General features: G+C 70.9%; 85 protein-coding genes (1 of these 85 only partly in view). 74 read left to right on the forward strand and 11 right to left on the reverse strand.

Annotated elements, in window-relative coordinates; translation table 11 throughout:
- Positions 1-165 precede the first annotated feature (165 nt).
- Positions 166-1,428 carry a hypothetical protein gene (locus ACZ6NC_RS37840; RefSeq protein WP_465738428.1) on the reverse strand — a complete coding sequence of 421 codons (1,263 nt, stop codon included), beginning with the start codon at positions 1,426-1,428 and terminating at the stop codon, positions 166-168.
- A 313-nt stretch (positions 1,429-1,741) separates the two neighbouring features.
- A complete protein-coding gene (locus ACZ6NC_RS37845) occupies positions 1,742-2,164 on the reverse strand; it encodes a hypothetical protein (protein ID WP_465738429.1) in 423 nt (140 codons plus the stop codon).
- A gap of 164 nt (positions 2,165-2,328) precedes the next feature.
- Between ACZ6NC_RS37845 and ACZ6NC_RS37850 the strand changes: the two genes are divergently transcribed.
- From ACZ6NC_RS37850 to ACZ6NC_RS38005, 32 genes are all read left to right on the forward strand, one after another.
- A complete protein-coding gene (locus ACZ6NC_RS37850) occupies positions 2,329-2,571 on the forward strand; it encodes a helix-turn-helix domain-containing protein (protein ID WP_465738430.1) in 243 nt (80 codons plus the stop codon).
- Position 2,572: 1 nt separating this feature from the next.
- Complete coding sequence (locus tag ACZ6NC_RS37855; protein ID WP_465738431.1) at positions 2,573-2,812, forward strand: helix-turn-helix domain-containing protein; 240 nt, start codon at positions 2,573-2,575, stop codon at positions 2,810-2,812.
- Positions 2,813-2,913: 101 nt separating this feature from the next.
- Positions 2,914-3,762, forward strand: a complete 849-nt coding sequence (locus tag ACZ6NC_RS37860) for a phage antirepressor N-terminal domain-containing protein (protein ID WP_465738432.1) — start codon at positions 2,914-2,916, stop codon at positions 3,760-3,762.
- Entirely contained in the window at positions 3,759-4,133 is a 375-nt protein-coding gene (locus ACZ6NC_RS37865) for a hypothetical protein (RefSeq protein WP_465738433.1), read from the forward strand. Before ACZ6NC_RS37860 ends, ACZ6NC_RS37865 begins: the two co-directional genes overlap by 4 nt.
- Positions 4,134-4,147: 14 nt before the next feature.
- Complete coding sequence (locus tag ACZ6NC_RS37870; RefSeq protein ID WP_465738434.1) at positions 4,148-4,348, forward strand: hypothetical protein; 201 nt, start codon at positions 4,148-4,150, stop codon at positions 4,346-4,348.
- Positions 4,348-4,671, forward strand: coding sequence for a hypothetical protein (locus ACZ6NC_RS37875; RefSeq protein ID WP_465738435.1), 324 nt, complete (start codon positions 4,348-4,350; stop codon positions 4,669-4,671). The genes ACZ6NC_RS37870 and ACZ6NC_RS37875 overlap by 1 nt, the downstream gene beginning before the upstream one ends.
- On the forward strand, positions 4,671-5,114 hold the full coding sequence (locus ACZ6NC_RS37880; RefSeq protein WP_465738436.1) for a hypothetical protein: 444 nt from the start codon (positions 4,671-4,673) through the stop codon (positions 5,112-5,114). Before ACZ6NC_RS37875 ends, ACZ6NC_RS37880 begins: the two co-directional genes overlap by 1 nt.
- Entirely contained in the window at positions 5,114-5,269 is a 156-nt protein-coding gene (locus ACZ6NC_RS37885; RefSeq protein WP_465738437.1) for a hypothetical protein, read from the forward strand. Before ACZ6NC_RS37880 ends, ACZ6NC_RS37885 begins: the two co-directional genes overlap by 1 nt.
- Entirely contained in the window at positions 5,266-5,406 is a 141-nt protein-coding gene (locus ACZ6NC_RS37890; RefSeq protein ID WP_465738438.1) for a hypothetical protein, read from the forward strand. The genes ACZ6NC_RS37885 and ACZ6NC_RS37890 overlap by 4 nt, the downstream gene beginning before the upstream one ends.
- The gene (locus ACZ6NC_RS37895; protein WP_465738439.1) at positions 5,406-6,293 is read left to right on the forward strand and encodes a PD-(D/E)XK nuclease-like domain-containing protein; all 888 of its coding nucleotides are present in this window, start codon (positions 5,406-5,408) and stop codon (positions 6,291-6,293) included. The genes ACZ6NC_RS37890 and ACZ6NC_RS37895 overlap by 1 nt, the downstream gene beginning before the upstream one ends.
- Positions 6,290-7,174, forward strand: a complete 885-nt coding sequence (locus ACZ6NC_RS37900; protein WP_465738440.1) for a hypothetical protein — start codon at positions 6,290-6,292, stop codon at positions 7,172-7,174. The genes ACZ6NC_RS37895 and ACZ6NC_RS37900 overlap by 4 nt, the downstream gene beginning before the upstream one ends.
- Positions 7,171-7,416, forward strand: a complete 246-nt coding sequence (locus ACZ6NC_RS37905) for a hypothetical protein (RefSeq protein WP_465738441.1) — start codon at positions 7,171-7,173, stop codon at positions 7,414-7,416. The genes ACZ6NC_RS37900 and ACZ6NC_RS37905 overlap by 4 nt, the downstream gene beginning before the upstream one ends.
- A complete protein-coding gene (locus ACZ6NC_RS37910) occupies positions 7,413-8,162 on the forward strand; it encodes an exonuclease domain-containing protein (protein ID WP_465738442.1) in 750 nt (249 codons plus the stop codon). Before ACZ6NC_RS37905 ends, ACZ6NC_RS37910 begins: the two co-directional genes overlap by 4 nt.
- A complete protein-coding gene (locus ACZ6NC_RS37915; RefSeq protein WP_465738443.1) occupies positions 8,159-8,992 on the forward strand; it encodes a hypothetical protein in 834 nt (277 codons plus the stop codon). The genes ACZ6NC_RS37910 and ACZ6NC_RS37915 overlap by 4 nt, the downstream gene beginning before the upstream one ends.
- Positions 8,989-9,138: a hypothetical protein gene (locus tag ACZ6NC_RS37920; protein WP_465738444.1), complete on the forward strand. Its 150-nt coding sequence runs from the start codon at positions 8,989-8,991 to the stop codon at positions 9,136-9,138. The genes ACZ6NC_RS37915 and ACZ6NC_RS37920 overlap by 4 nt, the downstream gene beginning before the upstream one ends.
- The gene (locus ACZ6NC_RS37925; protein ID WP_465738445.1) at positions 9,135-9,392 is read left to right on the forward strand and encodes a hypothetical protein; all 258 of its coding nucleotides are present in this window, start codon (positions 9,135-9,137) and stop codon (positions 9,390-9,392) included. Before ACZ6NC_RS37920 ends, ACZ6NC_RS37925 begins: the two co-directional genes overlap by 4 nt.
- Positions 9,392-9,664 carry a hypothetical protein gene (locus ACZ6NC_RS37930; RefSeq protein ID WP_465738446.1) on the forward strand — a complete coding sequence of 91 codons (273 nt, stop codon included), beginning with the start codon at positions 9,392-9,394 and terminating at the stop codon, positions 9,662-9,664. The genes ACZ6NC_RS37925 and ACZ6NC_RS37930 overlap by 1 nt, the downstream gene beginning before the upstream one ends.
- Before the next feature lie 646 nt (positions 9,665-10,310).
- The gene (locus ACZ6NC_RS37935; protein ID WP_465738447.1) at positions 10,311-10,595 is read left to right on the forward strand and encodes a hypothetical protein; all 285 of its coding nucleotides are present in this window, start codon (positions 10,311-10,313) and stop codon (positions 10,593-10,595) included.
- A gap of 3 nt (positions 10,596-10,598) precedes the next feature.
- Positions 10,599-11,342, forward strand: a complete 744-nt coding sequence (locus tag ACZ6NC_RS37940; RefSeq protein WP_465738448.1) for an ATP-binding protein — start codon at positions 10,599-10,601, stop codon at positions 11,340-11,342.
- A gap of 11 nt (positions 11,343-11,353) precedes the next feature.
- Positions 11,354-11,539: a zinc finger domain-containing protein gene (locus ACZ6NC_RS37945; protein ID WP_465738449.1), complete on the forward strand. Its 186-nt coding sequence runs from the start codon at positions 11,354-11,356 to the stop codon at positions 11,537-11,539.
- A 16-nt stretch (positions 11,540-11,555) separates the two neighbouring features.
- A complete protein-coding gene (locus tag ACZ6NC_RS37950; RefSeq protein ID WP_465738450.1) occupies positions 11,556-11,846 on the forward strand; it encodes a hypothetical protein in 291 nt (96 codons plus the stop codon).
- A 52-nt stretch (positions 11,847-11,898) separates the two neighbouring features.
- Positions 11,899-12,297, forward strand: coding sequence for a hypothetical protein (locus ACZ6NC_RS37955; RefSeq protein ID WP_465738451.1), 399 nt, complete (start codon positions 11,899-11,901; stop codon positions 12,295-12,297).
- A 9-nt stretch (positions 12,298-12,306) separates the two neighbouring features.
- Positions 12,307-12,561, forward strand: a complete 255-nt coding sequence (locus ACZ6NC_RS37960; RefSeq protein ID WP_465738452.1) for a hypothetical protein — start codon at positions 12,307-12,309, stop codon at positions 12,559-12,561.
- Positions 12,558-13,103, forward strand: a complete 546-nt coding sequence (locus tag ACZ6NC_RS37965; protein ID WP_465738453.1) for a hypothetical protein — start codon at positions 12,558-12,560, stop codon at positions 13,101-13,103. Before ACZ6NC_RS37960 ends, ACZ6NC_RS37965 begins: the two co-directional genes overlap by 4 nt.
- Positions 13,104-13,236: 133 nt before the next feature.
- Positions 13,237-13,668 carry a hypothetical protein gene (locus tag ACZ6NC_RS37970; RefSeq protein WP_465738454.1) on the forward strand — a complete coding sequence of 144 codons (432 nt, stop codon included), beginning with the start codon at positions 13,237-13,239 and terminating at the stop codon, positions 13,666-13,668.
- A complete protein-coding gene (locus ACZ6NC_RS37975) occupies positions 13,665-14,303 on the forward strand; it encodes a hypothetical protein (protein WP_465738455.1) in 639 nt (212 codons plus the stop codon). Before ACZ6NC_RS37970 ends, ACZ6NC_RS37975 begins: the two co-directional genes overlap by 4 nt.
- 55 nt (positions 14,304-14,358) lie before the next feature.
- A complete protein-coding gene (locus ACZ6NC_RS37980; protein WP_465738456.1) occupies positions 14,359-14,664 on the forward strand; it encodes a hypothetical protein in 306 nt (101 codons plus the stop codon).
- Positions 14,661-14,843: a hypothetical protein gene (locus ACZ6NC_RS37985; RefSeq protein ID WP_465738457.1), complete on the forward strand. Its 183-nt coding sequence runs from the start codon at positions 14,661-14,663 to the stop codon at positions 14,841-14,843. The genes ACZ6NC_RS37980 and ACZ6NC_RS37985 overlap by 4 nt, the downstream gene beginning before the upstream one ends.
- Positions 14,840-15,046, forward strand: a complete 207-nt coding sequence (locus ACZ6NC_RS37990) for a hypothetical protein (protein WP_465738458.1) — start codon at positions 14,840-14,842, stop codon at positions 15,044-15,046. The genes ACZ6NC_RS37985 and ACZ6NC_RS37990 overlap by 4 nt, the downstream gene beginning before the upstream one ends.
- Positions 15,043-15,348: a response regulator transcription factor gene (locus ACZ6NC_RS37995; RefSeq protein WP_465738459.1), complete on the forward strand. Its 306-nt coding sequence runs from the start codon at positions 15,043-15,045 to the stop codon at positions 15,346-15,348. Before ACZ6NC_RS37990 ends, ACZ6NC_RS37995 begins: the two co-directional genes overlap by 4 nt.
- The gene (locus ACZ6NC_RS38000) at positions 15,345-15,992 is read left to right on the forward strand and encodes a hypothetical protein (RefSeq protein ID WP_465738460.1); all 648 of its coding nucleotides are present in this window, start codon (positions 15,345-15,347) and stop codon (positions 15,990-15,992) included. Before ACZ6NC_RS37995 ends, ACZ6NC_RS38000 begins: the two co-directional genes overlap by 4 nt.
- 53 nt (positions 15,993-16,045) lie before the next feature.
- Entirely contained in the window at positions 16,046-16,678 is a 633-nt protein-coding gene (locus tag ACZ6NC_RS38005; protein ID WP_465738461.1) for a hypothetical protein, read from the forward strand.
- Positions 16,679-16,681: 3 nt separating this feature from the next.
- On the opposite strand, the gene ACZ6NC_RS38010 is transcribed toward ACZ6NC_RS38005, so the two are convergent.
- Positions 16,682-16,882, reverse strand: a complete 201-nt coding sequence (locus ACZ6NC_RS38010) for a hypothetical protein (protein ID WP_465738462.1) — start codon at positions 16,880-16,882, stop codon at positions 16,682-16,684.
- A gap of 115 nt (positions 16,883-16,997) precedes the next feature.
- Here ACZ6NC_RS38010 and ACZ6NC_RS38015 point away from each other — a divergent pair, with 115 nt between their 5' ends.
- The 10 genes from ACZ6NC_RS38015 to ACZ6NC_RS38060 all read left to right on the forward strand — a co-directional run bounded on the left by ACZ6NC_RS38015 (position 16,998) and on the right by ACZ6NC_RS38060 (position 21,288).
- The gene (locus tag ACZ6NC_RS38015; RefSeq protein ID WP_465738463.1) at positions 16,998-17,174 is read left to right on the forward strand and encodes a hypothetical protein; all 177 of its coding nucleotides are present in this window, start codon (positions 16,998-17,000) and stop codon (positions 17,172-17,174) included.
- 76 nt (positions 17,175-17,250) lie between these two features.
- Positions 17,251-18,336 (forward strand): hypothetical protein, encoded by a 1,086-nt coding sequence (locus ACZ6NC_RS38020; protein ID WP_465738464.1) that lies wholly within the window; start codon positions 17,251-17,253, stop codon positions 18,334-18,336.
- A gap of 3 nt (positions 18,337-18,339) precedes the next feature.
- Positions 18,340-18,495 (forward strand): hypothetical protein, encoded by a 156-nt coding sequence (locus ACZ6NC_RS38025; protein WP_465738465.1) that lies wholly within the window; start codon positions 18,340-18,342, stop codon positions 18,493-18,495.
- A gap of 2 nt (positions 18,496-18,497) precedes the next feature.
- Positions 18,498-18,662, forward strand: coding sequence for a hypothetical protein (locus ACZ6NC_RS38030; RefSeq protein ID WP_465738466.1), 165 nt, complete (start codon positions 18,498-18,500; stop codon positions 18,660-18,662).
- On the forward strand, positions 18,659-19,351 hold the full coding sequence (locus ACZ6NC_RS38035; protein WP_465738467.1) for a hypothetical protein: 693 nt from the start codon (positions 18,659-18,661) through the stop codon (positions 19,349-19,351). The genes ACZ6NC_RS38030 and ACZ6NC_RS38035 overlap by 4 nt, the downstream gene beginning before the upstream one ends.
- Before the next feature lie 20 nt (positions 19,352-19,371).
- Complete coding sequence (locus tag ACZ6NC_RS38040) at positions 19,372-19,779, forward strand: hypothetical protein (RefSeq protein ID WP_465738468.1); 408 nt, start codon at positions 19,372-19,374, stop codon at positions 19,777-19,779.
- Positions 19,779-20,519 carry a hypothetical protein gene (locus ACZ6NC_RS38045; RefSeq protein WP_465738469.1) on the forward strand — a complete coding sequence of 247 codons (741 nt, stop codon included), beginning with the start codon at positions 19,779-19,781 and terminating at the stop codon, positions 20,517-20,519. Before ACZ6NC_RS38040 ends, ACZ6NC_RS38045 begins: the two co-directional genes overlap by 1 nt.
- Before the next feature lie 145 nt (positions 20,520-20,664).
- Entirely contained in the window at positions 20,665-20,841 is a 177-nt protein-coding gene (locus ACZ6NC_RS38050) for a hypothetical protein (protein WP_465738470.1), read from the forward strand.
- Positions 20,842-20,887: 46 nt separating this feature from the next.
- The gene (locus ACZ6NC_RS38055) at positions 20,888-21,052 is read left to right on the forward strand and encodes a hypothetical protein (RefSeq protein ID WP_465738471.1); all 165 of its coding nucleotides are present in this window, start codon (positions 20,888-20,890) and stop codon (positions 21,050-21,052) included.
- An 89-nt stretch (positions 21,053-21,141) separates the two neighbouring features.
- Positions 21,142-21,288, forward strand: coding sequence for a hypothetical protein (locus ACZ6NC_RS38060; RefSeq protein ID WP_465738472.1), 147 nt, complete (start codon positions 21,142-21,144; stop codon positions 21,286-21,288).
- Between the two features lie 344 nt (positions 21,289-21,632).
- Here the strand turns inward: ACZ6NC_RS38060 and ACZ6NC_RS38065 are convergent, their stop codons facing one another.
- Complete coding sequence (locus ACZ6NC_RS38065; RefSeq protein WP_465738473.1) at positions 21,633-22,166, reverse strand: hypothetical protein; 534 nt, start codon at positions 22,164-22,166, stop codon at positions 21,633-21,635.
- A 204-nt stretch (positions 22,167-22,370) separates the two neighbouring features.
- On the opposite strand from ACZ6NC_RS38065, the gene ACZ6NC_RS38070 reads away from it, so the two are divergent.
- The 5 genes from ACZ6NC_RS38070 (at position 22,371) to ACZ6NC_RS38090 (ending at position 27,208) form a co-directional block, all read left to right on the forward strand.
- Positions 22,371-22,649, forward strand: coding sequence for a hypothetical protein (locus ACZ6NC_RS38070; protein WP_465738474.1), 279 nt, complete (start codon positions 22,371-22,373; stop codon positions 22,647-22,649).
- A gap of 69 nt (positions 22,650-22,718) precedes the next feature.
- Complete coding sequence (locus ACZ6NC_RS38075; protein WP_465738475.1) at positions 22,719-23,273, forward strand: helix-turn-helix domain-containing protein; 555 nt, start codon at positions 22,719-22,721, stop codon at positions 23,271-23,273.
- A complete protein-coding gene (locus ACZ6NC_RS38080; RefSeq protein ID WP_465738476.1) occupies positions 23,263-24,507 on the forward strand; it encodes a PBSX family phage terminase large subunit in 1,245 nt (414 codons plus the stop codon). Before ACZ6NC_RS38075 ends, ACZ6NC_RS38080 begins: the two co-directional genes overlap by 11 nt.
- A 27-nt stretch (positions 24,508-24,534) precedes the next feature.
- Positions 24,535-26,070: a phage portal protein gene (locus ACZ6NC_RS38085; RefSeq protein ID WP_465738477.1), complete on the forward strand. Its 1,536-nt coding sequence runs from the start codon at positions 24,535-24,537 to the stop codon at positions 26,068-26,070.
- A 16-nt stretch (positions 26,071-26,086) separates the two neighbouring features.
- A complete protein-coding gene (locus tag ACZ6NC_RS38090) occupies positions 26,087-27,208 on the forward strand; it encodes a phage minor capsid protein (protein ID WP_465738478.1) in 1,122 nt (373 codons plus the stop codon).
- On the opposite strand, the gene ACZ6NC_RS38095 is transcribed toward ACZ6NC_RS38090, so the two are convergent.
- On the reverse strand, positions 27,205-27,399 hold the full coding sequence (locus ACZ6NC_RS38095) for a hypothetical protein (protein ID WP_465738479.1): 195 nt from the start codon (positions 27,397-27,399) through the stop codon (positions 27,205-27,207). The two genes, ACZ6NC_RS38090 and ACZ6NC_RS38095, sit on opposite strands and share 4 nt — an antisense overlap.
- A 58-nt stretch (positions 27,400-27,457) precedes the next feature.
- On the opposite strand from ACZ6NC_RS38095, the gene ACZ6NC_RS38100 reads away from it, so the two are divergent.
- From ACZ6NC_RS38100 to ACZ6NC_RS38200, 21 genes are all read left to right on the forward strand, one after another.
- Positions 27,458-28,243, forward strand: coding sequence for a hypothetical protein (locus tag ACZ6NC_RS38100; RefSeq protein WP_465738480.1), 786 nt, complete (start codon positions 27,458-27,460; stop codon positions 28,241-28,243).
- Between the two features lie 13 nt (positions 28,244-28,256).
- Positions 28,257-29,327 carry a major capsid protein gene (locus ACZ6NC_RS38105; protein ID WP_465738481.1) on the forward strand — a complete coding sequence of 357 codons (1,071 nt, stop codon included), beginning with the start codon at positions 28,257-28,259 and terminating at the stop codon, positions 29,325-29,327.
- On the forward strand, positions 29,327-29,560 hold the full coding sequence (locus ACZ6NC_RS38110) for a hypothetical protein (protein WP_465738482.1): 234 nt from the start codon (positions 29,327-29,329) through the stop codon (positions 29,558-29,560). Before ACZ6NC_RS38105 ends, ACZ6NC_RS38110 begins: the two co-directional genes overlap by 1 nt.
- The gene (locus tag ACZ6NC_RS38115; protein ID WP_465738483.1) at positions 29,557-30,153 is read left to right on the forward strand and encodes a hypothetical protein; all 597 of its coding nucleotides are present in this window, start codon (positions 29,557-29,559) and stop codon (positions 30,151-30,153) included. The genes ACZ6NC_RS38110 and ACZ6NC_RS38115 overlap by 4 nt, the downstream gene beginning before the upstream one ends.
- Positions 30,154-30,166: 13 nt before the next feature.
- Positions 30,167-30,523: a hypothetical protein gene (locus tag ACZ6NC_RS38120; RefSeq protein ID WP_465738484.1), complete on the forward strand. Its 357-nt coding sequence runs from the start codon at positions 30,167-30,169 to the stop codon at positions 30,521-30,523.
- The gene (locus ACZ6NC_RS38125; protein ID WP_465738485.1) at positions 30,520-30,939 is read left to right on the forward strand and encodes a hypothetical protein; all 420 of its coding nucleotides are present in this window, start codon (positions 30,520-30,522) and stop codon (positions 30,937-30,939) included. Before ACZ6NC_RS38120 ends, ACZ6NC_RS38125 begins: the two co-directional genes overlap by 4 nt.
- Positions 30,936-31,253: a hypothetical protein gene (locus tag ACZ6NC_RS38130; protein WP_465738486.1), complete on the forward strand. Its 318-nt coding sequence runs from the start codon at positions 30,936-30,938 to the stop codon at positions 31,251-31,253. Before ACZ6NC_RS38125 ends, ACZ6NC_RS38130 begins: the two co-directional genes overlap by 4 nt.
- Before the next feature lie 9 nt (positions 31,254-31,262).
- Positions 31,263-31,619, forward strand: coding sequence for a hypothetical protein (locus tag ACZ6NC_RS38135; RefSeq protein WP_465738487.1), 357 nt, complete (start codon positions 31,263-31,265; stop codon positions 31,617-31,619).
- Entirely contained in the window at positions 31,612-32,031 is a 420-nt protein-coding gene (locus ACZ6NC_RS38140) for a minor capsid protein (RefSeq protein ID WP_465738488.1), read from the forward strand. The genes ACZ6NC_RS38135 and ACZ6NC_RS38140 overlap by 8 nt, the downstream gene beginning before the upstream one ends.
- A 13-nt stretch (positions 32,032-32,044) precedes the next feature.
- Positions 32,045-32,497, forward strand: a complete 453-nt coding sequence (locus tag ACZ6NC_RS38145; RefSeq protein WP_465738489.1) for a phage tail tube protein — start codon at positions 32,045-32,047, stop codon at positions 32,495-32,497.
- Positions 32,497-33,087, forward strand: coding sequence for a hypothetical protein (locus ACZ6NC_RS38150; protein WP_465738490.1), 591 nt, complete (start codon positions 32,497-32,499; stop codon positions 33,085-33,087). Before ACZ6NC_RS38145 ends, ACZ6NC_RS38150 begins: the two co-directional genes overlap by 1 nt.
- Positions 33,088-33,283: 196 nt before the next feature.
- Entirely contained in the window at positions 33,284-36,736 is a 3,453-nt protein-coding gene (locus ACZ6NC_RS38155) for a phage tail protein (RefSeq protein ID WP_465738491.1), read from the forward strand.
- Positions 36,737-36,742: 6 nt separating this feature from the next.
- Positions 36,743-37,672, forward strand: a complete 930-nt coding sequence (locus ACZ6NC_RS38160) for a phage distal tail protein (protein ID WP_465738492.1) — start codon at positions 36,743-36,745, stop codon at positions 37,670-37,672.
- A 21-nt stretch (positions 37,673-37,693) separates the two neighbouring features.
- On the forward strand, positions 37,694-38,734 hold the full coding sequence (locus ACZ6NC_RS38165; protein WP_465738493.1) for a hypothetical protein: 1,041 nt from the start codon (positions 37,694-37,696) through the stop codon (positions 38,732-38,734).
- An 8-nt stretch (positions 38,735-38,742) separates the two neighbouring features.
- The gene (locus ACZ6NC_RS38170) at positions 38,743-39,840 is read left to right on the forward strand and encodes a hypothetical protein (protein ID WP_465738494.1); all 1,098 of its coding nucleotides are present in this window, start codon (positions 38,743-38,745) and stop codon (positions 39,838-39,840) included.
- A gap of 1 nt (position 39,841) precedes the next feature.
- Complete coding sequence (locus ACZ6NC_RS38175) at positions 39,842-40,567, forward strand: hypothetical protein (RefSeq protein ID WP_465738495.1); 726 nt, start codon at positions 39,842-39,844, stop codon at positions 40,565-40,567.
- Between the two features lie 20 nt (positions 40,568-40,587).
- Positions 40,588-40,935: a hypothetical protein gene (locus ACZ6NC_RS38180; RefSeq protein ID WP_465738496.1), complete on the forward strand. Its 348-nt coding sequence runs from the start codon at positions 40,588-40,590 to the stop codon at positions 40,933-40,935.
- A 61-nt stretch (positions 40,936-40,996) separates the two neighbouring features.
- Entirely contained in the window at positions 40,997-41,638 is a 642-nt protein-coding gene (locus ACZ6NC_RS38185) for an N-acetylmuramoyl-L-alanine amidase (RefSeq protein ID WP_465738497.1), read from the forward strand.
- Between the two features lie 2 nt (positions 41,639-41,640).
- A complete protein-coding gene (locus ACZ6NC_RS38190) occupies positions 41,641-41,865 on the forward strand; it encodes a hypothetical protein (RefSeq protein WP_465738498.1) in 225 nt (74 codons plus the stop codon).
- Positions 41,866-41,877: 12 nt separating this feature from the next.
- On the forward strand, positions 41,878-42,102 hold the full coding sequence (locus ACZ6NC_RS38195) for a holin (RefSeq protein ID WP_465738499.1): 225 nt from the start codon (positions 41,878-41,880) through the stop codon (positions 42,100-42,102).
- A gap of 26 nt (positions 42,103-42,128) precedes the next feature.
- Positions 42,129-42,365: a hypothetical protein gene (locus ACZ6NC_RS38200; protein ID WP_465738500.1), complete on the forward strand. Its 237-nt coding sequence runs from the start codon at positions 42,129-42,131 to the stop codon at positions 42,363-42,365.
- Between the two features lie 57 nt (positions 42,366-42,422).
- Here ACZ6NC_RS38200 and ACZ6NC_RS38205 read toward each other — a convergent pair whose 3' ends face one another.
- The gene (locus tag ACZ6NC_RS38205; protein WP_465738501.1) at positions 42,423-42,992 is read right to left on the reverse strand and encodes an HNH endonuclease family protein; all 570 of its coding nucleotides are present in this window, start codon (positions 42,990-42,992) and stop codon (positions 42,423-42,425) included.
- 560 nt (positions 42,993-43,552) lie between these two features.
- On the opposite strand from ACZ6NC_RS38205, the gene ACZ6NC_RS38210 reads away from it, so the two are divergent.
- Positions 43,553-44,158, forward strand: a complete 606-nt coding sequence (locus tag ACZ6NC_RS38210) for a hypothetical protein (RefSeq protein WP_465738502.1) — start codon at positions 43,553-43,555, stop codon at positions 44,156-44,158.
- Positions 44,159-44,351: 193 nt separating this feature from the next.
- Here ACZ6NC_RS38210 and ACZ6NC_RS38215 read toward each other — a convergent pair whose 3' ends face one another.
- Both ACZ6NC_RS38215 and ACZ6NC_RS38220 read right to left on the reverse strand, forming a co-directional pair.
- A complete protein-coding gene (locus ACZ6NC_RS38215) occupies positions 44,352-44,603 on the reverse strand; it encodes a hypothetical protein (protein ID WP_465738503.1) in 252 nt (83 codons plus the stop codon).
- A 78-nt stretch (positions 44,604-44,681) separates the two neighbouring features.
- The gene (locus ACZ6NC_RS38220; RefSeq protein ID WP_465738504.1) at positions 44,682-44,951 is read right to left on the reverse strand and encodes a hypothetical protein; all 270 of its coding nucleotides are present in this window, start codon (positions 44,949-44,951) and stop codon (positions 44,682-44,684) included.
- Between the two features lie 67 nt (positions 44,952-45,018).
- Here ACZ6NC_RS38220 and ACZ6NC_RS38225 point away from each other — a divergent pair, with 67 nt between their 5' ends.
- A complete protein-coding gene (locus ACZ6NC_RS38225) occupies positions 45,019-45,546 on the forward strand; it encodes an NUDIX hydrolase (RefSeq protein ID WP_465738505.1) in 528 nt (175 codons plus the stop codon).
- Here the strand turns inward: ACZ6NC_RS38225 and ACZ6NC_RS38230 are convergent.
- The gene (locus ACZ6NC_RS38230; protein ID WP_465738506.1) at positions 45,543-46,964 is read right to left on the reverse strand and encodes a helix-turn-helix domain-containing protein; all 1,422 of its coding nucleotides are present in this window, start codon (positions 46,962-46,964) and stop codon (positions 45,543-45,545) included. The two genes, ACZ6NC_RS38225 and ACZ6NC_RS38230, sit on opposite strands and share 4 nt — an antisense overlap.
- A gap of 172 nt (positions 46,965-47,136) precedes the next feature.
- On the opposite strand from ACZ6NC_RS38230, the gene ACZ6NC_RS38235 reads away from it, so the two are divergent.
- Together ACZ6NC_RS38235 and ACZ6NC_RS38240 are read left to right on the forward strand one after the other, a co-directional pair.
- Positions 47,137-47,367, forward strand: a complete 231-nt coding sequence (locus ACZ6NC_RS38235) for a hypothetical protein (protein WP_465738507.1) — start codon at positions 47,137-47,139, stop codon at positions 47,365-47,367.
- Positions 47,364-48,035, forward strand: a complete 672-nt coding sequence (locus ACZ6NC_RS38240; RefSeq protein ID WP_465738508.1) for a hypothetical protein — start codon at positions 47,364-47,366, stop codon at positions 48,033-48,035. Before ACZ6NC_RS38235 ends, ACZ6NC_RS38240 begins: the two co-directional genes overlap by 4 nt.
- 219 nt (positions 48,036-48,254) lie before the next feature.
- Here ACZ6NC_RS38240 and ACZ6NC_RS38245 read toward each other — a convergent pair whose 3' ends face one another.
- Positions 48,255-48,500, reverse strand: a complete 246-nt coding sequence (locus ACZ6NC_RS38245) for a helix-turn-helix domain-containing protein (protein WP_465738509.1) — start codon at positions 48,498-48,500, stop codon at positions 48,255-48,257.
- A gap of 52 nt (positions 48,501-48,552) precedes the next feature.
- Between ACZ6NC_RS38245 and ACZ6NC_RS38250 the strand changes: the two genes are divergently transcribed.
- The gene (locus tag ACZ6NC_RS38250) at positions 48,553-48,828 is read left to right on the forward strand and encodes a hypothetical protein (protein ID WP_465738510.1); all 276 of its coding nucleotides are present in this window, start codon (positions 48,553-48,555) and stop codon (positions 48,826-48,828) included.
- On the opposite strand, the gene ACZ6NC_RS38255 is transcribed toward ACZ6NC_RS38250, so the two are convergent.
- Positions 48,804-49,808 carry a hypothetical protein gene (locus ACZ6NC_RS38255; protein ID WP_465738511.1) on the reverse strand — a complete coding sequence of 335 codons (1,005 nt, stop codon included), beginning with the start codon at positions 49,806-49,808 and terminating at the stop codon, positions 48,804-48,806. The two genes, ACZ6NC_RS38250 and ACZ6NC_RS38255, sit on opposite strands and share 25 nt — an antisense overlap.
- Before the next feature lie 165 nt (positions 49,809-49,973).
- Between ACZ6NC_RS38255 and ACZ6NC_RS38260 the strand changes: the two genes are divergently transcribed.
- A protein-coding gene (locus ACZ6NC_RS38260; protein WP_465738512.1) for a hypothetical protein crosses the window boundary here: on the forward strand, positions 49,974-50,037 show its 5' portion. 110 nt of this gene lie beyond the right edge of the window; the window shows 64 of its 174 coding nt (coding positions 1-64); its start codon is at positions 49,974-49,976; its stop codon lies off the right edge, out of view.

Raw genomic sequence — 50,037 nt, forward strand, 5'->3', positions numbered from 1 at the left:
TGTCCGATTTGCCGTTCTCGCAGGTCAAGGCCGTTGACCTGCTAGAACATCAGGCCTTCGGCTGCTGCTGGGTGATGCAGTGGATGCCGCCGCCGCCCTGGCTGTGTGGTCTCTGACCAGCAGCTTAGCCAGCCAATGAAGATCGACTGGGAGCCATTTGGGAGATCAACTTGTGCGGGCCTTCTCCCAGCGTTCCTGAAGCGAATCGGCGATGCGCCGCTCCATCGTGGGCGTGACGCCAGAGTACACATCCTCGACGCCCTGCATCCGGTGCCCCATGCGCGTCTCCACGGCAACGCGCGAGTGGCTGCCGTCCTCGTCGAGCCAGCGCTTCATGGCGTGCCGGAGCCAGTGGGGGACCGCATCCTCCAAGCCGTCGATCGGCTCGATCGCCGGCCGCCGGAAGTCCGCCCGGGCTGTCCGCTCCTCCGAACCCTGGATCACCGGCTTCCAGATGTAGGTGGAGAAGTCGGTGAGGAGCAGGGGGCCGCCTGTCAACGACGGGAAAACCCACTCGCTGTCGTGGGACTCCAGCAGCTCGCTCAACAGCTTCGCCAGGAACGGGGGGAGTACGAGGTCTCGCACCGACCCGTACTTCGGCAGAATCAACTCTGGCGTCCGCTTGCCGCCTTCGGCCGGCCGCACGTACTGGTGCTGCCACTGCACACGAAGCGCCGGCATGTCCTTGTAGCGTTCCTGGGCAGCCTTCACCCTCTTCCGTTCGGCGCTCTTGCCCGCCGGGTTGTCGGGCCAACCCGGGTCAGAGGCCGGCCAATTCGGGTAGCACCACTCCCGGCGCAGGCCGTACAACTCGCCCTGGCGTAGGCCACAGTAGGCCTTCGTCAGCATGGCCACGTAGCCGGTCAGGCCCCAGACCGCGCGGGCGTTCTCGGCCACCTGCTCTACCTGCTTGGCAGTAAGCGTGGGCACCTCTTCCTGGACAGGCGGGACGTACTTCCCGCGTCGCCGGTTCACGGCTGGGATCGGTGAGATCTTCAGTAGAGGCGGCCTGTGTGCAACCGCGTCGTCGATGATCATCCGGAACAGCTGGATGACGACCGACGCGAAGTTCGCGGACAGCTCTCGCCTCGTGGTCTTCTCCCAGACCAGGTACGCGTTAGTGGTGATGTGGGACAGGGGGACATCACCCCACCGCTTGTTGAGCCGGCGGATCCGCTTGGCGTAGTTGTACTCGGAGCTGGGGGAGACGTCGATCGTCTCCAGCCACTGCTCCGCCCACTGAGCGAAGGTCATCGCGTCGCCTGCGCTGGAGTCGAACCAGTCCCCGCGGCGTACGTCGGTCTCCTGCGACTGCCAGTAGGCGTCGGCCTGAGCTCTGGTCAGGAATCCGGGTTCGGAGTCGTACTTCCCGTTGGGCAGCTTGAACCGGGCGCGCCATGTGCTGCCGCGCTTCTCAGACCAACCCATTCAGTTCCCCCCCTTGGAGAGGCCGAGCGGGCAGGCCGAGCAGGTACTGCAGTCGACGCCAAACCGTCGAAGCAGCTCGACCGCCTGTGCAGCGGTCTCGTCATCCTCTTGCGCGCGCGTGCTCACGAGCACGACAACGGTTCCATTTACTACGCCGGCCCAGGCGATGAATGAGGGTCCGAGGTCGGCGGACGTGCAGACGTGCATTGGCCCATCCCTGGTCGAGGATGGCGCCCCCAAGTGGGGCAAATCATTCCACAAAATGACTGGCCGTGACTAGCTGTTTACCGGTCCGCGTCGCCGGGTAGGGCGGTCAGTCGCTCGGCAGCAGGCCCTGACGGCGAAGCTCCTCGATCGCCCGCTCCTGCAGTGCCTGAATCTGAGCGCCGGTCAGGTTGGGCGCAGTCGCGATCGTCGCATTCTGGATCGCTTGCCTCAGGTTGTCCTCCCGGATCGGCGGCCGTGAGAACCGGGCGCCCTTGGTGACCTCAGCCGGCATCGGGCTGAATGTTGGGTCGTCAAGGACGCGGAAGGACGTGCCAACGGCCCAGCCGAGCACCTCGTCCACGCGTGAGTACGTGGTGTCCCGGACGGATTGCCCCTCTTCAACGCGCGTCCAGGTGGTGTTGGACATGGGTGCGCGTCGCGCGCACTCGTCCTTGGAGAGGCGAAGCTCGGTGCGCCGGAGCTGGACCAGCTCGGCGAGTCGATGCAGGTCGGCAGCTTGTCGAGGCATGACACACATCATGACAGGACCGGCTAGTCACCGTAAGGACGGACTGCAACTGGGCCGGTTATCGCCTACAACCTGGCATATGCAGGTACGAGATACTGCGACTCGCGACAGGGTTCTACGAGAAGCTGCTAGGCAAAGCTACGAGAAGCTGCTAGGTTCAAGTCATGCCCCAGCGATCCACTGTCGAAGTTGACGGCCCAGCTATCCGCAGGATTCGGAAGCTTGCTGGCCTGGACATGAGCACGCTCGCCGGCCAGGCCGGCATCACCGCCAACTACCTCAGCCGCATCGAAACGGGCACGCGCCGCAGGGTCCGGCCGAGCGTCTACGCCGCTCTCCGTCTTCAACTGGGCGCTTCTGACGACGAGATCCTCGCCCCGGGCGAGGCACGTAAGCAGAGGACGTGACATGGCGACCGCCATCTCGCCCCACCCCCCGGTCGTTGACCGAGGGAGGTTCTACAACCCCACCGAGGCCGCCGAGTGCCTGCGAATCAGCGAGCGCGCGATCCGTGACGGAATCAACCACCAGGGCTGGCCCCACAGCCGGATCGGCCGCCGCCTGGTGCTTTCCGGCGACGACCTGTTCGAGATCTACGGCCTGTATCGGGCTCCCGTGGTGGCTCCGCGCCGACGGCGCGCCGCCTGATCTTCCCCCGGCATGGGTCGGGCCCCCACCCGGTGGCACCCGGACGAAGGCCCTCGGCCCACCACCAAGCACCTGTACGACACAACCGAAAGGTGGCGACCTTGAGTCCCATCATGCCGCAGAAGGTCGTGACGATCGACCTCTCCGCCGGCCGACTCCACACCGTGGACGTCGACGGCACGCCCTACATCGTGCTCCGCCCGGCCGTTGAGGCGCTCGGGCTGAGCTACGCCGCACAGTTCCGCAAGCTCCAGGGCCGGTCGTGGGCCTGCGTTGCTCAGAAGGCAACGCAGATGCCGGGCGACGACCAGGAGCGCATGGTCACCGTGGTGACCGTCGAGACGTTCCTGATGCTGCTGGCCACCGTGCACGAGGCGCGTGTCTCCGAGCAGATCAAGCCGATGCTGGTGGCCTTCCAGCGCGAGTCCACCGAGGCGCTGAGGAACTACTGGACGCGGGGCGGAGCGGTGAACGGGCGCGCCTCGGTCGAGCAGGTGGTCGCGCTGCGGGCCGAGTTGGACGACGTGGAGCGTGCCTCCGTCGCCAGGGCCCGGCTGGACGTGATGGCGGTAGCGAAGGCCGCCGGCCTGGTGAACCCGTCGTACATCGAGAGCATGGCTCGGCACGAGCTGGCCCGGATGACGGGCCAGGAGCCGGAGTTGGACCCGCAGGACATCACGATCACCTGTGACGAGTACCTCGCGGAGCGGGGCGTCACCAAGGCGGACCTGGCCTCTGCCCGGTCGCGGCTCGGGAAGACCGTGGCGGCCCTGTACCGGGCGCGGTACGGCAAAGACCCGCAGAAGATCACGCGTCCGATCCACGGCGTGCACCGCGAGGTGGCGGTGTACACGCACCGGGACATCGACCTGTTCCACACCGCGTGGGCCGAGGTCGGGCGGCGGTATGACGTGCAGGGCGACCTGACCGCGATCGGCGGTGCGGCGTGAGCGCGGCGCTGAGCGAGGAGTACCTCGACGAGCTGCGGGCCGCGTACGCGGGCGTCGACTCGGCGGAGGCCAGGGCCATCGTCGGTTTGCTCGACGAGGTCGACGCCTTGGACGACGCGCTGCATGCCTCGGAGAACGAGGTGGAGTGGCTGCGGCGCAAGGTCGGAGTCGCGCCGGATGAGATCGCGCGGCTGCGGGGGCTGGTGGAGCCGAAGGCGCTGTCGGCCTCGCTGTCGAGGACGGCGTCCGGGAAGTGGGCGGTGCGCTGGCGCGAGGACGGCAAGCAGTTGTCTCGAACGTTCGATCGGCGGGCTCACGCGGATCAGTTCCGTGCGGAGATGCGTGGCCGCTGGATGGGCGGTGTCCGATGAGTGCTCCGCGGGTGATGTCGCTGCAGGAGGCCGATGCGGCGGGCCTGTTGGAGGGTCCGGTGCGTCGGGCCCGCGAGGTGCAGGCCACGGCGGACGCGTTGATGCGCGGCCCGGGTCCGTTCTTGTCGGCGCCGGAGGCGGCGGCGGTGTTCGGTCGGATGCAGGCCACGATCAGCGAGTTGCTGTTCCGCCTGACGGGCGAGGTGGCGGCGTGATGGACACGGTGACGGATTTGGCGTCGGTCGAGGTCGTGTCGGACGTCGTGATCGACGGTGAGCAGCTGTGGGTGTCGCCGGGGCTGAACAAGCACGGCCGGTACTGGGCGCTGCTGACGCCGGCGGATGTGCCCGCGGGTGTGGTGACGGAGCACGCGGACGGTACGGCGGACGTGGTGGTTGGGACGGTGATGTGGCCGGCGGTGTCGGTGCAGGCGGCCGCCCAGCGCGCGGTGGCGGTGCTGCGGGGCGCGTTCCCGTGCCCGTGTGGCTGCGGCCGGTCCTTCCGTGAGCACACCCCGATCGCGAAGGGCGGTGCCTGATGGCTGACTTCGAGAACCCGGTGGCCCGGCGGGCGGTCCGCAAGCTGGCCGAGCAGTACGGGGCCCCGCTGGCCCGGAGCGTCGTCTCCCTGTTGGACGGGGAGGGTCTGCTCGCGCAGGTCGCGACGCGGATCAACGGGGCGTTCCCGGTGTGGGTGCGGCGTCGGCCGGTGGGTGTGGAGCTGGATGTGACGCCGCTGGTGTCGGCTCTGCTGGTCGGCCTCGCCGGCGAGGCGGCGGGGGACCCGGAGGGTGTCGGCCAGGAGTTGGCGGACCTGTACGCGGCGTCGGGGCCGGAGCGTGACGCGCTGGTCGAGGGGCTGCTGGAGCGGCTGGGCGGCACGACGATGCTGCTCGCCACCGCGGACGCCCGGCAGTTGGCGGAGCGGCTGCTGCTGGCGGCTGGCCCGGGTATCCCGGGGCAGCGGCGGGAGGTGGCGTGATGGACGTCTTCTTCCTGATCGCCTCCGGGGTCCTGGCGGTGCTGCTGGTGGTGGGTGAGGTGATGGCCCGCCGCCGGGTGCGTCCGGTGAAGGCGTCCGACGTCAGCGATGTGGCTGTGCGGTACCTCGCCCAGCGGCGGGAGGACCGGCTGTGACCCGCCGTCTCCGTGCCTTGGCCGCCCTGCGGGTCCGCCGCATCGCCTGGCCCTACCCGGCCCTGGAGCTCGTCCGCCCGGACGGCTCGGGCTGGCTGATCTGCCCCCTCACCGTCGACTTCCACCCGGAGGACTGATGACCATCACCTCGCCGGCCGGGGCCGTGAAGGCCCCGGCGGCCGGGCCGATCATCGACCGGCCCGGCGTCTACGAGATGACCAACGAGCAGTACCACGCCGACCCGGTGCCGGGCGGCAGCCTCTCCTCGACCGGGGCTCGCCGGCTGCTGGCCCCGTCGTGCCCGGCGCTGTTCCAGCACGAGCGGGTCAACGGCCGGGCGCCGAAGAGGGTGTTCGACTTCGGGACCGCCGCGCACATGCAGGTGCTCGGTGCTGGCCCGGAGTTGGTCCGGATCGACGCGGACGAGTGGCGGACCAGCGCGATCAAGGCCGAGGTGACCGAGGTCCGTGAGAGGGGCGCGATCCCGCTGAAGCCCGCCGAGTGGGCGCAGGTCCACGCGATGGCGGAGGCGATCCGCCAGCACCCCGTGGCATCCCGCTTGTTCGCCCCGGGCTCGGGCATGCCGGAGCAGTCGCTGTTCTGGGTGGACCAGGCCACGGGGGTGTGGCGGCGGTGCCGTCCGGACTGGCTGCCGTACCCGACGGGCGGCCGGCTGATCGTGCCGGACTACAAGACCACGGTGTCCGCCGACCCGCGGTCGATCGAGCGGTCGGTCTACGACTACGGCTACTACCAGCAGGACCCCTGGTACGTCGACGGGGTCCGGGCGGTGCTGGGCGTGGACGAGGTCGTCATGGTGTTCGTCTTCCAGGAGAAGACCGCCCCGTACTTGATCTCCGTGGTGCAGCTGGACCCGGTCGCGATCCGTGCCGGACGCCGCCGCAACCGCGAGGCCCTGGCCACGTACCAGGCGTGCACCGCCTCCGGGCAGTGGCCCGGCTACTCCGACCGCGTCGAGATCGTCTCCCTGCCCGCCTGGGCCGAGAAGGAGTCTTCGAAGTGAGCAACCCCATCGAGCAGTACATGCCGCAGGCGCCGGCCCGGATCGGGCAGGGCACGGCGGTGGAGCAGTCCCGCGCGGTGGCCGAGGTGCAGGCCGCGATCGTCGTCGCCCAGCAGTGCCCCCGCAACGTGCAGGCCGCCGTCGCCGAGATGCGCCAGTCGTGCCAGCAGAAGGGCCTCGCCGAGCGGGCGTTCTTCCGCTACTCCCGCGGCGGGTCCACCGTGTCGGGACCGTCGGTGCACCTGGCCCGTGAGCTGGCCCGCTGCTGGGGCAACATCCAGTACGGCCTCGCCGAGCTCCGCCGCGACGATGAGTACGGCGAGTCCGAGATGCAGGCCTTCGCGTGGGACGTCCAGACCAACGCCCGCTCGTCGCAGGTGTTCATCGTCCCTCACAAGCGGGACGTGAAGGGCGGGCCGAAGAAGCTCGTTGACCTTCGCGACATCTACGAGAACAACGCCAACAACGGCGCCCGGCGCCTCCGCGAGGCGATCTTCTCGGTCCTGCCCGCCTGGTTCGTCGAGGAGGCCAAGGACATCTGCACCCGGACCATCACCAGCGGTGGTGGCAAGCCGCTGCCGCAGCGCATCGCCGACGCGGTCCGGATGTTCGAGGGCATGGGGGTGACCGTCGACCGGATCGAGGCCAAGCTCGGCCGGGCGAGCGGGAAGTGGACGGAGTTCGATGTCGCCCAGCTCGGGGTGACGTACAAGTCGGTGCAGCGCGGTGAGGTCACCCTCGACGAGGAGTTCCCGGCCGACCGGGTGACCGCCGCGGAGATCACCAAGCTCCCCTCGCCACAGCCCGTCGGGACGACCGACGCCACCGTCGAGCAGGCCACCGAGAGGCCGCAGGTCGCGCAGCCTGGGGGTGCCGAGTGACCCGCCGTCTGATCCGTCACGAGCCGATCGCGGAGGGCCTGCGGGCCGTGCCGGGGGCTTGGGGCCTGGTTGGGGATTACGTGTGGCGGCGTGCCGCCCTCGGTGTCGCCCACAAGATCCACACCGGGTCGTACCCGGCCTACCAGCCGGCCGGAGCCTACGAGGTCGAGATCCGGTACGACGCGCAGGGCGACGCCCTGGTGTACGCCCGCTACGTCGGCGCGACGGAGGTGGCGGCATGAACACCTGGTTCGAGGGGCCGCTGGCCGCGTTCGACACCGAGACGTCCGGCCTGGACGTCGAGCAGGACCGCATCGTCAGCTCCACCGTGCTGGGCATCCGTGCCCAGCATGGCCGGTGGGCGGAGGACGACGAGGGCCGCTGGACGCCGACCCGGCTGTCCTGGCTGGCCGACCCCGGGGTGGAGATCCCGGAGGCGGCGAGCCGGGTGCACGGCATCACGACGGAGGTGGCACGGGCGAAGGGCTGGCCGGCCGCCAAGGTGATCCAGGGCATCGGGATCGCGCTCGCCGAGCACGTCGCCGCGGGCACGCCGGTCGTCATCATGAACGCCCCGTACGACCTGTCGCTGCTGGACCGGGAGCTCTGGCGGCACGGACTGCCGACGCTCGCCGAGCAGGCTGGCGCCGAGCCGGTCGTCATCGACCCGTTGGTCCTGGACCGGCACGTCGACCGGTACCGGCCCGGCCGCCGCAACCTCGGCTCGCTGTGCCTGCACTACGGGGTGCCGCTGACGGCGGCGCACGACGCGGCGGCGGACGCCCTCGCGGCGGCCCGGGTCGCGGTCGAGATCGGCATGCGCTACCCCGCGGTCGGCCGGCTCGCCCCGGCCGAGTTGCACCGGCTGCAGGCCGAGTGGGCGCCGCAGCAGGCAGCCCGGTACGAGGCGTACCGGCAGCGCACCGACGCGACGGTGACCGTCAACCGGCACTGGCCGCTCATCCCCCGGCAGGAGGTGGCATCGTGACCCGGGCGGCCATCCCCGCCGAGGCGTTCGAGCACGGTGACCCCCGCCGGTACTGGCGGGGATGCCGATGCGAGGACTGCACGCACGCTGCCAGCCGGCGAGCCAGCCAGAGCAAGTACCTGCGCCAAACCGGCCGCGGAACGCTCTGCAGCCCCGCCAAGGCGGCGTCCCACATCCAGCGTCTCCGCCTGTCCGGCATGAACGACGTCGAGATCCGGGGCGCCGCTCGGATCAGCCCGACCACGCTCCAGCGCATCATCGCCCAGCGCGGGGACATCCAGCGGGCCATCGAACAGAAGGTCCTCGCCGTCCCCCCGACTCGGCGGGGCCGGGTCGCCAGCCACGCCCGCGTGGACGCCACTGGGTCGAGCCGGCGCCTGCGTGCGCTGGTGGTCGCGGGATGGCCGGCTTCGGTACTGGCTGAGCGGATGGGGGCGGAGGAGAAGCTCGTGTACCGGCTGCTGCACATGGAGGGCGGAGAGATCAGGCTCTGCACCAAGAGCCGGGTATCCGCGCTGTTCGCCGAGCTGTGGGGTGAGAAGCCCGAGGCGTCCGGGGTGTGGGCGGTGTCCGCGAGGCGGGTTCGTGCGAACGCCTACCGCCGCGGGTGGCACCCGGCCGGGGCCTGGGACAACATCGACGACCCTGCCGAACAGCCCCAGTACGGGGAGCACACGGCCCGGGTCGAAGCGATCGTCGAGGACACCGCCGAGCTCGCCCGGCAGGGCCTCTCCCGCGACGCGATCGCTGACCGGCTGGGCATCACGTGGAACGCGGTCACGGTGGCCCACTCCCGGACCGGCACGCCCACTCCCCAGCCCGCCGCATGACGTGCGATCAGTGGCTGCCCGCGGAGGACCGCTACTGCGGGCGGCCCGCCCGGCGCTACCCGGCCGGCCACCGCCGCTGCCCCGACCACACCCCCGCCCGCGAGAACGGGCGCCCCGAACCACCAGACCCGGAGGAGAAGCGATGAGCGAGACGCCCGTCGAGGAGACCTGCCAGCTCTGCAGCCAGACCCGTGTGCTCTTCACCTACGAGGACCAGGAGGTCTTCGACTGGGGCTTCGGCGACACGGCCATCTACGAGTTCTGCGCCCGGTGCTGGGAGAAGGCCGACACCGCAGACGAGAACGACAACCCGCTCGACCTGCCGTACCTGGTCAGCATGGCGAAGCGCTACTCCGCCGCCATGCTCCGCACCTCCGAGTTGGCGAAGGCTGCGTCCTGATGCGCGCCTTCTACCGCGGCTACCACAACGGGTCGGAGCGTCGCGCCAGCCAGGTCCGTCGTCTGCACATCATGCGCGAGGACGGCAAGTACCCGGGGCGCCAGGCCTACTGCGGGACGGGGGGCTACGACGTCACCCACTCCACGACAGTCCTGATCGACCCGCTGCCGGCCACACCTCCCAAGGGCTTGTCATGGTGCGGCGCCTGCGTCGGCAGGGCCGCCGAACGGACCGGCCAGCTCGACACCTGGGCCGCACAGCTCGCGGCCTGACCCGCCTGACCTCCCGGGGCGGGGCGTCCGCACCCCCGCCCCGGGACACCAACCACCCTCCCGTACCACCGAGAAGAGGCAACGCGTGACCCTCGACGCCATGTACTGGGTGTGGCTGCACTCCCAGTCGAAGGGGACCGGCCGGCACTGCCTGCTCGCGGTCGCCAACAAGGCGCCCGGGGAGGACTGCACAGCCGGGGTGAGCACCTCGGAGTTCATGCAGTGGTCAAACGCGGCGAAGTCGTCGGTTGTGGCGGCAGTGGACAAGCTGCTGGAGTCGGGCGAGTTGAAGATCGTCCGTCCGGCGTCGGGAAGCCGGTCCGCGACCTACCAGATGCCGTTGGCGGTGGGCTTCAAGCGGCCCCAGCGTGGCGCTGTTGGTCCGGAAACCGGACCAACAGAGGAAGGCTCTTGGTCCGGAAACCGGACCCCTAGCGATAACTCTTGGTCCGGAAACCGGACCGAGCCCAATGAGCCTCTTGGTCCGGAAACCGGACCCCAGGGGTACGGAAACCGGACCCATAAGGGTCCGGAAACCGGACCCCTCTACCAACCCACTCTCCCCAAGGGGGAGAGAGCGATCGACACGGGCGACGGCTTCCCCGACTTCGCCCGACCGCTCACCGACCAACTCACCCTCGCCGGAGTGGTTGTCCGCTGGCCGTTCAACACCGGCGAGTGGTTCAAGCTCGACGCCGCGATCAAGAAGTCCGGGGTCCCTGCCCTCGTTGAGTACGCCCGACGCGTCTGGGACCGGCAGCACGGCGGCATCGATTCCGCCCGCTACTTCCTCAACGGCTGGTGCCAACTCCCGCCCCTGCCCGCCGCAGACGCCGAGCGCCCCCCGCTCCGCGCAGTCACCGGCGGCAACTCCCAGGGCTGGCAGCCCTACAGCAACCCCGACCCCTCCGTGTACAAGAACGGCTGGTAACCCATGGAACCCCAGCGCCTCGGCAGCATCGACAGCACTGCCGCCCTCCAGGCCCGCCTCAGCCGCCTCGGCATCCCGCTGCCCGACCGCAGCCCGTACGACAACACCCCCGAGCCGGGCCAGCCCGGCCACCCCGAGTTCCACCACCGCGTCCGCGCCGAGTTCGCCCTCGCCCGCTGGACCACCGTCGTACCCCGCCGCTATGCCAACGCCCGAATCGTCACCGACCCCACCGTCGCCGCCTGGGCCCAGCAGGTCGCCACCAACCCGGCCGACGCCCGGTCCCTCCTCCTCACCGGTACCACCGGCACCGGCAAAACCCACCAGGCATGGTCCGCCCTCCGAATGATCGCCGAGGCCGGCCCGGCCCGGTACGAGCTGATCGCCACCACCGCCGCCGACATGTACGGCCGCCTCCGCCCCGGCGGCTCCCAGGCCGGCACCGAACACGAGCTCAACCGCCTCACCCGCGTCCCGCTCCTGCTGCTCGACGACCTCGGCTCCGCCAAAGCCTCCGAGTGGGTCGAGGAGATCACCTACCGGCTCATCAACGAGCGGTACAACACCTGCAAGCCGACGATCTTCACCTCGAACTACCCCGGCCAGGCGCCCCGCGACCGGGACGGCAACGTCCTCGGCCCCGGCCTCGACATCATCCTCGGCGAACGCATCGTCAGCCGCCTCATGGAGATGACTGAGGTCGTCGCCATGGCCGGAGACGACCGCCGCCGCCGACGCGCCGCCTGATGGGCGCCCCGATGCCCGAGGGCCTTCGCCGCCACCGCACCCGCCCGCCCGAATGGGCCATCCCCTGCCCCGTCCCCGGCTGCCGCGCCAAGACCGGCACCCCCTGCCGGACCCCCACCGGCCGCCCCATCGCCGGCGGCAGCCACCCGTCCCGCCTCGACGCCTGGCTCGTCCACACCACCCGCCCCGCCGCCTGACCACCTGGAGACCCCGATGAACCCCATCGACATCCGTGACCTCGCCCTCAACCTCAACAACCTGATCGCAGGGCTCGACAGCCACCGCACCCGCGGCCCCCTCCTCGTCACCCGCGACGGCGAACCCGAAGCCGTGATCATCCGGCACAAGGCCTACGCGCCCCGGCTGCACCACTTCACCCAGACCGCGGGTGGCGACCTGGTCTGCCGGCTGTGCGACCCCGCCAGGGTGATCGTCTCCTGCGCCGCAGATCTGGGTGTCGCCGTCGAGGCGGCCAACGCCCACTGGCGCGACACCCACCGATGAGCCAGCCCCGCCGCTCACTGACCCGCCCCGCCGCCTGAACCCGGAGACCGACATGACCACCGCCTTCGTCATCCGAGGCACCACCCGCTACCACGCCGACGCCGCCTGCCCCGCCCTCGACACCGCCCGCCTCAACCACGGCGGCGCCGTCCTCCAGACCACCGACACCACCGGCCACACGCCGTGCCTCGTGTGCGTCGACACCGGCCGCACCGAGTGGACCGTCACCCCGGACACGCTCTGGGAGCTGCTGGAGCTCGTCGGTCCGTCCAAGCCGCACTGGGCGCCGCTTCCCGCGGGCTCGGCCCTCGCCGTCAGCACGCAGGTCGACGGTCTCACCGTCCTCGCCCACCGCCGACAGGCCCGCCCCGTCGCCCGCTACGGCGACACCATCACCCGTCAGCCCGACGGCTCCTGGACCGTCCAGCCGGCCGCCGCCCCGTCTGCCTGAGGACCCGACATGACCCAGCCCAACCTGACCGCCGAGCAGTGGAACCAGCGCTACCCGATCGGCACGCCCGTGATCGCCTACCCCGGCGTCCGCCCCGAGTACGCCGCCCAGATCGGGATGACCGACTACCCGCGGCTGGAGACCCGCACCCGCAGCCGCGCCTGGAACCTCGGCCACGGCGAGCCGGTCGTCGCCGTCGACGGCTATGCGGGCGGCATCTCCCTGGAGCACATCGACCTCCGCACCGAGGAGACCAGCCGATGAACCAGCCCCAGCCCGCCGAGCCCCTCGACCTCGACGCCATCCAGGCCCGCTGCGACGCCGCCACCCCCGGCCCGTGGGAAGTTCGCTCGCACGAACACGGTGCCTCCGGCTGTCGCTGCCTCTCCTGCTACGAGCCCGCCGTCGGTTGGACCGTCGACCACCCGCAGGCCCTGCACTGCGACGACCTGGTGGCCAAGAACCCGACCGGTCTCAACGAGTTCCGGCGCCCCCTCACCTCGTGCAGCGAAGGCCCGCTGCTCAGCTACGAGGACGCCGCGTTTGCTGCCGCCGCCCGCACCGACGTGCCGGCCCTCCTCGCCCGGGTCCGGGAACTGGAGGCCGAGCGCGCCCTGTACGTCGGCGTCGAGCCCACCGTCGCCGAGGAGATGGCCGAGCTCAGCCGCCGCCTCGACGCCGTCGACGCGGTCGTCGAGCGGTGGAACGAGCACTGCATCGGACCGCAGACCCGCTTCCTCCTCGCCGACATCACCGCCGCCGTCGACGGCGAGCCCGCCCCCAGCGGCCCGCAGACGCCCGCCTGACAGCCCCACAGTGCGGCACCGGACCACGAGGCCACCGCCCGCCCGCGAGGCCGCCATCCGCCCGCACAGCCCCCGCGCCGGACCGGTCCAACCCCGAACCGCGCGCGCCACACACCCACCACGGAGACCCGCCATGGCCAACCACCCCGACGCCGCCGAACTCATCGCCGCCGAGATCGAGTTCCGTGCCGCCGTCGACCGCGTCCAGCGCACCCCGCTGCCCGTCCGTGACCCCGCCGCCGAGCTGATCACCCCGAGCCTCGACGACATGGCCGCCAACCCCGGCGGCACCCAGACCCTGTACCGCGTCACCTACCAGCGCGTCGGCCGCCGAGGAGGCCGCGACGGTTCCACTCCGCCGGCGCCGCTCACCGCGTGGGCCGTCAACGCCGACCACCTCGCCGAGCTGATCCTCAAGGACGTCAGCCCCTACCTGCTCTCCCAGGACATCGACGTCGACGTCGACCTGGAGACCGGCCGCGGCCGGCTCGTCGTCGGCTTCAACAACGGCGGCGCCTTCGCGATCGAGCAGCTGGCCGTCGCCGCCGCCGGTGGTGCCCGGTGACCGACACCCCGCCGCCTCTCGCCGCTCGCATCGCCGAGGCTCTGCTCGCAGCCGCGTACCCCTGCGACGGCACCGACTGCCGTGCCACCGAGGACGAGTGCGAGGCCGCCCACCCCGTCCGCCAGCCCGCGCCGTGGCGGTGGGTCGTCCGGATCGAGGGCAGCCCCGAGGGCCTGGCCGCCGCTGTGCTGCCCGCGGTGCAGGCCGAGCTGGACCAGCTCATGACCGCGCTGGAGGTCGTCACCGCTCAGCACGCGAAGGCCGTCACCGCCCGGGACAAGGCTCAGCAGCGCGCCAAGACCGCCCACGACATCGCGGCTGCGGAGCGGGAGGTGTTCCAGACGACGATCCGCGACCTCGGAGGCAAACCCGTCGAAGTCCAGAACCTCTACGCCCAACTCAGGTCCCGCACCCGCCAGTGGGCGCAGGCGAAGGCCGAGATCCTGCAACTCGGCAGCGAGCTGGACGCCCGCGACGCCGAGATCACCCGGCTCCGCGCCGAGCTGAACGCCGCCCACCAGGACGCCGCCGAGGCCGCCGTCATCGGCATCCGCTTCGCCACCGCCTGGAAGTCCGCACGCCGCCGCGCCCGGCTCTGCGGCCGTCTCCTCGCCGCCCGCACCCCGACCAGCTGACACCACCGTCCCGCCGCCGCCCACCCCGGGCGGCGGCCCCACCGAGGAGACCATCGTGCCGAACCGCAAGCCCACCCCCGAGCGCGCCTACGAGGCGTACGGCGCCGTCACCAGCTTCCGCAACTACCAGGGCAACCCCATGCCCGCCTGGGCCGACCTCCCCCCGATCATCCGAGGCGCCTGGGCCAACGCCGCAGCCTGCGCGATGAGCGACACCATCACCGAACTCGCCGAGCGCATGGCCGAGCTGGACGGGCCGCTGCCGGTCGACGACACCAGTGACGTCGACCAGATCCGAGACGCGCTCTGCCAGCTCCTCAGCGACGACGAGGTGCTCGGCCAGGACGGCGGCCAGCAATGACCGCCCGCATCGTCCTCGCACTGTGCGGACCCGGATCGGTCCTCAGCATCTGGTGGATGTGCCGCATCAACCAGCGCCCCACCCCGGCCGGCCCGTACCTGCCGCCGCCCATCACCGAGCAGTACATCGCCGAGCAGATCGCCGTCCTCGAATGGAACTGGAAGGAGCCGCAGCCGTGAGCCGCGAGCACGCGCCTCGTCCCGGCGCCACCTGGGAGACCCGCCTCGTCCGCCGCGAGGTCGTCGTCACCGACCCCGAGGGTCCATGGGGCGGCCCGACCCAGGTCACCCCGTGGACCGGCGACCCGCAGCCCGCCCCGCCCCGCCCGAACCGCGCCGCCCGCCGAGCCGCAGCCCGCGCCCAGAGGAAGGCCAGCCGGTGACCTTCAACGCCCAACCCGGCCAACCCCTCACCCCCGGCGAGATCGACGCCCTCCGCCTCGCCGGCGCCGGCTACACCAGCCAGCAGACCGCCAGCCGCCTCGGCCTCTCCCGCGAGGCCGTCCTCACCCGTACCGCCTCCGCCCGCACCAAGCTCGGCGCCCGCAGCACCACCCACGCCGTCGTCCTCGCCCACACCACCGGCCAGCTCCACCTCGACTGCGAGTCGGCCGGCATCACCCGCGCCCTCGAAGCCGCCGCACGACTCGCCGCCGCCCACCCCAAGCCCAGGAGCGCCGCATGATCCCCGAGCAGGAGACCTACCAGCAGCAACTCGCTCGGATGCGGGACGACGCGATCGCCCGCGCCACGAGAGCCGAGACCGACCTGCGCGCCGCCGCGGACGAGCTCGCCGCGTGGCGCCGGCAGGGCCGCCGCGCCGACCGCTACCGCGCCGCATGGCAGTCCGCCCGTCGCCGGGCTGCCGAGACCACCGCCGCCCTCGACATCACCCTCGACGAGAGCGCCCTGTCCGCAGCGCTGCACGCCGCCCACGTGGACCTCTCCGCAGCCGAGGCCGCGCTTGCCCTGCTCCACCAGGGCGAGGAGCCGTATGAGGACGAGCGCCTCGTCCCCACCCCCGCACAGTGGATCTGGCAGTGGAACCGGGCCACCCCGGAGCGGCGGCTGGAGATGGCCGCGCTCGTCCTCGAACTCCAGCCCCGGTTGAACACGTGCCAGTTTGAGCACGCGGGACTCCGGCAGCGGGCTGAGCAGGCCGAGGCCCGCATCGCCGCCATGCGGGCGCTCCACCAGCCCCGAGACCACGGCGGCTGGCAGGTCTGCACCGGATGCTCCCGGCCCGGCCACGTCACCGCCGCCTGGCCATGCGAGACGATCGCCGCCCTCGACGGGGCCACCACCAGCACGTCGACACCGGCCCACTGACCCGCCCGCAACACCCGCTCCCGCCCCTGCAACACCCGCACAGGAGACCGGACATGCTCCCCGCCCCGCACCTCGACCGCCTCCGCACCCAGCTCCAGCAGATGCCGGAGCTCATCACCCTCGCGCACCTCGCACTGCTGCCCAGCTCCGGCCGGCGTGGGGCCCGCGTCTCCGGCGCCACCCGCACCGCCCCCCTCCCGTGCCGCGTCGACGTGCTCTCTCTGATCGGCCCCACCGCCAGCACCGTCCACGACCCGCACGGCGACCAGGACGACACCCCCGGCCTCGGCCTTCTCGCCGAGTGGGCCCGTGCCGTCCTCGACGACCGGCAGCGCGCCAACGACTGGACGGCCTGGATCTGCCCGGCCGGCTACGACTGGGAGGTCACTGTCTCCCGCGCGGTGAAGGTGTTGCTGCTGCACCTCGACTGGGCCGCTGGCCGCCTGTACGCCCGGGACCTGGCCGACGAGATCGGCCTCCTGCACAGCCACCTCAACCGGGCATGCGGCCAGCCGATAGCGCCGCCGGCCCGGCGCATGGTCTGCCCCACCTGCAACCTGATGACCGTCACCATCCGCGAAGACGGCATGCGCGAGTGCTCCACCCTCGACTGCCGCGCCGTCCGCAGCGAGCAGGAGTACGCCGACCGCGTCGAACAGGTGATCGCCGTGCTCGCCGCGGCATGACCATCAGTCGCCCGCCGGCTCCGTCCTCGCCGGCGGGCGCTCTGGCAGCTTTGCCCCAGGCCGACGCAGATACCAGGCGACCAGATCCCGGATGACCTGCGCCCGGTTCCGCGTGCCGGCCCGGGTGCCGAGGTCGTCCCAGTCGTCGTCACCGATGCGGACGACGCGGTTCGTGGTGTGACTGTCCTTCGCGCGGCTGACCATGGCGCCAGGGTAGGGCGCGCATATGCATACGTCGACTACCTGCGCAGATCAGCAACTCGGCATGCATATGCACGAAGGGGTTGCCGTGCATATGCACATCAGCTACCTTGTGCATATGCACACCGCCGACGAGAAGCCGGCCAGTACCGGCATGCCCGCCCCGCCCGAGACCAAGCGCGTCATCGGCGGCATCACCCTCTACGGGCCCCAGCTCACCAAGCTCCGCCAGGCCACGGCCGCCGGCGCCAGCCGCTCCGCCGTCCTCCGCCAGCTCATCGACCAGTACCTCTGACCCGACAACAGAACGGGCCCAGGCATGGGGATCGCAGCCCCAGCCCAGGCCCTTGACCACAGGAGATAGAGCTCCCATGGCCCACCAGAACAGTACCTTCCGGCGCGCCCAGCAGGTACAGCACGAACGCCTCGTCCCGCACACCATCAACGGCGTCACCGAGATGGTCACCGAGCGGTACACCACCGCCGTACCCATCCCGCCCCGCGACTGGGACCGGCTCGTCCGCGGCGCCGTCACCGGAGCAACCGCCCTCACCGTCACGGGCGCGATCGCCTGGTCCACCGCCAGCATCGGCGACCTCCTCGCCAAGGCCGTCCACCCCGCCATCGCCTACGGCGCCGCCGCGGTCTTCGACCTCGGCTGGGTCTCCTGCATGGCCCTGGAGTGGCTGAGCCGCTACGACCACCGCAGGGCCACGCTCCCGCGCCGCGCCGGCTATGTCGCCCTTGTGATCGCCATGGCGGCCGTCTGCACCCACGGCATCCTCCGGGTCGGCCAGGACTCACTCACCGCCGGCATCGCCGTCGGCATCATCGGAGCCCTCGTCTCAGCCCTCGCCAAGGGCATGTGGACCATGACGATGAAGCACTTCGGCGTCGAGATCGACGACCGCTCGCAGCAGTGGGCTGACGCACAGCGCTCCGCCGCTCACGCCCGCCTCGGCCTCGCGTCCATCCAGCGTGAGCTGGCCCGCGTCGAGGGCGCCACCGCCAATATGCGCGCCGCCTACGAGCTGCCCACCGCCGAGCCGTCCCCGAGCGACTACGACAGCGCCATCGCCGAGGCCCGCCGCATCATGCCCAACGCCACAGACGACCAGCTCACCGCCCAGTTGATGGCAGCAGGACTGGTCACCTCACCGGTCACATCGGCGCCCCCGCAGGATGACCACTACGGTGACCACCTGCCTGACCACCACCATGACCGCGAGATGGCCACCGTGCCGGCCAAGCGGGCAGTACGCGAGGTGGTCACCGCGGTGGTAACCCCGCCGACCATCATGACCCCGCGGCAGCGGCTCGCAGCAGCCCGCCGTCTCGACGCCGCTGCCCGCAAAGGGAAGCCCTCGCGACCGGTCACCATCGGCGAACTGCAGGACCAGCTTGGCCTGTCCCGGCGCGAGGCGACCGACCTCCGTCACGCCGTCATCGGCGACTAGTTCATGGCCGCCGCCCTGCTGTGGTGGGCGGTCCCCGCCGCGCTCGCCTACGCCGGCCTGTACCGCGCCGCGGACCACACCGCCCGCCATGCCCTGCGCCTCACCGGCGCCGCCGCCCTCTGGGCCACCACCCTCACCATCGTCATCACCTGGAGATAGCCATGGGCCTCTGGTCCAAGCTCACCGGAAGCCAGACCTCCGACACCGCCCCTGTCGGCCGGACGCCGGCCGAGCGCCGCCGCCGCGAACGCGAGATCCGCAACATCGACGCCCGCACCAAGGCCTGGGAGCGTCAGTGCGCCAGCCCCCGCAAGGGGGAGCGGTGACCACCCTCCCTCCCCCGCCACCGAAGTACGCGCCGACCGCCGGCCTTTCCACCACCTGGTGGTCCCAGACCGCCGTTGCCGTCTGGACCCCGGAGAACCTCGCCGCCGCCGACCGGGCCCAGCAGCGCACCGTCGAGGCGCTCGACCGGCTGAGCCTGACCATCACCGAGACCCCGGAGGAGCGGCGTCAGCGACTGGACGCCGAGGAGGACGCCGGGATCGACGCGGCCCGGATCGCCGCCGGTCAGGAGCCGGAGACTCCCCGCGAACGCGCGCAGCGCCACAAGAAGCGGGACCGCGCGCGCCAGCGCCGGGCCGAGCGCTACGCGTCGATGCTGCACAAGGTCGGCTCCGACGAGCGTGTCCGCCGCTTCCGGCGCTGGTGCGTCCTCACCGCCCTCTCGGCCAGCGCCGGTTACTCGGTCGGCATCGTCCAGTGGGCCAACACCCAGGGGATCGGCGCGTACGTCGTGCTGGCCGGCGGGTGGGCGCTCGACCTGTGGATGCGGCGCGATGCCAACGGCCACCTGACCCGGGTGTCCGAGGTCCGCGGCAAGGTCCGCGTGCCCGTCCTGGTCCTGGTGCGCGTGCCGGTCGCCTCCGCTCTCGCCGCCGTGTGCAAGCTCGCGCCCCTGCTCGCTCTGACCGGCCCCCTGTTCAACCACCTGATCAACAGCATCTTCAGCTGACACCGAAGGAGTTCACCACCATGTTCGGAGCCATCGGGTCCGGCGGCATGATCCTGCTGATCGTCGTTGCCCTGTTCGTACACAAGAAGGGCGGCGGCAAGCTCAAGCCCGTGAAGGACCACCACGTCATCTACTGGGGCGCCGCGCTCGGGCTGCTCTCCGCCGGAGCAGGGCAGGCGCTGGCCCAGCTCAGCACCGTGGCCACGACGATCAACCAGACGGTCAGCCAGCAGTCCGGGACCGTCGGCCCGATCGGCGCCGGCGCGGTCGCCCTGATCCTGCTCCTGATCGGATTCGGGACCGCCCCGAAGATGACCAAGGATTTGATCGTCGGCGTCGCGCTGCCCGGCGCACTCTCAGCCGCCGGGGGACTGCTCGCCATCCCGGTGACCGTCCTCGCCTCCCTGCTGCACGGGTTCGGTGCCTGATGCGAGAACTACTAGAGGGCGTCAACCTGGCCACATTCGCCGCCGGGAACCGCCGGATCATCAAGGCCGTCAAGGCCCGCACCACCACCCCCGAGCCGGACCCGTGCGGACACCCGGACCACGAGAAGAACCCCGCCCACGCGGAGCACTGCCCCAGCCACCCCGAGCCGAAGGCCGAGGGCGCCGAGCACCCGTTCCTCACGTGGGCAAAGCGGGCCGGCGGGACGGTCACCGCGCTCGTGCTGCTCTGGCCGATCGTGGGGAAGTGGATCCCGACCGTGGCCAGCGGGAGCGTCGCCCTGTGGGTGATCGCCGCACTGATCGCCGGCCAGGCCGACCCCACCCCGGAGACGGCCGAGCAGGCCCCCGCCGACAGCGCCAACACCAATGCCGACAGCGCCCCGACGGACGACGCCGACGAGTGGATCCAGGACTCCCCGCCCGAGGCAGTCCTGTGGGCCCTCATCCGACACACCGCCGCCCTCACCAAGCAGGGCACCGCAGCCCACCTCCAGGCAGTCCTCGACGAGGCCCGCCGGCGAGGCGAGATGACCGACTGGACGGTCTCCGATCTGGCCGAGGAACTGGCCTCCTACGGGGTGCCGGTGGTGGAGCAGAAGAAGCTCACGATCAGGGGCCGCCAGTACAACCGGAGCGCGGTCCTCCTCGCGGCCCTTCCCGAGACCGACCCGGCGCCCTTCCCCGCGATCGTCCAGCCGGCCGCGTCGAGCGCCGCGTGAGCCCGCTCCCCGAGGCCTCCCGCGCCCCACCCCGAAGGCAGCCAGTAGGCGGTAGGAACCGCAGGTCAGAGCACGCCTACCGCCCCACCTACCCACTCCCTACCGGGCCAACTACCCACCCCGCCTACCGACCAGGAGACCCCAAATGACCAAGACCGAAGCCATCGCCAGCGCCGCCCGCGAGGTCCTCGCCCACGGCGGACCCGACTGCCTCACCGACCCGCACATCGCCCTCCGCGCCATGGACGACGCGATGGCCCTTGGTGCCACCGAAGACGACATCAAGGCCGAGATGCGCCGCCAGCGCGAGGCCAGCCAGTGAGCCACACCTGCCACCCCGCCGACCGCTAACCGAGAGGACCACCGCCATGACCATCGACCAGCAGCTCGCCGCCGCCGAGGCCCGGATCACCGAGCTCCAGCACGCCCTCCTCGACGCCGCCAACGACCCGGAGAAGCGCCGGAAGGTGGCCGACCAGCTCAAGACCGCTCGCGGCCAGGTCGCCGACTTGTACGACCGCCTGGCGGCCTGACCTCGCCCCGGGGCGGCCGCACCGCCTGCCAGCAAGCCGGCCGCCCCGGGCCCTCCACCCACCGCACAGCAGCAGAGGAGACCGCCATCATGGCCTACGCCGACGGACCCGCACAGACCCCGACACCGCAGCCGACGTCGACGCCCGAGCCCCGCGTCGTCGAACGCGGCGCCGGCGCCAGCTACTGGTTCACCCCCGAACCCGCCCCGCAGCCCCAGACCGAACCCAGCCGCTAACCAACCCGCCCCAGGAGCTACCCGGGGGTGGCGGCGACGGGAACAGCAAGCTGACTCGTAGGCCGCCACAGGGCCGAACAACACGCCGAGGCTTGCCCCGTGACTCGGACACTGCCAGGGTTGGCACATCCCGGTTCACACCGGGCCCCACAAGCCGCTGACAGCACGCCTGTCAGCCACAGAGGTCCCGCTAACCGAAGCACACGGCCACGAGCGCCTGTAGGCGCCGTGAACATTGGTGAATGGGCCGAGCCTAACGAGGGCGCTAAGCCGTGACGGCCTCTCGTTTTCTCTTCCCGAAGGCCCCGCGTGACAGCGCGGGGCCTTCGCGCGCGCCCCGGACATCAGCCCAGTGTCGCCTGCAGCCCGGCACCCCGCGCCTCCGCAGCCGTCAACGTCAACTTCCCACGGTGGCTGACCTCCACCTGGTAGAACGCCTGGCCGGCCGGCACCGCGGTCACGAGAACCGTGAACTGGCATGCGAGCACCGGGTTCGAGTGGCCCTCCATCAGAGCGCCGGTCGCAATCACCTTGCCGCCTGCGTCGTACACGGTGACGGCCGCACCTTCCCGGATGTCGGTGTACCCGCCGCGCCCCGAGCACTGGCTGCCCACCGCGATCCAGTTCCCGGCGGCGAGAGTCATCGTCCCGGACAGGGTGAACGAACCCGCCGACGGCGACGCCGACCCGCTCGCCGCCACCGCGGCAGGCCCGCCATCGGAACTATCCGCAGCCCACAGTGCGCCTACCGTGCCAGCCCCGACGGCCAGACCACACACCCCGGCCAGCGCTACCGGCCGCCATCCCCGCCGCCCTGGCGCATCGGCACCCGCGAGTACCGTCGGCTTTTCCGCCCCGCTCACCGTCTCCTCAGACATGCCCGGAAGCCTCCCACCCACTGCCCATCCGCACTGCCTATTGCACTGGATCGTGACCCGGCCGAGGCCTCACGAAGTAGCCGCTTGCGGAGTGATCGCCTCCCGTCGTAACCTGCGATGCAGCAGGTAGCCCCTGCCCAGAAACGCCCCGAAGGCCCCGTCAGCATCGCTGCGGGGCCTTCGTGCTGCCCGGGGAGGTCCACGGTGCCCGTCTACCCGAACCCCCCGCTCGACCAGATTCGGGCCTGCGACATCGCCGACCGCGCCGGCACCGCCGCCGCGTTCGGCGTCTCCGAGTCCACGGTGAAGCGCTGGGTGTTCGAGGGCCTGATCGAGGCCCTGCCGATACCCGGCGGACCGCACCTCTACCACCTGCCCACCGCCGCCCGCGCCGAACTGCACACCTGGCAGCACGGTGCCGACCGGCCCGCCCGCGGCGGACGGCGTACAGGCTGGCGCCCCGGACAGCAGGCAGCCGCCTGACCACCCACCAGGGGACCCAGTTGAGCACCCCCGACGACCCCGGCACGAAGCGGCTCTGACACGACGGGGGTGACCGTGCCTCCCGCCAAGCGCAAGCTGCAACCGGTCACGGACGCCGAGCGCGCCGAGATCCTCCGCCTCCACGCCGAGGGCGTGACCCGCAACGAGATCATGCGCCGCACTGGCCGCTCCGCCCGCATCGTCACCGGCACCGTCCAGGAGGCTGGACTGACGTTCGCCCGCGCACCCGAGGTCGTCGCCGCCACCGAGGCCCGCCTCATCGACCTCGAAGCCCGCCGCGTCTCCCTGGCCCACGACCTCCACCAGGACGCCGAACGCCTCCGCGCCCAGCTCTGGACGCCGACCACCGTCTTCGCGTTCGGCGGCAAGGACAACACCTTCGAGTCCGAGACGCTGCCCGAGCCGCCGCCCGCCGAAAAGCGCGCCCTGCTCGGCGCGGCCGGCATGGCCATCGACAAGTCCCTCAAGCTCGTGCCGCCCCGCGACGACTCCGGCGCCGACGCGGCCCGCAGCATGGTCGGCCAGCTCATGGCCGGCCTGGCAGAGGTCTACCGCGAGCACCAGGAGGAGGCCCGCAGCGAGGGGGCGGGTGATGCGCCATGACCTGCCGCTCTCGCGTAAGCAGATCGCGAGCATCGTCGAGTCGCAGCACCGGATCAACGCTTGGGAGGGCTCGGTCCGGTCCGGGAAGACCGTCGCCTCGCTGCTGCGCTGGCTCGGCTACGTAGCGAACGCGCCCCGCGGCGGCGAGCTGGTCATGGTCGGCCGCACCCGCGACTCGATCAACCGCAACGTGTTCGCTGTCCTGACCAACCCCGATCTGTTCGGCGCGCTGGCCGGGCAGGTCCACTACACCAACGGTGCCGCGACCGCTGTCATCATGGGCCGCCTCGTGCACGTCCTCGGCGCCAACGATGCCCAGGCCGAGCCGAAGGTGCGCGGCATGACCTGCGCCGGCGCGTACGTGGATGAGGCCACCACCCTCCCGAGGGCGTTCTTCGACCAGCTGGTTGCCCGCTGCTCGGTCAAGGGCGCGCAGATCTTCTGCACCACGAACCCGGACAACCCGGCGCACTGGTTCCGCAAGGAGTACCTGCTCCGCCCGGCCGAGACCCGGCTCCGAAGCTGGCACTTCACCCTCGACGACAACCCGTTCCTCGACGCCGAATACGTGGCGGCCCTCAAGTCCTCGTTCCAGGGCCTGTTCTACAAGCGGAACATCCTCGGCGAGTGGGTGCAGGCCGAGGGCGCCGTGTACGACATGTGGCAGCCAGACCGGTACGTCGTCGACCTGATGCCGCCCATTCAGCGCTGGCTCAGCGTGGGCGTGGACTACGGCACCGTCAACCCGTTCGTCGGCCTCCTCGTCGGCCACGGCGCCGACGGCCGCCTGTACGTCGCGTCCGAGTACCGGCACGACTCCCGCGCGAGTCACCGCCAGCTCACCGACGCCCAATACAGCAGCAACCTGCAGAGCTGGATGTCCACCAACGGCCGCCCCGAGTGGCTGTTCGTCGACCCGAGCGCGGCCAGCTTCATGACACAGCTCTGGGCCGACGGCGTTCCCGGCGTCGCACCGGCGAAGAACGAGGTCCTGGACGGCATCCGGTCCGTCGGTGTCGCCCTCGGCGCCGGCATCGTCTCGGTCCACCGGTCGTGCGCGGGCCTCCTCGACGAGCTGCCCGCCTACGCGTGGGACGACTCGGCTGCGGCCAAGGGCGACGACAAGCCCCTCAAGGTCAACGATCACAGTGTGGACGCCCTCAGGTACGCGCTGCACTCCACCGCCCACGAATGGCGCGGCCTTATCCGCCCGAACCTCACCCAGGCCGCATAGCCGGCCGCCGCCCGCAGGAGGTGACCGATGCCCCTGCCCACCAGCGACATGGCGTGGCCCCCGACCGACCCCGCCATCCAGGAGTCGATGGCCGACTGGGACGCCTGGTACTCCTCCGACCCGGACCGGCTCGTTGAGCGGTACCGGCTCCGCGGCGAGAGGGGATACCAGAACCGGCCCAGCCAGTTGCGCGGCGGCGTGGTTGGCAAGTTCGCCCGCTGGTGGTGGGGGCAGCCCACCGCCCTCGGCGAGAAGCGCACCAAGCTCCACATCCCGCTGGCCGGCGACATCGCCCGCACCAGCTCCGACCTGCTGTTCTCCGAACCGCCCCGCATCACCGCGGAGGCCGGCGGCGAGACACAGGACCAGATCGAAACCTTGATGGCGACCAGCCTCTACCCGACCCTGCTGGAAGGCGGCGAGGTCGGCGCCGCACTCGGCGGCACCTACTACCGGGTGTCCTGGGACACCGCAATCAGTGACCGCCCGTGGATCACCACCGTCGCCGCGGACGGCGCCTGGCCCGAGTTCCGTTACGGCCAGCTCCTCGCCGTCACGTTCTGGCAGGTCGTCTGCCTCGACGGGGAAACGTACTGGCGGCACCTGGAACGGCACGAGAAGGGTGCCATCCTCCACGGCCTGTACAAGGGCAGCCGCGACCGCCTCGGCAAGCAGATGCCGCTGACCGCCCACGACGACACCAAGGACCTCCAGCCGCTCATCGACACCGGCGCCCCCGACCACCTCACCGCCTCGTACGCCCCCAACGTCCGGCCGGCCCGCGGCTGGCGGCACGTCCCATCCGCCGCCCACCTCGGCCAGTCCGACTACCAGGGCATCGAGGGCATCATGGACGCCCTCGACGAGACGTGGTCGTCGTGGATGCGGGACCTGAGGCTCGGAAAGGGCCGGATCACCCTGTCCGGCCAGTACCTCACCAGCAACGGTGTCGGCAACGGCGTCTCCGCCGATCTGGACCGCGAGGTCTACGACGGGCTCAACATCCCTCCCACGGCCGACGGCGGCATCACCGTCAGCCAGTTCGCCATCAGGGTGACCGAGCACCGCGACACCGCGCAGTCCCTCGTCGAGCAGGCCGTCCGCCAGGCGGGCTACTCGGCCGCTTCGTTCGGTGCGGTCGGCGACGGCACCGCGGTGACCGCCACCGAGATCCGAGCCCGGCAGGGACGGTCCATGACCACCCGAGCCCGCAAGGCGCTGTACCAAGGACCGGCAATCGCCGACATCACTGCCGCATGGCTGGCCGTCATGGCCGGCCCGCTGTTCGGCTTGCCGGGCCTGAACGTCGAGCGGCCCCGGGTCGAGTTCCAGGACTCCGTCCAGGAAGACCCGAAGACGGCCGCCGAGACAATCAACCTGCTGGACCAGGCAGGTGCCGTCTCAACCGAGATCAAGGTCCGCATGGCCCACACCGACTGGGACGACGACCAGGTAACCAGCGAGGTCGCGCGGATCACCGCCGAGACCGGGCGGGAACCGCTCGCCGACCCGGCAGCCCTCGGCGAGGGCGGCGCCGGACTCGAACCGCCCACCGCCGACTGACCACCGGGAGGCGGCCGTGCCAGTCTCCCCGGCCGACGGTGAGGACCTCGCCCGCGAGGTCGGCCGCATCTACCAGGATGCCGAGGCTGGCCTGCTGGAGCGGCTCGCCCGTCTGCTGGCCGACGGCATCGGCCTGCCGAACTGGGCCGAACAGAAGCTGCGGGCGCTCGGCGACCTGCGGGCCGCGGTCGCGCAGACCGTCACCGCCCTTGAACGCGACGCCGACGGGGCGACCCGTGAGGCCGTCGCCGAGGCCTACCGGCGCGGCGATCGTGCCGCGGTCGCCGACCTGATGCTCCCGGAGGGCCAGCGCGCGGCAGCCCTCCGGGACCTACCCAACGCCCACGCCGTCGACCGGCTCGCCGACGCCGCGGTCGCCGAACAGCAGCCCATCTACCGGCGGATCCTGCGCGCCGTCCCGGACGCCTACCGGCAGATCGTCGCCCGCGTGTCCGGCGGCGTCCTCCTCGGCACCCAGACCCGCCAGCAGGCTGCCCAGCGCGCCCTCAACCAGTACGCGGACCGCGGCATCACCGGGTTCACCGACCGGGCCGGCCGCAACTGGCAGATGGCCAGCTATGCGGAGATGGCCGTCCGATCGGCGACCGGCCGGGCCGCGGTGCAAGGGCACACGGACCGGCTCCTCGCGATGCGCCAGCGCCTGGTCATCGTGTCCGATGCGCCGCTGAAGTGCCCGCTCTGCCGGCCGTGGGAACGCCAGGTGTTGACGCTGGACGAGACCCGCATCGGCCCGCAGACCCTGGTCCTGCCGGACGCGGTCCGCGGTGGTCAGACCCGCACCGTGCACGTCGCCGGGTCCCTCGCCGAGGCTAGGGCCGCCGGGCTGCTGCACCCCAACTGCAGGCACAGCGTCTCGCTGTACCTGCCCGGGGTCACCACCATGCAGCCCTCGCCACCCCACCCGGGCGGCGCCACCTACGACGACACCCAGCAGCAGCGCTACCTGGAGCGGCAGGTCCGCCAGTGGAAGCGCCGCCAAGCGGTGGCCATCGATGACCAGGCAACCCGCCTGGCCGGCCAGAAGGTCCGCGAGTACCAGAAGCGGATCCGCGAACTGACTGCCGAGAAGCAGCTCCGCCGCAAGCCCCAGCGCGAGCAGATCGGGGCGGCTCGCTAGTCCGTGCTCGGGTCGATGATCTTGCCCAACGTTCGTGCGACGGCGGCGTAAGCCAGTCCCATAGTCGCCTCCGCCTTGGCGTCGTGCGCGCCCGCCATCACGGCCCTGCGGCTCTCATTGGCCTGCTCCTCGGCCCAGGCCTTGGCCTTCCCGATCCGCTCCAGCAGCTCGTTCGCGTTGACCTCGCTCATAGGTCGACCCTGCCCCAGCCCGCCAGGTGCGGGACCCGACGCGCCCCAGGAGGGCACGATGTTCACCCCTTTCCAGCACCCGCTCGCCTCGCACCCGGCCGGTACCGTCCTCGGCTACCGGCGCGACGGACGCCCCATCTGCCCGATCGCGGGTGGCAACGGCAACGGCGAGGGCGAAGGCGCCACCGGTGAGACCGGCCAGCAGGGCAGCGACAGCGACCCGACCGGCAGCACCGGGCAACAGACCGCGGCCCATCCCGGAACCGGCCAGCAGCAGACCGGCCAGGCGGCCAACAGCGGCGGCACCGACCAGGCCGCGACGATCGCCCGGCTGGAGAAGGATCTCGCCGACGCCCGCCGTGAGGCCGGTGCCGCGCGGGTCAACGCCAAGCAGCAGGCTGCCGACCAGGCCCGAGCCGACCTTGCCCAGCAGATCGGCAAGGCCCTCGGCATCATCCAGGACGACGCCCCGCCGGACCCGGCGAAGCTGGCCGAGGCCATCACCGCCAAGGACAGCCGCATCGGAACGCTGGAGCAGGAGCTCCGCGTCCGGCAGGTCGAGCTCGCCGTCCACACTGCGGCGGCCAAGCAGCAGGCCAAGGTCGACGCGCTCCTCGACAGCCGCGCGTTCTCGAAGACCCTGGCCAGCCTTGACCCGGCCGCCTCCGACTTCACGACCCAGCTCGACGCCGCCATCAAGGCCGCCGTCGACAGCAACCCCAGCTTCCGCTCCGTGCCCCAGGCGGGCCGCAGCGGCGCCGACCTCACCGGCGGGACCGGCGAGGCCACGAAGACCCGCCCCACCACCCTCGGCGCCGCGATCAGCGGCCACTACCAGACCTGACAGGAGGCACCTCGTGCCCGTCACTCTCGCCCAGGCCCAGCTCAACACGCTGCCGGACATCGACTGGAACGTCATCGACACCCTGCGCCGCAACAGCTGGGTGCTCGACCAGATGGTGTGGGACGACACCGTCACCCCCGGCACCGGCGGCGGTTCCCTCACCTACGGCTACACCCGGCTCCTCGCCGCCGCGGCCGCCCAGTTCCGCAACTTCAACGAGGAGTACCCGGCCAGCCAGGCCACCCGCCAGCAGCTCCAGGTGCAGCTGCACCCGCTCGGCGGCAGCTTCACCGTCGACCGCACCCTGGCGAACCTCGGCAACGCGGCGACGAACGAGATCATGTTCCAGATGTCGCAGAAGATCACCTCCGTGCGGACCCGCTTCCAGCAGGAGCTGATCCTCGGCGACACCGCCGTCGACGCGTCCGGCTTCGACGGCCTCGACAAGTCCCTGACCGGCCAGTCGACCGAGTACCTGCCCATCAACGAGGGCAACTCCACCGGCTACACCGACTGGTCCGCATCGGCGATCACCACCGAGGACAAGGCCATGGCGGCGTTCGACAGCCTGGACGACTGGCTGTCCCGCATCCTCGCCTCGCAGGTCGGCGGCGGCGACGGCGGCTCCACCGCCACCGGCAGCCTCCCGGCTGGTGTGAAGGCGATCCTCGGCAACACCAAGTCCATCGCGCGCCTGCGCTCCCTCGCCCGCCGCGCCTCCCAGTTCACCTCGACCCGTGATGACCTCGGCCGGCAGATCGACATGTACGGCCAGTGGGTCCTCGTCGACATGGGCGACCGCGTCGACGGCTCCGCGCCGATCATCCCGATCCAGACCCGCGACGCCGACGGCGCCGGCGCGGGCGGCAACATCACCGGCCTCACCGACCTGTACGCGGTCAGCTTCGGCCTGGACGCGATGCACGGCGCCAGCGTCGCGGGCAAGCCCCTCGTCCAGACGTGGATGCCGGACTGGTCGCAGCCCGGCGCCGTCAAGAGTGGCGAGGTCGAGATGGGCCCGCTCGCGATGGTCCTGCGCAACACCCGCACCTGCGGCGTGTTCCGCAACGTCAAGGTCTCCTGATGCGGTACCTGGTTCAGGCGCCGCGTACCGACTTCAACGGGGTGGTGGCCGGCGTCCGCTTCAGCGAGGGCGCCGCCACCGTCGACACCAGCTCCCATCTGGCCGCGCTCGGCTACTTCCAGCGCGCCGGCTACACCATCACCCCGCTCGACGAGCCCGCCGAGCAGCCCGCCAAGACCACCAAGGCCCGCCAGCAGCGTGCGGCCGAGACCGAGCAGGGAGCACAGCAGTGACCGCTAACGGCCGCTTCCTCGGCGTCGTGCGCGACGAGCTCGCCACCGCCTCCGACGTCGCCCGCCAGGCCGTGGCCGGCGTCGACCCGTCCGCCGCCATGTACCGCGCCAACATGCGGCGCCTCGACGCGACCGCCGACCTCGGCGCCCTCACCACGCAGGTGATGACCTCGGTGCCGGTGTACCTGCGCCGCGGCGACGTCGTCTCCAACATCTCGGTGCGCTCCGGCGCCACCGCGGCGGGCACGCCGACGAACTACTGGTTCGCCCTGTACTCCAACGCCACGACCCCGGCGCTGCTCGGGCAGACCGCGGACCAGCTCACCGCGGCCTGGGGCGCCACCACGAACAAGACGTTGGCGCTCGCCTCCCCGGTGACGATCCAGGCCGACGGCACGTACTGGGTCGGCATCATGGTCAAGGCCACCACCGTCCCCACCCTGGTCGGCGTGTCGACCACCGCGGCGGCCGGCATCGTCACCGGTGAGAAGAACCTCTCCCAGACGTCCGGCTCCGCTCTCACCGGCACCGCTCCGGCCACCATCGCCTCCCCGACCGCCGCGGCCACCGTGCCGCTGGTCATCCTCACCTGAGAGGCACAGGCCCATGGCACGCACCGACATCTCCGCTGTTCAGGCCGTCACCACCGCAGGCCTGAGCCCCACCTTCGACAACGCCAACGCCTCCGGCGGCCAGATGTTCGCCAACAACGGCCGCCGGATCCTGCGCATCACCAACACCTCCGGTTCGGCCGTCACCGTCACCGTGAACATTCCCGCCACCCTGGACGGCGTCGCACCGGCCAACGGCGGCAAGCAGATCACCGTGCCCGCCACCACGGGCGACGTGACGATCGGCCCGTTCCCGGCGACGACCTACAACCAGGCCGACGGCAAGGTGTACGTCGACTTCTCGGCCGTCACCAGCGTCAAGCTCGCCGTGCTGGAGGTACAGCCGGCATGAGCCGGGTGTACGCCACCACGGCCGACTACCAGACGTACACCGGGCAGGCCTCCGGCACCGACACCGCGCGGCTCCTCACGCGCGCGAGCGCGATGCTCGACGCGCGGGTGCTGCGGGCCTGCTGGTACGTCGTCGACACGAACGGCCTGCCCACCGACACGATCGTGGCGGCCGCGTTCCGGGACGCCGTGTGTGCCCAGGTCCAGTGGTGGTCCGACCTCGGCGACTCCACTGGCGCCGCGGGGGTCGGCTGGGGCGGCGTCAAGATCGGCAGCGTGGACCTGTCCAGGTCCGTGACGGCCGTGTCTGGGGACGACTCCCCGTCCCGTCAGATCGCCCCGCAGGTGTGGGACGCGCTCCAGGCATCGGACCTGACGCCGGACCGGTTCCGGCTCGGGGCGGTGACCCTCGCGTGAGCGGCATCCCCGGATGGCTCCTGCGGCACCAGGTCACCGTCGAGCCTTACCTCGGCGACTCGGCGTACGGCCCGAAGTACGGGCCGCCGGTGGCCGTGCGGTGCTTCCTCGACCAGGCGACCCGCCTGGTCCGGGCCGCCGACGGCCGCGAGGTGGTCAGCGGCAGCACCCTCTACGCGCGACTCGACACCACCGCCCCGGCCGGGTCCCGCGTCACCCTGCCGGACGGCCGCCGGACCACCGTCATCGCGGCACTGCAGCGGGACGGCGCCGGGCTCGGCACCCCCGACCACCTTGAGGTCCAGCTCGTGTAGGAGGCCGCCATGCCGTTGCAGGTGGGCCACTTCGAGTGGCATGGCGACGAGTGGCTGCGGCGGGTCCTGGCTGGGGCTGCCGACGGCCTGGAGGCCGGGATGGAGCACGTCCTCACCGAGTCCCGCAAGGTGGTGCCGCTGGACGAGGGCACGCTGGAACGCTCCGGCCGCAGCCACGTCGACCGCGCCGCTCTCAAGGGCGTGGTCTCCTACGACACCCCGTACGCCGTCAGGCAGCACGAGGAGCTCGACTACCAGCACCTGCCGGGCCGCACCGCCAAGTACCTGGAACGCCCGTTCCACGAACAGCGCGAGGTGGTACTGGCGTTGATCGCAGCCCACATCCGGCGGGCCGACCATGGCTGACCTCCTCGACGGCATGGCCCGCTACCTCGCCGGCCTCGGCCTGGTCACCTACGACCCGGACGGCACCGGCGGGGACTGCTTCGTCGACACGATGCCGCCCGGCCCGGACTCGGCGGTGGCCCTGTCCGCATACGGGCTGGGCATCCCCGACCCGCTCAACGACGACGACGAGGCCGGCCTCCAGGTGCGGGTCCGCGGCGGTCCCGACCCGCGCATCTCCCGCGCCCGGAGCCAGGCCATCTACTCCGCGCTGCAGGGCCTGGCCGGGGTCGAGCTCCCGGACGGCACCTGGCTGATCCTCTGCACCGCCATCCAGACCCCGACGCCGCTTGGCACCGACGCCACCGGCCGGCACGAGCACGTCACCAATTACCGCCTCAACGTGGTCAACCCGACCGCACACCGATCGTAAGGAGGTGGCCCTCGTGGCCACGAAGAAGATCGAGGCGCGCGGCTACATCTTCCAGGTCGCGGTCGGCGCCGGCCCGACCTGGACGAACGTCGCCGGCCTCACCACGTTTTCCCACAACCCGGGTGACCACGACGCCCACACCGAGAGCACCGACTTCGACAGCAACGGTCAGTACGAGGAGGTCGTGCTCCAGCGCGGCGGCTCCCTCAAGTTGGAGGGCACCCGCCGAGTCGATGCCGCCACCGGCATTGCCGACCCGGGCCAGGCCGCCCTCGACGCCCTCGCGCAGGGCCTCGCCGACAACAGTGTCGGCCAGATCCGGTTTCGCTACCGCACCGAAGTGCAGTGGCGCGTCTGGTCGGTGACTGCGAAGTCCGGTGAGCTCGGCGGCGGCACCAACGACCTCGGCAAGTGGAGCATGGAGCTGCACCGCACCGGCGCCGAGACCTACACGGCGGCGCCGTGATGGCCACCCGCGACGCCGGAGACCCGGAGTACACCGACACGCTGGACGACGAAGACGACTTCGACCCGGACGAGGACCTCCTCGACGACGAGTACGAGGACGACGAGCCGCAGGAGGCGTTCGCCGACGCGGACGCGTTCTTCGCCGCCGAGGTCGCCAGGGTGAAGCCTGCGACGCTCCGCCTCTACGGCCGCGACTACGCCCTCCCGCGCCGGGTGCCGCTCACCTTCAACCTGATGCTCGCGCGGCACCAGGACGACGAGGACATGGACGCGTTCGCCGAAATCCTGTCTCCCCTGTTCGGGCCGGACGCGCTCCAGCGTTGGCTCGACAAGGGCATCGACGACCGGCAGCTCGCCGTCGTCCTGGCGTGGGCCATCGCCAACGTCAAGCGGCCCGGGGTGATCTCCCTGGCTGAGGCGGCGAAGGCGTACGACGAGCAGACCACCATGCGAGCCGGGGGAAAAGCCCCGGCCGAGGTGAGGAAGCCGGCCGGCACTTCTGGCGGTGCGTCCTCCGGCACTGGCGCCTCCTCGAAGCGGACCTCCGCCGGGAGTACCAGCTCACGCCGCAAGCGCTCGCGGCGCTGAGCGACCGCGAGTTCCTCACCTACGTCTCCGGGCTCGCTCCGGAGTCAAGGTGGCGCGAGGCCTACGCCCAGACCCCGCAGAGAGCCAACTCGCCCGAGGCCATTGCCTCGGTGTTCGGCACCTACCTCGGCCCCAGCAACGAACCCCCTACGGGCGGTGACCCGCTCCATAACTGAACAGCGGACGGGGGTGAGCCGTGAACGTCGGCGAGCTCGTTGCAACGTTCGACATCGATGCCAGCGGCGCCCGGCGCGGTGAGGCCGAGGGCGAGGCTGCCCTCGCGGGGCTGCAGCGGTCGGCCGACGGCCGGCTGCGGGACCTGCGCGGGCGGTTCGCCTCCGAGGGCCTGCTCATGGGGCAGGCCCTCTCCGACGGCGTCGAGGCCGGCACCCGGGCCGTCGGGGACCGGGCCGAGGATGCCGGGCGGCGGGTCGCGGACGGCCTCGGGCAGGGCGGCGAGGAGGCATCCCGGCGCCTGCTCAGCTCCATGTCGGACGCCGAGCTGGCGGTCCACGGTTTCACCCGGACCGCCGACGGCCGCATCCGTGACCTCCGCGGCAGGTTCGTCGCCGAATCCACCTCGATCGGCGATGCCCTCGCCCGGGACATCGGCAGCACCGGAGACCAGGCCTCGCAGCGGCTCAGCCGCGGTCTCGGCACCGTCTCCCGGGACCTGCGGCGGGGCGGTGACGACGGCCGCGGCATGGGCCGCGCACTGTCGTCCATCGGTGACGCCGCCGGTTCGATCGGCTCCGTCGCGGGCCGGCTGTCAATGATGGCCGGGGCGATCGGCGGGATCATCCCGCTCGCGGCCGGCCTCGCGGCCGCACTGGTTGCCGTTGCACCGGCCGCAGGTGTCGCCGCGACCGGCCTGCTGGCGGTGGCGTCGGCCGGCGCCGCCATCAAGATCGGCACCAGCGGCATCGGCGGCGCGATCAAGGCCGCATTCGCCGACGCCCCCGCAGCCGCAGGTGGTGCCGCCGGCGCGGCCAACAAGGTCGCCAACGCCCAACGAGCCGTCCAGGACGCCACCGAGCAGGCAGCCCGCGCCAACGAACGCGCCGCACGCCAGGTCGAGGACGCCCAGCGCACCGTCGGCGACGCCGTCCAGGCGGCATCGGATGCCCAGATCGAGGCCCTGCGGCAGGTCGCTCAGGCCGAACGCTCCCTGGAGGACGCCCAGCGCAGTGCCCTTCAGGCTCAGCGCGACCTCGACGACGCCCGCGTCCAGGCCGCCCAGGACCTGGAGGACATGCAGAACAGGTTGATCGACGGGGCACTCGACCAGCGGTCGGCCACCCTGCGCGTTCAGCAGGCCCAGGAGTCCCTCAACAAGGTCCTGGCCGACCCGACCGCGACACAGTTGCAGCGCGACCAGGCCCAGCTTGCCGCCGACGAAGCACGGCAGCACGTCGTCGAGCAGGGCATCTCGTTCGAGCGGCTCAAGGCCCAGGCGGCCGCGGCTGCGCAGGCCGGCGTGGACGGCTCGGACCGGGTCGTGTCCGCGCAGGAACGCCTCGCCGACGCCCAGCGGTCGGTCGCCGACCAGCAGCAGGCGCTGGCAGACGCCCAGGTCTCAGCCTCGAAGCGGGTCGCGGCCGCGGACCGCGACGTCACCGACGCCCGGCGTGCCCTGTCCGACGCTCAGCGCGAGCAGGCTCAGACCGCCGCGGACGGTGCCCAACAGATCGCCCGCGCTATGGAGTCCCTGCAGCAGGGGGCCGCCGGTGCGGCAGGCGGCGGTGTTGATCCTCTTGCCGCGGCGCTTGCCAAGTTGTCGCCGAACGCGCGCGCGTTCGTCGAGGAGATCATCCGCCTCAAGCCCGCGCTGGCTGATCTGAGGTTCGACGTCCAGCAGGCCCTGTTCGCGGGGCTCGCGGACTCGCTGCGGACTGCCTCGTCCAGCGTCCTGCCGGTCCTGCACGACAGCCTCACCACGGCCGCCTCCGCCCTCAACCTGATGGGACGTGGGGCCCTCGACACCGCGGGCGCCATGGCCCAGTCCGGTGCTCTCGGGCAGGCACTGGCGTCGGCGAACAACGGGCTGTACGACCTGCGCGCGCTGCCGGCCACGATCGTCCAGGGCCTGGTGCAGATCGGTGCCGCGGCCGGCCCGTCATTCGAGCGACTGACGGCGGCGGGCGGCGGCGCGCTGGACCGCCTCGCCGAGCGGATGTCCACCGCCTTCGCCAACGGCGGCATGCAGCGCGCGATCGAGCAGGCCATCACCATCCTCGGTCAGCTTGGTGACGTCGTCGGCAACGTCGGCTCGATCGTCGGCAGCGTCTTCGGTGCAGCCCAGCAGCAGGGCGGATCCTTCGTCCAGACACTGGTCAAGGTCACCGGCGCGATGGCGGAGGCGTTCGCCAGTCCGGCCGTCCAGGCCGGGCTGCAGGCCCTGTTCGGCACGATGTCCACCCTGGCGTCGACCGCGGCGCCGCTGCTGGCCACCGCCCTGCAGGTGATCGGGCCCGTGCTTGCCGCGCTGGGTCCGCCCGCCCAGCTGCTGGTGCAGAGCCTGGGTGCCGCGCTGCAGCCCGTGCTGGTCGCGCTCGGTCCTGTGCTGCTGTCCGCGGCCCAGGCGGTCGGCTCGCTGGTCGCCGCCGCGGCGCCCCTGCTGGGGCTGGTCGGCACCCTGGTCAGCGCCCTGCTGCCGGCGGTGACCCCCCTGCTGGACGGGCTGAACGTCATTTTTCAGCAGGCCCAGCCGCTCGTGCAGGCCGTGGCCGACGCCCTGTCCGCCGCGCTCGGTCCGATCTTGGCCCAACTGCCGTCGATCGTAGGACCGTTCGTCACGATTTTGACCAATCTGACCGGCATCCTGCTGCCCGTCCTGACCCAGCTGATCAAGGACTTGCCGCTCCCGCAGCTCGGCCAGAGCTTCGCGCAGGTCATGATCGCCCTGGCGCCGGTGCTCGCCCAACTCGCCGAACTCCAGGGCAAGCTGCTCGCCCAGCTGCTGCCGCTCCTGCTGCCGATCATCACCGCCGTGTCCCGGCTCGCGGGCATCTTCGCGAACGAACTGGCCGCGACGGTGCGGGACGTCGTCGTTCCGGCCCTGAGGATGATCTCCAGCCTGCTGCACGGCGACCTGTCCGGCGCCGTCGACGCGGCCAAGGAAGTCCTGTCCGGGCTCGTGTCGACCGTCGTCCGCCGGTTCACCGAACTGCCGCTCGCGATCGGCGGCGTCCTCGCCGACCTCGCGTCAAGCATGCTCGAAGCCGGAAAGAAGATCATCTCTTCGCTGGTCGACGGCATCAAGAACAAGGCCGGCGCGGTCAAGGACGCCGTCAAGGACGTCCTCGCCTCGGCTCGCAACCTGCTGCCCTTCTCGCCCGCGCGCGAGGGACCGTTCAGCGGCCGCGGCTGGTCTCTCTACAGCGGCCAGTCCATCAGCCAGGCCCTCGCGGACGGCATCCTCGGCGGCCAGAGCAACGTCCGGTCCGCGGCAGCGAGTCTCATGGCCTCGGCTCATGGCCCGCTCGATGACCCCTTCCGCCTCGGCCCCGGGGGCCCGCAGATGGCCATGGCCGGCGGTGCGGGCGCCAGCTTCGGCGGGCTCAACATCACCAACTACTACGAGTCCGAGTCCGGCTCCGCCAGGAACACGGCCGAGGAGCTGGCCTGGATGGCCAAGGGCAGGGGGTGACAGCGAATGGCGGGTGAGCTAGTCACCGGGCCCGGCCTCATCCAGTGGGGCAACCTCCTGATCGGCCGACGGCAGGCCACCGGCACGGTAACCCCGTACCGGTGGCACACGGTCAGTGGCTGGGAGGAGACACCGGCTCTGGACTCGGGCACCGTCAACCGAGCCCAGCAGCACGGCGCCTGGCCGGGACCGCTCCTTGCCCAGCCCCGCACCGTCACCGTTGAGGGGCTGATGGTGCGAGCGGTGGCCGGCCAGATCGGTGCCGCCGTGCGCACACTCAGCGCGGCGTGCACAATCGCGCAGGACGAACAGCCGCTCGTGGTCTGGCTCGACGACCGCGGACCCATGCTCGTCAACGCCAGGCTGATCCGCCGGCACCTGCCCGTCGACTCGTCGTGGCAACTCGGGTGGGCCGCCGGCGGCGCACTGCAGTGGCAGGCCACCGACCCGCGCCGGTACGTCCTGACCGAGCAGACCGGCGTCACCGCGCTGCCCGCGCCCGAGGCCGGCCTACCGTGGGGTACCCCAACGGAGACCGGCCTGGACTGGGGCAGCCCCACCGAGACCGGCCTCGCGTGGGGCACACCCGGCTCCACGGGCGACATCACCGCCACCAACTCCGGTGACGCACCCGCCCACCCGATCATCGAGATCCGCGGGCCGGTCGACACCCCAGCGATCACGATGTCCGGCACCGGCATGGTCCTGGAGTACGGCATCACGCTGGCCGCCGTCGACACCCTCGTGATCGATACCTGGGCGGGAACGGTCACGCTCGGCGGCCAGTCCCGGATCGGCACGGCGAGCCTGCGCTCCTCCCCGGAGGGTGCGTTCGCGCTGCCCGCCGGCGCCACAACGCTCTCCTTCCGTGCTGCCCCGGGCAGCTCCGATCCTGCCGCGCAGGCCACCGTGCGTTGGCGCTCCGCCTACTGGTAACCCCCGAGGAGGGACCACCTCATGACCGTGCGCTCCGGCTGGCTCCTCAACCCGGGCCAGACCAGGCAGGACACCCGGCTCGCTCCGCTCGGCACGATGACGCCGACTGGGGCGACCACTACCCGCGCGGGCGTCATCCCCGGCGGCACCCCACTCACCCTGACCATGTCCGGCATGGGCGGCACCATCTCCACCGGACGGGCCGTCGTCCAGGGCACGTCCGCGCAGGGTGCCTATCCGGAAGTCGTCACCGCTGCCGAGACGTTCACCGTCGCTAACGGCCACGCCAGCCTGATCCGCTACGACACGGTTTGGCTGGTGGCGTACGACACGCTGTTCGACACGAGCGGGCAGACTCTGGCCGCGATCGTCTACCAGCAGGGCACCGCTGGCGCCGGTGTCCCGCCGACCGCCCCGGCGACCGGCACCGCCTACCTGCGACTGTGGGACATCCAGGTCCCGGCCGGTGCCTCGGCAGGCGCCCCGCCGAACTGGGTCGGCGCGGGACTGTTGACCGACCGGCGCGTCTACACCGTCGCCGTTGGCGGGGTCTCCCCGGACGCCACCACGACTGGCACTTACGCGGGGCAGGTCCGATACAACGCGGGCGTCCTGGAGGCCTACAACGGGTCGTCATGGGTCGCCATCAACCCCGCGCTGACCAGCGCGTACACGGAGTCATCGGGCTCTGTCTCGACCAGCTCGACGACGTACACGTCCACCGGAACTGTCATCTCCACGACCGTCATCGTCCCGCCATCCGGACGGGTGTACGTGACCGGGCAGTGTCAGATGTACGAGAACACGTCGAACTCGGTGGCCTACGCCATCATCGAGGTGTCCGGCTCCGTCTCCGGCGCCCTACGGCCAGCCTCTGACGGGAAGGCGTTGTCGCTCGTCGACTACAACGCCGGCGACAACGGGGTGAAACCGGCGACCTGCGCGTTCCGGGTCACGGGCTCGCCGGGTGAGACTCTCACTCTCACCTGGAAACACCGAGTGACCGGCGGCGCCGCCGCGTTCGACTACCGCAACATCGTCGCCATGCCACTGGCCGGGTAGGGGGTGTCGTGGCGTCCCCGTACGAGTTGCTGGTGTGTGATCTGCGGTCGGACACCCTGATGGACCGCCTCCCGGTGATGCAGGTGTCCTGTGACGACTACATCGGCAAAACCGGCACCTTCAGCGGCACCATCCCGGTGCCGGACCGGGCCATGGCCCGCCGGGTGCAGGACGCGCTCATCCCCGGCCGCACCGCACTGTGGCTGCTGCGGGGCAGCGCGGTGGTGTGGTCGGGCATCCAGTGGACGGACGTGCAGGTGTCGTCCGACCGCGGGTCGGCGTCCGCGCAGGTCCAGGCCGCCGGCGCAGAGTCCTATTTCCGGGACCACCGGCAGATCGTGGACACCCTCGTGGCGACCGGCGAGGACCAGCTCGACATTGTGCGGGACCTGATCAACTACGCGCAGGGCAAATCCGGCGGGCACCTCGGCGTCGAGGTTCCGGCGTCGCCGGTGTCCGGGGTGCTGCGAGACCGCACCTACCTCAGCTACGACCTGGCGTATGTCGGCCGGCGGATCGATGAACTGGCCGCGACGCAAGGCGGTTTCGAGTGGCGGATCAACTGCTTCCGGGACAGCGCCGGGGCTCGGCACCGGGTGTTGCAGCTCGGCTACCCGACCATCACGGTGGGCAGCTCGGACACCGTGCTGAGCCTGCCCGGGCAGGTCCTCTCCTACAAGCGCTCGCGCGACGCGTCCGTACAGGCGAACGCGTGGATCTCCCGCGGTGCCAGCATCAACTCGAACCTGGCCGCAGCCTCGTACCCGCTGATGTCGACGCCGCTCACCACCTCGGCCGACTACACGGCCGGCTGGCCCAGGCTCGACGGCAGCAGCGACTACAGCTCGGTGACCACGCAGTCCATCCTCGACCAGAACGCGGCGGCCGACCTCGGCCGGCAGGTCCGGCCGGTCGTGATCCCGCAGGTCACCATCCGGCCCGGTGACGGCGGGCTGCCTGCGCTCGGCAGCTCGATCCGGCTGCGGATCCGCGACGTCTGGAACCCGGACGGGCTGACCGCCCGGTACCGGCTCGTCGGCTGGCACCTCACCCCGGAGGAACGCGGCCGCGGCGAGTCCGCCGACCTGTACCTGGAGGCGATCTGAGATGCCCAACGTCCCGTACGACATTCTCGACCGCATCCGCGACCTCGAGCAGCAGGTCCGCGACCTGACCGGCCGCAGCCAGATCAGGCCCGCCATGAACCAAGTCCTGGCCGGCGACGTGACCGTCGGGCAGGGCGGCGCGTTCAAGGTCGAGGGCCCGAGCAGCCCGCAGTTCTATGTCGGCTCGATCCTGCCGCTCAACCCGGACGGCAGCCCACAGCGAGGCCTCCTCGCCTACCGGCAGGACGGCTCGCTGGCGCTGAGCATTGCCAACGGCGGTTCCGGGCCGATGACTCAGACCGTTGCCGTACGCGACTCGCACGGCAACGTCGTCTTCTCCGACGACATTGTGAGCGGCGGTCTCGGCCGGCCCTACCTGCCGGTGCCGATGGCGCCCGGCGTCGATTTCACGGACACCACGTGGCGGCACACACACGTCGGCTGGTGGAACGTCCAGCACCCGAACCTGACGACCAATTTCAGCGTGTTCGCGCCGGGCGGGACGACTGCCCAGGCCCGCCTGGTCAAGAACGTCTCCGGCACCATCACCCAGCTCGGACCGACCATCACCGCCACCGGCACCGAGGCGTTCGGGAACTTCACGCTCACGCCCGCCGACCACGGCGGGGCGTTCGGGACATGGGTCTACCTGATGGTCCAGGTCCAGCGCACGGCCGGCGCCGGAACCTGCACGTCCTGGAACGGCGGCATGTACGGCTCCAGCTGAGCACCGAGAGAGGAACCCTCGTGACCCCTGACCCTGCCTACCCGTGGGGCATTCCCGTCGACTACGCCGGCCGCGCCACGGCCCCGACCATCGAACGCGGGTTCTCCGTCGACGTGGCGATCCGGGACGCCCAGCCCGGGCGCCGAGACACCCCGACGGTGGACGCACAGATCATGGTGATCAGCCCCGACGGCGCCGCCGCCATCACCCTGGCCACCGCCACGGTGTACGCCTACCAGCCCGGCGTGCCCTGGCAGCCGGACCCGACCGCGGTGAAGACCGCCGTTGAGCAGTGCGCCGCGCTCGCGGTCCAGCGGCTGGACTGGCTGACCGGCCTGCGCCCGACAGCAACGCCGGCCAACCCCTGACCACTCACCGCCCACCTGCCCCGTGCCTGCCGGCCGGGGCTCTCGCATGTCTGGAGGCCTGATGGCCTGGTACCCCGGGGCTCAGAAGATGGAGCTCCAGCCCGAGTCGGACGATCAGCCGGCGATCGTGCCGACACAGGTGATCTTCCACAGCATCGCGGCGCCGTGGACGCCCGGGCGCACGTACGAGTACTGGCACGACTCGACCAATCTGGAGTCGCATTTCGGCGTCGGCTACGACGGGGCCGTGGCTCAGTACATCGGCACCCAGACTCGCGCCGACGCCAATGTCGCCGCCAACCGGAGGCCGGACGGCACCGGCGCCGTGAGCGTCGAGACCGCGGCGAACAACGACAACTCGGATCCGTGGACTGCCGAGCAGCTCGAGACGCTGATCCGCATCGGCGTCTGGATGCACCAGACCCACGGCATCTCCCTGCGGATCTGCCGGACCGCCTCGGATCCCGGGTACGGCTACCACCGGCTGTTCCCCGAGTGGTCCGGCGGTGGCACGGACTGCCCGGGTGACGCCCGGGTCCGGCAGTTCCTCGCCGTCGTGTTCCCGGGCATCGTCGCCAGGGCGAACGGCGCCCCCGCCCCGACCCCGGTCCCCGTTCCCACCCCGCCGGCCGCGCCCGCGCCGGCCCCCACCCCTGTTCCGCGCCGGTTCCGGCCGCGGGCCTACCGAGCGATCGGAGTCTGACCATGAGCACCCACCCGATTCCCGAGGGCATCATCCTCGTCAAGGGCCACAAGGCCCAGGGCCGCGGCAATGAGCTGTTCGGCATCTGGCCGACCGGGTTCGTCCGCCAGATCACCGCCGCCGAGTGGGTCCTGTGGGGCCAGCCCGCCGCGGACCATGAGATCGCCTACGGCGCCGACGAGGAGTTCCTCCAGCTCCAGGCCTACGACCGCGCCCTGCGCGCCTGAAGGGACATCACCATGCGGAAGTTCTGGTTCGACCTGGCCGAGCGGACCGTCGCCACGTATGCGGTGACGTTCCTCGGCCTGCTCCTGGCCGACGGCGTCGACCTCACCAGCGTGGGCGCGCTGCGGGCCGCGGCGGTGGCCGCGCTCCCTGCCGCGCTGACCGTGGTCAAGGGCGCGATCGGCACGCTCGTCGGTGACCCGACGACCGCCGCGATACTGCCGCGGGTCCGGGAGTGACGAGTCCAGGCCCGGACGCGGGGATCGTGATCACTGCTGCTCAGATGTACGAGGAGGTCCGGCGGGTGGGCGATGGGCTGATCCGGCTGGAGGCCAAGCTGGATGCGCTGGGCGCCGCCGATCGGGACGTCGACTCCAGACTCGGCGACCACGAGGCTCGGCTCCGCCGGCTGGAGGCCGGCCGTTGGCCGCTGCCGACGATCGGAGCACTGACAGGCCTGGCTGGACTGGCGGTTGGCGTCGCCCCGCTCCTCTCCCGCTGAACACCACGCCCCCGCTTCTCCTTCGGGAGAGGCGGGGGCGCTTCGTCGTGCCCGGCTTCAGCGTGCGAGCGTGACGGTGATCGAGGTGTTGTCGCAGCCAGCCGCGATCTGGTGGAGGGTGTTCAGCTCGGCGGGGTCGACGTTCAGGCCCCATCGTGTCTTCACTGCGACCCAGTCGGTGGCGTACGTACAGCGGTACTCGGCGGCCGGCGGTAGCCAGTCCGTCACGTCCTTGTCGCTCTTCTGCCTGTTCGAGCGGGCGGTGACGGCGATGAGGGTTCGGGGGTCCGCCATGTCGTTCGCGTACAGCTCGCGCTCCTTGGCGGTCCATTTAGAGCCGCCGCTGTCCCAATTTTCGGCGAGCGGTACCAGGTGGTCGACGTCGAGGGCGGAGGCGTCGGTGACGGTGACGTCGTCGTACGGGGAGAACCAGACGCCGCCGGTCAGGGTGCAGCCGGGGCCGACGGCGGGTGCGTCGATCGCCTCGCTGATGATGACGTCCTTGCGGGCGTTGCAGCCGTTCTTGTCGGCGTCGGTCCAGTGCCGGTAGGCGGTTCGAACGTAGCCGGTGCGGTCCTCGTCCGCGACGGGGAGCGCGTCGATGGCCTCGTAGAAGGTGGTGTTCACGACGTCGCCAACGGCCCTGGAGTGGCCAGGGCGGGCTTGCGCGGGAACGGTTCCCAGTGCTCCGGCAAGGAGTGCTGTGGCCGCGGCAATGATGCCAGCGCGCGCTGTCGTCTTGGTGAGGTGGCCCATGGCGGGTCGCCTTCCGCTCGAAGATCACTACTGTCGTGATCTTCGTAGCGGGCACCGGCCGCCACGGGGAAGGCCGCCGGGCCGGAGTTCACCCGGGCCGGGGAAGTAGTCGTACTAGCCGGCCACCGCCGCGGGGGTGATCATCTCCGGACCCGGCCCCACCCCAAACTCTCTTGTACGGGTTCTGGAGGGTTTTTGCACCTATCCCCGGAGGGGGGCAGTCAATCGACCAACGCAACCCAATTACTGGCCGTGGTCACGCGCGGCGTGGCCAGCTGCCGCGCCTGGCCACAGCTCTACCCGCTCCGGACTTTCGTCACCGTCAGCTATGAGGTGACTTGGATGCCGATACGCCTTACGGTGATGGTAGGAGTTGTGCGGACATGGGCTTGCCGCTACCTACGCCTCCGTCTCGAAGGAGAGACGATGCGATGTTGCCTCCCTATTCGCCAAAGTGGCACAAGCCGAGCCCACTCGGTTTCGGTGCAGCAACAAGTTCAACAACGTACATTGCTGCACCACTTCTTGCAGGCTTCAGCATCATCACTATCGGCGTAGTTCTGCCATCCCATCAGGACTTTAGGTGGCCGGGCCCTTCACTGATCTGCTTAACCGCATCGGCGATCCTCCTGGTAGCCAGCCTGCAGTGTGGACTTGTTGCCCAGCGGCATCTCACCTCACGAACAGACTATGAAGCGTGGTGGACGCCAGGAGAGATTGAGACTCGACAGGAGGAGTTCTCTCAGGACCAGGCGCATGATTTTGCCGTATGGCTACTATGGGCGGCCTGGGCTACAGCTCTCTTCTATGTCGGAATCGCCAGTATTGCCGCCGGCTTGGCGATTCTTATCGCACCACCATCATGTGAGCATGGAGTTCTTGAATTGAGCAGGTGGATAAGTTTCACCCTGCTCATGACTGGCGCCCTCTTCGAACTCGTGATTGGAGGCAGCACAGCGAAGGACGTTTTCAACGCATACTGGGGAAATCGCCCCTTGCGAATCTCCGAAGACGAGAGCGACCAGACGGGGGATTAGGAAGGCATCAGATGATGCCACTGTGGACCATGGAGAGGAGCGCTCTAATGTGGCGCCGATTTGCCCAATGCCCATGCTGTCATGGCTGTCATTTCCACCCCGCGCAGTGCCCAATCAAAGATCTCACGATAAAGCAGGCATTCAAGCTTGACCACGGCCCAGGTTTGGGCGACGCGCTTCGGCGACGCGGCTACTAGCGCGGGTGCTCGCGGCCTTCAGGCGGCAGCACGTCGGCGATGGTGAGCGGCCGCAGGGTGGCCGGCTCGGGCCTGATCCAGGCCCACTGCTGGTCGGGGGCGGAGTCCGGTCCCCAGCGGACGAGCGCCACCCACTGCCCGCCCTGGGGCCGACGCCATTCGGTGAGGAGGCCGAGCCGCCACTGCCCGCCGATCCGGACAGCGACGACCTGCCAGGCCTCCCGCACCTCGACGTGGGGCTGTGCCATTGCGGCGGGGTCGGCTGGCCGGGCGTCTCCGGGCTGGTGCCGGCGGGGCTGGTGGTACTGCACGCTGCCAGTATCTGGTCAGGCTGCGGCGGGCTGCTCGTCCAGGTGGGCTTTGGCTGCGTCGAGGCTGGCCTGCCAGGTCTGCATGTGGCAGGGCTCCGGCTGGGCGGTACGGGCTTGCTCCCAGATTGGGTGTGCGCGCAGGGCGAGGCTGGCGGCGACGTACTGCTCGCGCGCGGCGTCCACGTCCCCGCCGGCGAGTCGGACCTCGGTCATCGCCCGGTCAGCCAGCACGACGGCAGTGTGGAGGGGCAGCAGGTCATCGGGCAGCGGCAGGGACTTGGGCATGCCGCCATCGTACGGGCGGTCTCTGACAGGATGGCGCCGATCATCCCGTCGAGATCATGAGGTGCCCGTGAGCGAGTGGACCGTCCATGGCAGCCGCACTATCTACACCAGCCCCTGGGTCGAGCTCGACCTGGTCGACGTCGAGCCGCCCGGCCAGCCCCGGTACGAGCACCACCTGATCAAGTGGGCGCCAGTCGCCGCCACGGTGGTCCTCAACGAGGACGACGAGGTCCTGATGATGTGGCGGCACCGGTTCGCCACGGACACCTGGAACTGGGAAATCCCCTCGGGCATCGTCGAGCCCGGCGAGGCACTGGAGGCTGCTGCCGCCCGGGAAGTGCTGGAGGAAACCGGCTGGCGCGTCGCCACTGTCGAGCCGCTGGCCTACAACCAGCCGATCGGCGGCATGTCCAACGCCGAGCACCACGTGTTCCTCGCCCGCGGCGCCGAGTACGTCGCCCCGCCAGTGGACACCCACGAGGCGGACCGCATCGAGTGGATCCCGCTCGACCATATCCAAGCCATGATCGACCGCCGCGAGATCGTCGCCGGAGTCGCCGTCACCGGGCTGCTGCAGCTCCTGGCCCGCCGCTAGCAGGACAGGGCGCGCGGTTCGGCGGCCAGGAACTCGCGCAGCTCGTTGACCATCGGCGTCCGGGCAGCCCGGGCAGGTACCGCGGAGACGACCTCGCGGGCACGCGAGATGACGATTCCGGTCCGATGCTCGGCCGGCAGCATCCCTACCGCCTGCATGCCGACCTGGGCTGCTGACCCGATTTCGCCGACACGGATCAACCCGTCGGCCTGGTCGAGGGCGATGAGCGCGCGGTCCAAGTACTCGGCCGGGGCGTACAAGTCGAGCGCTTGGTCGAGGGCGAGCTGTGCTCGTCGGGTGTCGCCGAGCATGGTGTGCATGCTGCCGATGTGCCAGCGGAGCTGGCGCTCGGTGTATCCGTAGGCGAGGTCGGCTTTGTGGCTGTCGTCGAGGCGGGCGAAGGCGCGCTCTGCGATGGCCATGGCCTGCCGTGCGTCATCCGCGCGGCCGAGGCGGGCGAGGGACCGGGCTTCAAGGGCGGGTGCCCATGCGGCGGTGGCGCATACCGTATTGCCGGCCACGAGGCGGGCTCGTTCCGCCAGCTCGGCGGCGGCTTGGGGGCTACCGAAGTAGAAGGGGATGACTGCCTCCCTTGCGAGGAGCCACGCGCGCAAGGCGCGGTCGCCGGTCTCCTCGCCTGCGAGCTGGGCGCACCGGAACCAGGCCCGGGCTTCGCGATGCTCGCCGAGCGCGACGAGGGCGATGCCTGCGGTGGCGGCGAGACGCGCGGCGACATGGCACAGGCGGGCCCGGTGGTCGGCCGGCTGGCGGCGGCCGAGCAGCTGCTGCACCTCGATGAAGTCGAGGACGCTGTCGCCGAGGATCTGCCCGGGCGGGGTGTGCTGGTAGGCGTGCCCGTACTCGGCAGCGGTGCGCTCCCACTGGTCCACTGCGGTTTCGGCGAGGGTGCCGGTGAGGGTGTCTGCCATGTCCTGTCGAGCGCTCGCGAGGGCGATCAACACGGGGGAGGAGAGGGACACCCCGACGGACCCGAGCAGGCTACGGAGTATGGCGTGGTCCGCGGGAGCCAGCGGGGTAGGGCCCGGCTCGGGCCGACGAGCTACCTGTGGGTCGACCGAGGACTCGTCGTCGGTGGCGAGGGTGTAGTCGGTGCCGTAGCCGAGCCGGTCGGGGCGGGTCTGGTAGAGCCGGCACAGGCCGTCGAGGCGGGTGTCGCTGGGCCGCGTGGTGCCGACCTCCCATGCGGACAGCTGTTGAACGGTGGCTCGGTGGCCCAGTTCGGCGAGGCCGGCGACCGCGGTCCGGAGTGTCCAGGCGCGGGCCAGGCGGGCTGCGTGCAGGAGGCTGACGTCGCACTCGGCGGCCACGGCCTGAACGAGCTGCCAGGGGCTCCAGCCCGCGGCGTCAGCCTGGGCCGCGAGGTGAGCGGCGGTCTGCCGGTGGGTGGCGCGGGGCATCAGCGGCTCCGGTCCATCAGGGGGTGTGACACCACGCTAGGCCATCCTGCGGCGGCCCGATGTCCCCTTCACTGCATGGATATGACGTCGCAACAGGATGTCGTCACGACACCGTGAATTCACGCTAGGGCCGTCATTGCCGGTTTCGGCCAGGACGGTTGATCCTCTGGGCATGACCACCGCGCAGGCTACGACCACCGTCGAGTACCAGCCGCTGCTGGGCCCCCCTGTCGAGATCCAGGTGACCAGCGACCAGCTCCACGGCCAGGCCTGCGTTCTGGACGCCGACCACGACGACGCGCTCGCGACAGCCGGCTACGTCTACATCCCGACGGCCGGCGCTGGACTCGGCTGGCCCGTGGTGGCCTGTGCGGGCGGCTGTCGGTCGAGGAGCACGTCGTGACGTGGACGGGCCGTTGGGAGTGGGAGCCGCAACGCTACGGCCCGGTGATCTGGGCCGGCCCGGACAGCCGTCCACTACCCGACCCGGGCTACCGCGCGGCCATGGAGCGCCGCGAGGCGGTCACGTGGCTGCGGGCGGCACTGACCAGTGAGGAGGAGATGGTGAGCACTGACCTCACGATCGAGGTGGTCAATCGCCTGGGGCAGGTCACCCTGCCGCAGGACGAGGGTCTGCGCCGACTGTGGCGGATCGTGGTGGAGCTGGATCTGTGCGAGCACCAGCATGAGGCTATGCGGCGGCAGCTCTGCGGCGAGAACCCCGAGGTGCTGGCAACGCTGGCTGTCGACGGCGCCGCGGAGTGGACGCTCGACCTGCGCGGCGAGGGTCAGGTCGTGATGCGGGTATCCCGGCCGGGCGCGCGTTCCCCGCGGCAGCGCATAGGGGACCGGTTCGTCCCGGTGCAGTTGCCCGCGACCGGCCGCTGCCCGGGTCTGTGGGCAGTTCGGGACACCGCGACGGGCGACCTGATTCGCGAGGAGAACGAGGACGGCCAGGTGGTGACGCTGCGGTTCGGTATCGAGGAGAGCGCCATCGCCTGGGTAGCCCGGCAGGTCAACCTCGCCGGGTACCAGGCAACTCGCCGGCTGGCCGCTGGGGGCGCACAGTGAGAGCCGCAGCCAGCAACTATCGCATCGGCGAGATGATCGAGCCGCGACCGGGCTGCAAACAGTGCGCGGAGCTGACTCGGGCACACGACAGTGCGAGGGCTCGGCACGACCACTCCGCCGCGGTGGATGCCCGCGTGAGGATGCGCCGGCATCAGCACGATCACTGACGACCCGACGTTGACTCCCTGGCCGGCCGTACGGCGGTGCGACCGGCCAGGGCTACCCGTAGAACAGCCGCCATGTCTCCACGCCGAGTGCGCGGGCCATCGCCCCGAGGTCGTCAATCGAGGCCGGCGTGGTGCCGAGTTCCCAGTTGCTGATCGTCTGCCTGTCGCGGCCGATCATCTCGCCGAGCCGCCCTTGGCTCACCCCGCGCTGGCGCCGCAGATAGCGAATCCGGTCACCGACCTCGCGGCGTTCCTGCAGCTGGCGGGCGTCGGGCTGTCGGCGGGGCGGGGTCGGCACCCCTTGACGTTTGCGTGACCATGATCAAAAGTCTGCATGCCAAAGTCATAAGTTGATCGACCGCATGTTCGATACTATGTACACCCTGTTACCGGGGGGACCGGAACCGGAGCATCACGTGAAGAAACCCCCGGGCTGGAGCCTGGACGAACCCTTCGACCTGGAGAAGGCAGCGCGCGACATCCTCGCGACCGCCCAACTCCTGGCCGACTATGGGCGCCGCCCAGACGGCACATCCGAGCAAGCCGCAGCTATCCAGGAGGCAACGCGGGTGATCAAGAGCGTCACGCTAAGAGTCGAGCGTCACGCCCCTGGCCCGTCGGCCTGAACTGCTGAGCGGGCATTGCGCCGCTCCCACCACATGGCCAGCTGGAAGAGTGTCTCTGCGCCGGCGACTTCCTTGACGAGTGCGATCTGATGGGTAATTGTTCGGTGACTCACTTCAAGCGCCGTTGCGATCATGGGTTGCGAGTGGCCGACGGCAAGCAGGCGGCAGATTGAGATCTGCAGGTCAGTCAGGCTGGCTGTTGTGCCGTCGCGCGGCTCCTTACCGGTCCACGGGATCGCGCGCGCCCAGTCGCGGTCGAACTGCGCGGCTGCAAAGGCGGCGACAGCTTCATCCTCGACGAGTACAGCGTGGAGCTGTCCGGGGGGAGCCGCGGGGTTGTCGATCAGCGCCATTCGTCGGTCCACGACGATGACCCTGGCGAAAGCCTCGTCCAGGGTCCGGACGTAGCCGCCAGCATGTGTTACCTCGGCTGTGCGCTGGGCTGTTGCCCAGTCAGAGCGGACCGTGCTTCGGTACAGCGTGCGCATGGAGACTCCGCGCCGGATTGCATCCAGATCGCGGTGATACGAGACGTCCAGCCTGGTCTTCGGTCGAGGTCCGTGCGGCTGGGAGGTCAGGAGCTCCTGCGTCGCGTCGGTGATGATCTCGCTGAGCCGCTCGTTGATCGCTTCTGTTCCCTCCAGGTACTCCATGGAGCCGGTGATGCGCGCACGTTCGGTGCCGCGGTAGGAGATGGCGAGGTCGTGGAGCGAGTCCGGCAGGGTGGTGGCCTCGCTGATGGCCCTTTGTGCCAGTTGGTACAGCTCAGTCTGACGCCTGGCTATCGCCTGGCTCGGGCTGAGGACCAGATATCGGGCGCTGCCTGGCTGGTCGGGGTGTGGGGTGATGAGGCCGAAGTCGAGGAGTTCTGTCAGCGCTGGGGCCTCGGCGTTGGGGGCGTGCCCCTGTGCCAGGTTCAGCAGTACGTAGAGCTCGCGCGCTTCATCGCTGAGGATGGACCGAGGTTCTTTGCCCGACATATCCCTTGTGTCCGCCTTCATCCTTGCGACAAGTCGCAGATGTATGAACTGGCAGCGTAGAGGGCTTGATTGAAGGCTGTACAGCGGGAAGGCTTGATCGCACACCCGCACATCACCATGCGGCACCGCACTGCCGCATCCGGGAGGTTCTCAATGAAGCGAGTCGTGGTTGCCAGCTTGGTCGTTGTGGCCGCGCTCGGAGTCGGCATGTCGTTGGCGCCGGCTGATT

The organism is Kitasatospora sp. NPDC041988, assembly GCF_055588525.1.

Bases quoted from the DNA above. Each gene is read 5' to 3' on its own strand.
- ACZ6NC_RS37965 (WP_465738453.1), top strand. From the start codon at position 12,558: ATGAACCAGCCCCAGCCCGCCGAGCCCCTCGACCTCGACGCCATCCAG.
- ACZ6NC_RS38085 (WP_465738477.1), top strand. From the start codon at position 24,535: ATGCCCCTGCCCACCAGCGACATGGCGTGGCCCCCGACCGACCCCGCC.
- ACZ6NC_RS37960 (WP_465738452.1), top strand. From the start codon at position 12,307: ATGACCCAGCCCAACCTGACCGCCGAGCAGTGGAACCAGCGCTACCCG.
- ACZ6NC_RS38215 (WP_465738503.1), bottom strand. From the start codon at position 44,603: ATGGCACAGCCCCACGTCGAGGTGCGGGAGGCCTGGCAGGTCGTCGCT.
- ACZ6NC_RS37930 (WP_465738446.1), top strand. From the start codon at position 9,392: ATGCGCGCCTTCTACCGCGGCTACCACAACGGGTCGGAGCGTCGCGCC.
- ACZ6NC_RS38135 (WP_465738487.1), top strand. From the start codon at position 31,263: ATGCCGTTGCAGGTGGGCCACTTCGAGTGGCATGGCGACGAGTGGCTG.
- ACZ6NC_RS38095 (WP_465738479.1), bottom strand. From the start codon at position 27,399: ATGAGCGAGGTCAACGCGAACGAGCTGCTGGAGCGGATCGGGAAGGCC.
- ACZ6NC_RS38000 (WP_465738460.1), top strand. From the start codon at position 15,345: ATGATCCCCGAGCAGGAGACCTACCAGCAGCAACTCGCTCGGATGCGG.
- ACZ6NC_RS38165 (WP_465738493.1), top strand. From the start codon at position 37,694: ATGACCGTGCGCTCCGGCTGGCTCCTCAACCCGGGCCAGACCAGGCAG.
- ACZ6NC_RS37970 (WP_465738454.1), top strand. From the start codon at position 13,237: ATGGCCAACCACCCCGACGCCGCCGAACTCATCGCCGCCGAGATCGAG.
- ACZ6NC_RS37920 (WP_465738444.1), top strand. From the start codon at position 8,989: ATGACGTGCGATCAGTGGCTGCCCGCGGAGGACCGCTACTGCGGGCGG.
- ACZ6NC_RS38195 (WP_465738499.1), top strand. From the start codon at position 41,878: ATGCGGAAGTTCTGGTTCGACCTGGCCGAGCGGACCGTCGCCACGTAT.
- ACZ6NC_RS37845 (WP_465738429.1), bottom strand. From the start codon at position 2,164: ATGCCTCGACAAGCTGCCGACCTGCATCGACTCGCCGAGCTGGTCCAG.
- ACZ6NC_RS37985 (WP_465738457.1), top strand. From the start codon at position 14,661: ATGACCGCCCGCATCGTCCTCGCACTGTGCGGACCCGGATCGGTCCTC.
- ACZ6NC_RS37950 (WP_465738450.1), top strand. From the start codon at position 11,556: ATGAACCCCATCGACATCCGTGACCTCGCCCTCAACCTCAACAACCTG.
- ACZ6NC_RS38210 (WP_465738502.1), top strand. From the start codon at position 43,553: ATGTTGCCTCCCTATTCGCCAAAGTGGCACAAGCCGAGCCCACTCGGT.
- ACZ6NC_RS38175 (WP_465738495.1), top strand. From the start codon at position 39,842: ATGCCCAACGTCCCGTACGACATTCTCGACCGCATCCGCGACCTCGAG.
- ACZ6NC_RS38055 (WP_465738471.1), top strand. From the start codon at position 20,888: ATGACCATCGACCAGCAGCTCGCCGCCGCCGAGGCCCGGATCACCGAG.
- ACZ6NC_RS38255 (WP_465738511.1), bottom strand. From the start codon at position 49,808: ATGTCGGGCAAAGAACCTCGGTCCATCCTCAGCGATGAAGCGCGCGAG.
- ACZ6NC_RS37885 (WP_465738437.1), top strand. From the start codon at position 5,114: ATGGACGTCTTCTTCCTGATCGCCTCCGGGGTCCTGGCGGTGCTGCTG.
- ACZ6NC_RS37880 (WP_465738436.1), top strand. From the start codon at position 4,671: ATGGCTGACTTCGAGAACCCGGTGGCCCGGCGGGCGGTCCGCAAGCTG.
- ACZ6NC_RS38060 (WP_465738472.1), top strand. From the start codon at position 21,142: ATGGCCTACGCCGACGGACCCGCACAGACCCCGACACCGCAGCCGACG.
- ACZ6NC_RS38025 (WP_465738465.1), top strand. From the start codon at position 18,340: ATGGCCGCCGCCCTGCTGTGGTGGGCGGTCCCCGCCGCGCTCGCCTAC.
- ACZ6NC_RS38235 (WP_465738507.1), top strand. From the start codon at position 47,137: ATGACCACCGCGCAGGCTACGACCACCGTCGAGTACCAGCCGCTGCTG.
- ACZ6NC_RS38030 (WP_465738466.1), top strand. From the start codon at position 18,498: ATGGGCCTCTGGTCCAAGCTCACCGGAAGCCAGACCTCCGACACCGCC.
- ACZ6NC_RS38185 (WP_465738497.1), top strand. From the start codon at position 40,997: ATGGCCTGGTACCCCGGGGCTCAGAAGATGGAGCTCCAGCCCGAGTCG.
- ACZ6NC_RS38220 (WP_465738504.1), bottom strand. From the start codon at position 44,951: ATGCCCAAGTCCCTGCCGCTGCCCGATGACCTGCTGCCCCTCCACACT.
- ACZ6NC_RS38015 (WP_465738463.1), top strand. From the start codon at position 16,998: ATGCACACCGCCGACGAGAAGCCGGCCAGTACCGGCATGCCCGCCCCG.
- ACZ6NC_RS38045 (WP_465738469.1), top strand. From the start codon at position 19,779: ATGCGAGAACTACTAGAGGGCGTCAACCTGGCCACATTCGCCGCCGGG.
- ACZ6NC_RS37840 (WP_465738428.1), bottom strand. From the start codon at position 1,428: ATGGGTTGGTCTGAGAAGCGCGGCAGCACATGGCGCGCCCGGTTCAAG.
- ACZ6NC_RS38140 (WP_465738488.1), top strand. From the start codon at position 31,612: ATGGCTGACCTCCTCGACGGCATGGCCCGCTACCTCGCCGGCCTCGGC.
- ACZ6NC_RS37940 (WP_465738448.1), top strand. From the start codon at position 10,599: ATGGAACCCCAGCGCCTCGGCAGCATCGACAGCACTGCCGCCCTCCAG.
- ACZ6NC_RS37895 (WP_465738439.1), top strand. From the start codon at position 5,406: ATGACCATCACCTCGCCGGCCGGGGCCGTGAAGGCCCCGGCGGCCGGG.
- ACZ6NC_RS37855 (WP_465738431.1), top strand. From the start codon at position 2,573: ATGGCGACCGCCATCTCGCCCCACCCCCCGGTCGTTGACCGAGGGAGG.
- ACZ6NC_RS38150 (WP_465738490.1), top strand. From the start codon at position 32,497: ATGGCCACCCGCGACGCCGGAGACCCGGAGTACACCGACACGCTGGAC.
- ACZ6NC_RS38125 (WP_465738485.1), top strand. From the start codon at position 30,520: ATGAGCCGGGTGTACGCCACCACGGCCGACTACCAGACGTACACCGGG.
- ACZ6NC_RS38100 (WP_465738480.1), top strand. From the start codon at position 27,458: ATGTTCACCCCTTTCCAGCACCCGCTCGCCTCGCACCCGGCCGGTACC.
- ACZ6NC_RS37850 (WP_465738430.1), top strand. From the start codon at position 2,329: ATGCCCCAGCGATCCACTGTCGAAGTTGACGGCCCAGCTATCCGCAGG.
- ACZ6NC_RS38110 (WP_465738482.1), top strand. From the start codon at position 29,327: ATGCGGTACCTGGTTCAGGCGCCGCGTACCGACTTCAACGGGGTGGTG.
- ACZ6NC_RS38020 (WP_465738464.1), top strand. From the start codon at position 17,251: ATGGCCCACCAGAACAGTACCTTCCGGCGCGCCCAGCAGGTACAGCAC.
- ACZ6NC_RS38190 (WP_465738498.1), top strand. From the start codon at position 41,641: ATGAGCACCCACCCGATTCCCGAGGGCATCATCCTCGTCAAGGGCCAC.
- ACZ6NC_RS38120 (WP_465738484.1), top strand. From the start codon at position 30,167: ATGGCACGCACCGACATCTCCGCTGTTCAGGCCGTCACCACCGCAGGC.
- ACZ6NC_RS38230 (WP_465738506.1), bottom strand. From the start codon at position 46,964: ATGCCCCGCGCCACCCACCGGCAGACCGCCGCTCACCTCGCGGCCCAG.
- ACZ6NC_RS37945 (WP_465738449.1), top strand. From the start codon at position 11,354: ATGCCCGAGGGCCTTCGCCGCCACCGCACCCGCCCGCCCGAATGGGCC.
- ACZ6NC_RS38040 (WP_465738468.1), top strand. From the start codon at position 19,372: ATGTTCGGAGCCATCGGGTCCGGCGGCATGATCCTGCTGATCGTCGTT.
- ACZ6NC_RS38050 (WP_465738470.1), top strand. From the start codon at position 20,665: ATGACCAAGACCGAAGCCATCGCCAGCGCCGCCCGCGAGGTCCTCGCC.
- ACZ6NC_RS38080 (WP_465738476.1), top strand. From the start codon at position 23,263: ATGCGCCATGACCTGCCGCTCTCGCGTAAGCAGATCGCGAGCATCGTC.
- ACZ6NC_RS38005 (WP_465738461.1), top strand. From the start codon at position 16,046: ATGCTCCCCGCCCCGCACCTCGACCGCCTCCGCACCCAGCTCCAGCAG.
- ACZ6NC_RS38160 (WP_465738492.1), top strand. From the start codon at position 36,743: ATGGCGGGTGAGCTAGTCACCGGGCCCGGCCTCATCCAGTGGGGCAAC.
- ACZ6NC_RS37875 (WP_465738435.1), top strand. From the start codon at position 4,348: ATGGACACGGTGACGGATTTGGCGTCGGTCGAGGTCGTGTCGGACGTC.
- ACZ6NC_RS37870 (WP_465738434.1), top strand. From the start codon at position 4,148: ATGTCGCTGCAGGAGGCCGATGCGGCGGGCCTGTTGGAGGGTCCGGTG.
- ACZ6NC_RS37955 (WP_465738451.1), top strand. From the start codon at position 11,899: ATGACCACCGCCTTCGTCATCCGAGGCACCACCCGCTACCACGCCGAC.
- ACZ6NC_RS37925 (WP_465738445.1), top strand. From the start codon at position 9,135: ATGAGCGAGACGCCCGTCGAGGAGACCTGCCAGCTCTGCAGCCAGACC.
- ACZ6NC_RS38065 (WP_465738473.1), bottom strand. From the start codon at position 22,166: ATGTCTGAGGAGACGGTGAGCGGGGCGGAAAAGCCGACGGTACTCGCG.
- ACZ6NC_RS38010 (WP_465738462.1), bottom strand. From the start codon at position 16,882: ATGGTCAGCCGCGCGAAGGACAGTCACACCACGAACCGCGTCGTCCGC.
- ACZ6NC_RS37910 (WP_465738442.1), top strand. From the start codon at position 7,413: ATGAACACCTGGTTCGAGGGGCCGCTGGCCGCGTTCGACACCGAGACG.